Source organism: Kallipyga gabonensis, from assembly GCF_001286805.1.
GTDB lineage: Bacteria > Bacillota > Clostridia > Tissierellales > Peptoniphilaceae > Kallipyga > Kallipyga gabonensis.
Genome location: NZ_CXYV01000002.1, coordinates 690294 through 747964, shown reverse-complemented (window position 1 = coordinate 747964; position 57671 = coordinate 690294). Strand labels below are relative to the sequence as shown.

Below are 57671 nucleotides of genomic sequence, written 5' to 3'. Positions count from 1 at the left end.
TACTCCTTATCAAAGGCGTCGGAGAAGCGGGCAAAGGCCTGGTCTGCCTCACTTAAGGCTGATTCACCCAGGATCGTGGAGAGTTCCTTGGCGTTCCGGCCACGGGCAACGCCGGCATAGATCTGGTTCATGGTCTGGGCATGGTCATCCCGGGTCTTGCCTTCCCCGATCCCCTGGTCCTTCAAACGGGACAGGGAGGGAAGGATGTCAATGGGCGGGTTGATTCCGCGGTTATAAATTTCTCTGGACAAAATGATCTGCCCCTCGGTGATATAGCCGGTCAGGTCCGGAATGGGGTGGGTAATATCATCCTCCGGCATGGATAGAATGGGGATCTGGGTGATTGAACCCTCTCTTCCCTTAATCCGGCCGGCACGCTCATAAATCTGGGAAAGGTCGGTATAGAGGTAACCCGGATAGCCACGCCGACCGGGAACTTCCTTACGGGCAGCGGAAACTTCACGAAGGGCTTCCGCATAGTTGGTCATATCGGTCAGAATAACCAGGACGTGCATACCCTGTTCAAAGGCCAGGTACTCGGCGGCGGTCAGGGCGATACGCGGAGTGGAAATTCGTTCGATGGTGGGGTCATCTGCCAGGTTGATAAAGAGGACGGCACGGTTGATGGCCCCGGTTCGGGTAAAGTCCTTGATGAAGAACTGGGCTTCTTCAAAGGTGATTCCCATGGCAGCAAAAACAACGGCGAATTTTTCGCCCGTCCCACGGACGGTGGCCTGGCGGGCGATCTGGGCGGCCAGGTTGTTATGGGGAAGGCCGTTTCCGGAGAAGATAGGGAGCTTTTGACCACGAACCAGGGTATTGAGGCCATCGATGGCGGAAATCCCGGTCTGGATAAATTCCTCCGGATAGAGACGGGAATAGGGATTGATGGCCGATCCGTTAATATCCAGGCGTTTCTCAGGAAGGATCTCCGGACCATCATCAATGGGCTCGCCCATCCCGTTGAAAACCCGACCCACCATATCCGGGGAAACACCCAATTCCTGAGGTTTCCCTAAGAAACGGCAGGAGGTCCCCTTCATGTTGATTCCGGCGGATCCCTCAAAGAGCTGGACCAGGACGGATTCCTGAGAAACTTCCAGGACCTTCCCCCGACGCCGGGTTCCGTCTTGGAGCTGGACCTCGACCATCTCCTCATAGTGTGCATTTTCAATGCCGGTGACCAGCATAATAGGTCCCGAGATTTCTTGAATGGTTTGGTATTCTCTAGGCATCCTCAACCTCCCTTGCTGCGGTGAGGGCAGCAAATTCTTCCTTCATTTCCTGAGCCAGGTTCTTGACCTGATCCAAGTCATCCTCCGCGATGTAACGCATCCGAGTGACGCGGGGACGGACGTTCATCGTCTCAATTTCCTTGAGATAGACACCATGGTCCAATGCCTCGTTGGCCAGGTCATGGAAGAAGAGGATGGTTTTTAACATGTAATACTGTTTTTCCGCTGAACAGTAGGTGTCAATATCATCAAAGGCGTTTTGCTGGAGGAAGTCTTCTCTCAGAGACTTGGCGGTAAAGAGCTTGAGTTGGTCCTGGGCGGAGAGGGAATCAATCCCAACCAGGCGAACAATTTCATTCAAGGAGTCTTCTTCGGTCAAAAGGGCCATGGCCTGAATTCTCAGGCGAGAGAAATCCTCTGCGATATTCTTGTTAAAGTAGTCGTCCATGCTCTCCTGGTATAGGGAGTAGGATTTGAGCCAGTTGATGGCTGGGAAATGGCGGGCGTAGGAAAGATCGTAGTCCAGTCCCCAATAGACCTTGGTGATCCGGAGGGTGGATTGGGTAACCGGCTCGGACATATCACCGCCCGGAGGGGATACGGCTCCGATAGCCGTCAACGATCCCTCGCGGTCGTCCGTCCCCAGACAGTCGACGATGCCGCAACGTTCATAGAAGGAAGCGATTCGAGAAGCCAGGTAGGCCGGGTAGCCTTCATCGCCGGGCATTTCTTCCAAACGGCCGGACATCTCACGAAGGGCTTCGGCCCAACGAGAGGTGGAGTCCGCCATCATAGCGACGGAATAGCCCATATCCCGGTAGTATTCTGCTAAGGTGATCCCGGTGTAAATGGAGGCTTCGCGAGCGGCCACCGGCATATTGGAGGTATTGGCAATCAATACCACCTTTTGCATCAGGGATTTACCCGTATTGGGGTCGATGATCTCCGGGAACTCGTTCAGAACCTCGGTCATCTCATTGCCACGCTCACCGCAGCCTACATAGATGATGACTTCCGCATCTGCCCACTTGGCCAGCTGGTGCTGGATGACGGTTTTTCCGGATCCAAAGGGTCCCGGGATAGCCGCTGTCCCTCCCTTAGCCACGGGGAAGAAGGTATCAATGATCCGCTGACCGGTTACCAGGGGGCGGATAGGATCCTTTTTCTTTTCCACAGGACGTGGAGTACGAACCGGCCAACGCTGGCTCATCTTCAAGTCATGGACCTTGCCCTGGCTGTCCTCCAGCTGGGCCACCGTATCCACAACGGTAAAGGCTCCTGATTCAATTTTGGTGATTGTCCCTGACAGACGGGGAGGAACCATAATCCGGTGTTCGATCACTTCCGTTTCCTGGACGACACCGATGATGTCTCCGCCGACCACTTCATCCCCCGGCTTGACCCGAGCTTCAAAGTCCCATTTCTTCTGATGGTCGATAGCATCTGCGGACACACCGCGTTCCAGAAAATCTCCGCCTTCAGCCAGATCATCCAGGGGTCGCTGAATTCCATCGTAGATCTGTCCGATCAGACCCGGCCCCAACTCTACCGAAAGAGGGGCACCGGTTGAAACAACAGGCTCGCCCGGGCTGACACCGGTGGTCTCTTCATAAACCTGGATGGAGGCGACGTCTTTATTCATTTCAATGATCTCGCCGATTAAGCCGATTTCCGCCACCTCAACAACGTCTTGTATATTTGCTTCTTCCATCCCCTTCGCTTCCACGAGGGGGCCGGACACTTTAGTAATTGTTCCTTTTTTCAAGGGGTCTCCTCCCTTCTAGAAAATATCCATGCCTACGGCCTTCTCCACATTGTCGGAGATGGTCTGCATGCCGATGCCCAAGGAACCTTGAGCACTAGGAATAAACACAATAGCCGGTATGGGCCGTGTTTTATAATGGTCAATCGTGTCGGGAATGCGAGCGGCATAGGCTTCGGTCATGTAGATGACACCATAATCCTGCTTAGCCAGTCGGTCGACCGTCCGCCGAATCTCATCATCGCCCACCGGAGTATAGACATCTACGCCGATGGCCCGAAAGGCAAGAACCGAGCCGCGATCACCGATAACAGCTACTTTATGCATTTGTTCTCATCCTTTCCTTGATTTCTTCCTCGGGGAGAGAAAGTCGCTTCCCATTGAGAAGAATCCGGAGGTTTTGGGCCTCTGTTTCCACCTCATTCAAATAGCCATAAATAACTTCAGGTCCCTCCGGATAGCGGGAGGCTTCCAGAGCGGATTGGCGTTGGATCTGGTCCTTTGCCCTTTCCAGTTGGGCAATGGATCCTGTTTCCATGTATCGATCGAGGGCTTTGGTGAAAGCTATGCCCAGGTCAGCTTTTTGGAAAAAAAGACCGTAGTTTGCCTGATCCAAGCCGAATAGCTTAAAGAAGTCCTCAGGAGGAATTTTTCCTCCTTCGACCAAAACCCTGGCCAAAAAATCCTTGGTGAGCTTCTGACGCGTAGCCCGGAAAAAGGACAGGATATTGGTCGCATCGGCCAACTTCTGAACGATCGTCGGAAAAAATCTTCCGGGAAGGGTGGTGGATAGGCGGTCAAGACTCTTGAAGTACCAGCGGTCCAGGACCAGGTCAAGGGCTTGGGCATCGTGGGTTTCTTCCCAAATATCCACCCCTTCTGCGGTCGCCTTTTGGAGGTCCGTCAACTTGGGGTTGCGGTTGGGCTCACGGATCCACTCTTTAACGTCAGGAAGGAAAAGATGACCGAAGGGGTAGGCTAAAGAGGACAGATTGTCATCCTCCCCTTCTTCATCTGACTCACCTTCTCGGCTGAACTCTTTAATCAGAACCTTAAGGTTATGGATGTCATATTTGAGAAAGAGGAATTCCTCAAGAGCATCCTCTTCCACCAAGTCCTCCACCAGCTTTGCCTGCTTGGCAAGTTCTTCCTGGAGGACCTGATCAAAGTTTTCCGCATGGTCCATGCCTTCAAGAAGGTCTCCATAGCGGGTTTCTTTTAAGATTTGGATGGCCTGGTCTAAGTCCTGACTGGCAAGGAGGCGTTTCCACTGGCCGTCAGTAATCAAGTCCCGCTCATACATACGAACTCGCATGGAGGCGAAGGAATACGACTGTGCCATGGGCCACCTACCTTTCCGCAATCAGCTGAACCACTTCGGTATCCAGGCTGGAACGCAGGCTGTCGACCACTTGGTCAAAATCAAAATTCTCCCGAATTCCTCCCCGGTTGATCCGGAATCCGGACCGGAGATCATCCACTTTTTTGACCGTAAAATCCTCGGATTCATAATTCCTATTCCGGGGAATCTCTACAACCAGATCCGAGCTTTTGGGCACATTCTGAAGGAAGCGGTCCAAAACCTTCTTATATTGGACTCCTCCCATCTTCGCCAGTTCCTCCTTAGCCAGGGCAAAAGCACGATTAACGGCCTCCTGCTTGGCGGAAAGAACCATGTTCCGTGCTTCTCTTTCAGCCCCGGTTTGAACCCGGTCGCGGATTTGTGCTTCCAGGACGGACTTACGGCCTTCAAAAGCACGCTCTTCCCGGTCCAGGCGGTCCAAACTTTCCTTTTTATCCGTCTGGGCTTTGTTTTGTGCTTCTTCGATAATCCGCTTGGCCTCCTGGTTGGCATCCTCAATGATGCTGTTGACAATATTATCTAAATTCGACATAAATCCTCCTTTGAAGACTTGGTTGGAAACCCTGGTGGTTTCGGTCCCGGTCTTTGGGCAACTGCCTCATTAGAGGACTAAGCGGCAAAGATGAAGATCAGAGAGATAATGAAAGCCAGGATGGCGTAGGTCTCAACCATAACAGCGTAGATAACGCCCTTCATGGACTGGCTTTCGTTTTTGGCCAGAATCTCTAAGCCTGCATAGGCAACATTACCCTGATGGATAGCAGAGGCATAGCCGACGATGGCAATGGGGAGGCAGGAGAGGAAGACCCGAACACCTTCCTGAAGGGGAAGGGCCATGTCAAACTTGGTCACCATGACGATAATAGCAATAATCATTCCATAGAGGCCCTGGGTTCCCGGAAGGAGCTGGAGAATGAGGGACTGTCCGAATTTAGCGGGGTCGTCGATGACAATAGCGGCAGCCCCTTGACCGACGTGGCCTACGCCTCTGGCTGAGCCAACGCCGGAAAGTGCTGCGGCTAAAATGGCTCCTAAGACTGCAAAAAGAATTCCACCGTTTTGAACAAAGAAATCTACCATGATTGTTTTCCTTTCTTATTTGACATCCCTATTTGATGTCCAAGTATTTGCCTTCGGGACGGAGTTTCTTGAAGCGTTTTCCTCCACCCTGATAGAATTTGCCGAAATATTCAACGTAAATCAACCGCATGGAGTGAACATATGCGGAAAGTGCACTGAGAAATAAGTTAAAGAGATGGAGGAAGACCAGGAGGACCATGGCGATGATGAACATGAAAATATTCACCTGGCCTTGCCCCAGGGCTTCCCAGACCGATGCGTCTGATCCGACAATCCCCATGATCATTCGGCCAATCAGGTTAAAAGAAAACCCGATGTAGGCACCGGAGAGCATGAGGGCGGTCACCCGGGTAAAGGAAGCGAAGTCACCGATATAGCCTGTCGCTCCATAGAGATTATAGGCTCCCCAGGCAATCCGGGCTCCCGTAGACTTTTCATCTCGAGCAGAGAAGAAAATAATGAGAAGAGCACCGATGATGGCAAAGATAAAGGCCACCGAGCTGACCATGGAGTTCCACTCAAAGGCTTTGGACAAGCCGCCTACGATCAGGCCACCAATGAGGAAGTACCAGGAGAAGTAATCCCATACAGCCCCTGCCGGATCCCCTTCTCGCACGCTTTGGACCGCACCCAAACCCAGGGCAACAAAGATACAAACAATACCCAAGATGACGGAGAAGACAATCATGGGCATGATCTCAACCTGGGGGTTGATGATCAAGGGGTCCATGGGGATCAGACCTCCGAAGATGGAGCCAAAGGCCAGACCTGCCAGGATCGTTGGGACAGAGAGAATCTGGAAAAATCGGATGGACCTTGCCGTACTTGGCTTGAAGTCAAAGTAGTGGAGGGCAAAACTGGTAGCCAGAAGCATTAGTGCACCGTAGCCCGCGTCCCCCATCATGAGGCCGAAAAATAACATATACCATGGAGCAAGAAGCCCCGTGGGGTCCATTTCTTTATATAAGGGCATGGAATAGGTTTCCACCAAATTTTCAAAGGGCGTGACCAATCCATTATTTCGCAGAAGGATAGGAACGTCAGGATCCTCCCGGTCGGCTTCCCCGGTTTCCAGTTCAAAACGTCCGTCAGGAAGCTCTTCAGTAACCACTTGCTTGAATTCCTGAGCCCGGTCTGTCGGAACAAAGCCTTCCAGAAAGGTGATCTTTTCGCTTTCCAGAGTCTTGCCTTCCGCTTCCAGCCTGTCCTCTTTATAGGACTGAAGCTCATAATAAGCTTCGATGGCCGTCTTCTTGTCCCGAGCCTGCTTTTTCAGCTCCACTTCCACCTGGGCGATATTCTTCTTCTCTTCCCCCACTCCGGCTTCTCTCTCCCGGATCATGGTCTCAACAGTTTCCTCACCCTCAAAGTGAACAGGAGTGAAGTTGATGTCCCGGAAAAAGCTGTCCAGGTCGGGGTCAGTCCCATCGCTGATGACCATAACATAGGCGGTTTTGTCATCAGCCGATAAAAATTCCATATAAGTTCTTTGGGCGTGGGAAGCCAGGAACTTCCTCGCTTCGTCCATCCACCGGGAGGGCAGTGTACCCAAGCTTACCTTCACCTTTTTCGGCTTTTGTAAATCGCCTAATGGGAGGTCCAGGGTCTTCCACCGGTCCAATTGTTTTTTCTCCTCCTTGAGCTGGTCCATCCTCTCTTGAGAATGGCGGATGGCTTCCCGGAGGCGGAGGGTATCTTCAATCGCCGCAAGGGCCCCCTCTTCTTTAACCAAGGTCTTTGTTTCTTCCAAGCTTAAACTGGGCAGGCGATTGGAGAATTTTTCCTTGAGTCCCTTCTCCCTAACCACGTAAGCGGAGAGGATGTCCAGGGCTTCCTGAGCCCGGCCCATCTCCTCATTGACTGCCGTAACCGATTTTCCGGTATCTGCTGCGTGGATTCTTCCTCCCCATTCCTCCTCCGCTTGTCTATCCAGAGTTCGGATATGTACCTGGTCAAAATCCTGAATCCGTTCAAGTAGGCGGTCTCGATCCTTGGCAAATAAGGTGAGACGGAATTCCGTCATATCAACGATTGCCATAGTTCACCACCTCTTCTTTGATACGGTCGACAGCCTTTTTCAAGTCCCGTTCCTGCAGGCTTTTCCAAGCCTTCGCCTCTTCATTGGCCTTAGACAACATGGGTTCTGCTTCCTTCTTTGCTTGGGCTTCCACAGCATCGCTGAAGGCCTGGGCCTTGTCTTTGGCTTCCTGGCGAATTCTTTTTTCTTCCGCTTGATTTTCTTCAGCCAGGTCTCCGGCAATCTTTCGTGCGGTTTCCCTCGCCCGGTTAATGATTTCCTTGGCCTTGTCTTCAGCCTGAAGAACTTCTTGAATCGCTTCTTTTGCCATAGGCTTCCCCCTTTCTACATAGTATCGTTATTATTCTAACACTAAACTTTCAATTATGCAGGATATATGCAAGCACCATTTTATTATACCAAAAGGCGAAAAAGACGAGAAAAAAATCACCGGAAAAAGTAGGATTCTTCCTGAAAGCTAAGCCTTAACTAGCCTGAACAAGCCGTATGACCGGATGCGAAAAGAAAGGACAAGTTTTTTTGAGATTTTGCTTGACGTTCGTCATTTTCTTCCCTATAATGATTTTGTTACTCACTGAACGCCTTCATGAAGAAGAACTTGATGAGTCACATATGCTGTCTTAGCTCAGCAGGTAGAGCGCAGCCATGGTAAGGCTGAGGTCGCCGGTTCAATCCCGGCAGACAGCTTTTTTTCTGCCCACCCTTAGCTCAGTTGGTAGAGCACCTGACTCTTAATCAGGGTGTCCACGGTTCGAGTCCGTGAGGGTGGATGAAATAAACCGCTTGAAAGTTTTGCTTTCAAGCGGTTTTTCTTTGTCTTGATCTAGCAATCAAAACTTGCGGATTGGGCACCCTGTATGTTGATCACGGTGGAGTAGAATTCTTCCAGGGCCCGGATCATATAGGCGGTATCCTTGACTCCGCCGGTTTCATAGGCGGAATGCATGGCCAGCTGGGCTAGACCGATGTCCACGCTATGAAGGGAGACTTGAACATTGGAGATATTCCCCAGGGTTCCCCCTCCCCCCAGGTCTGACCGGTTGGCGAAATTCTGAACTGGAACGCCTACCCGCTGGCAAATCTTTCTGAAAACAGCTTGAGAGAAAGCATCGGTGGTGTAGGATTGGGCAGCATTCTCCTTGATGACTACCCCCTTGTTCATGTAGACCCGGTTGACGGGATCATAGAGGTCAGCCCGGTTGGGGTGAAGAGCATGGGCATTATCACAGGAGACCAGGAAGGACTTGGATAGGGCCTTTTGATAATCCTCCTGCCCCAAGCCCAACCCCAAGATGATTCGACGGAGACAATCCTTTAGAAAGGTGGACATGGCCCCCTGCTTGGTCAAGGAACCCACCTCCTCATTATCAAAGGAAGCGTAGACATTGATGGCTCCGGACTTCTTTGCCCCGATGAGTGCCTTCATGGAGGCAAAAGCACATTGGAGGTTGTCCAACTTGGGTGAGCCGACCATCTCCTCTTTCCAGCCCAAGAGGGCGGGTGGGGTCCGGTTAACCAGGAAGAGGTCGGTGGCCAGGATCTTATCCGACGATATGCCCAGGCTTTGACCCAGCATGGCATAGAAGTCCTCGGCAGTGCAAAGGCCGGCTGAAAAAACAGGAATGAGGTCCCGCTGGTGGTTGAATTCATACCCCTTGTTGACTTGACGGTTGAAGTGGATAGGGGCGTTGGGGATGACCAGAAGGTCCTTATCTATATAGAGAAGGCGGCTTTCCACTCCTGTTTCAGTCTCTACCAGGCACCGCCCGGCTAAGGTTAGGGGACGGTCAAACCAGGTGGAATCGATCATGCCGCCGTAGCCCTCCACATTCAGGCGGAGGTAACCGTCCGGGCCATCTAAAATCGGCCTGGACTTTAGCTTGAAGGTGGGAGAGTCAGTGTGGGAAGCGGTGATCTGAAAGTGGAGAGAATCCAGAGTCTCCGGCAAGCGAAAGGCCAGGACGGATGACCCGTTGCGGTTCACGTAGTAGGCCTTTCCGGCCTGAAGTTCCCAATCTTCCCCCTCTTTGACTTCCAGGAAACCGGCCTCCTTAAAGGTGGATTGGATGGTATCTACGGCGTGGTACATGGATGGAGACGCCTGAATAAAGTCCAGGAGTTCCTTGCTGAGTGCTTGGTCAGAAGTAGGTGTTTGTTCGGAATTCATGAGAATCTATCTCCTTAATCAATAAACGATAAAAGCAGGTAAGTCATTAATGATAAACAGGCAGTTTGAACCCGGCTCGGGATGAAATCTCTCTCGATTCCGGTCACTCTTGGGAAGGAAGATTATCCCCTTCTTCCCCCTCCTCTTGCCTAATCAGGGCGAGAAGCTGGGTCGTCATGACCAGGTCCCGGATGCCGTTGGTCACCAGTCCTCTTTTATAGAAAAACTCATCCATGGCCTCCCTGTCCGTATCTCCCGGATAGATGGCCCGTCGGGCAAGCTGCTGGAGACCGGCATAGTCTGACATGGATAGGTCAGCGAGGGTGGTCGTATCTACGGTGTTCGCCAGGAGAAAAAGGGACAAGTCGTCCAGGTTCTTTCGAATATCATGCATGGGTAAAACCCGGTCGATGAGCGGACGGAAGCCATCCATGGCCAGGGCCCGAATCCCTCCAACGCCATGGCATCGAAAGGCTTCCACACCTGGAGACCGGACATCCAGGTCGAAATCCCGATCCAAGTCCTGGCAGAGGTCCTGAATTCTGGAAGGGATTTCGGCAAAAGGCGTTTTTTGCTCGTAGACCCAGGCAAAAATGAGGCTTTGAAAGAGGATCCCTTTCATGAAGCCGGTAAGACCTGTCATGTCAGCCAGAGCTTTCTGGAGGAGCTTTCCGCGAGAGCGGAGGTCGGTCAAGGAAGTCATCCCGGAAAAATCAATGGACTGGTAGGCCCGGCGAAGAACATCAAGCCCTTTAAGGACCATGTAAAAATTCTCCCTTCCCTTGGCGTCCTCCCTGTCCATGAGGCAGGTTCCATAGCCCCTCTTACGGATAAAAGGAGCCAGGGCCGAGTAAAGGAAATAGCGGGAGTAACGAAGGGGACGGGAGCCCATAGAAAGATGGGTCATGGCCAAGTCTTCCAGTTCACTTCCGGTTAGGGGACGGGATCTTCCGGGGTCCCCGGTAATGGCGGTCAGCCTGGAGCCTTCGATGATGGTGAAGTTCCAGGCTAAACCCAGGAAATGATAGCGTTTAAGATTGTTGAGATAGGCTCGGATGGCCGAACGGGAGTCATTGACTTCAACGAAAAAAGCCAGACCTTCCCGGCCAAGACTATGGCGGTAAGAGCTTACGTCGACATCGCGAAGGAGACGGAAAAAACCGTCCACTGCAATGTAAACTCCTGGCAGATCAAGGGAATCAAGACCTTTGGCATTGACCGAAAGGCGAACCAGGATGGGCTCCCGGTCCACCACAAAAAAGGGTGCCTGCCATTCCGAGCTTTTCTCCTTGAATGTCGTTCGATTCATCCTACCCCTCCTCTACTTCCCCCGGATCCGCCCCCGAAGTACTTCATACATCAGGACTGCAGCCGACGCCGAGGCGTTGAGCGAGTCAATCTTCCCCACCATGGGGATGGAAACCAGAACATCGCACTTGTCCCGCGTTAAGCGGGCAAGACCCTCCCCTTCATTTCCGATGACCAGGCAGCAACCTCCGGAAAAGTCCGTGGACCAAAGGGATTGCTTCGCCTCCCCTGCCGCCCCATACACCCAAATATTTTCTTCCTTTAGACGGTCAATGGTTTGATTGATGTTGGTCACCTTACAGATTTTCTGGTAGGCCGTAGCTCCGGAGGAGGTCCGCCGAACCGTGGAGGTGACAGTGGCTGACCGTCTTTTTGGGATGATAACTCCGTCCACCCCGCAGCATTCAGCCGTCCGGATGATGGCCCCCAGGTTATGGGGATCAGTAATTTCATCCAACATGACCAGGAAGGGAGGATGGCCCGCCTCCTTGGCTGCCGCCAAAATCTCTTCCAGGCTGGAATAGGTGAAGTCCGAGGCCAGGATGGCCACCCCCTGGTGGTTCTGTCCCCCGGTCATGGTATCCAGCTTGTCCCGATCCACTTCCACGATGACCGCATCCGTCTGTTTGACCAGGTGGATAATTTGGTTGATGGAACCCTTTTTCTCCCCCTTAGCCAGGTAGACCTTCTCGGGTTGACGGCCGGATTTCAAGTACTCCATGACCGGCCGGCGGCCAAAAATGTAGTCATCCATATTATTTTCTCTCCCATACCACACCGGTGGAGGTGTCTTTCAGGACGATGCCCTGCGCTTGAAGGAGGTCTCTGATCTCATCAGCCCGGCTGTAGTCCTTATTCTTTCTGGCTTCTTCCCGCTCTTGGATCAGGCGGTCAATGTCCTCGTCCAGGACTTCCTCTTTGCTCTTATCCGCAATCCCCATCACACCCAAAAGCTCCAGATAGATATCCAGGACTCCCTGCACTGCCGCCTTGGCATTGGCTTCCGAAAGCCGGCCGTTCCCGATCTTAGAGATCTCATAGAGGGCGGTCAGACCATCAGCAGTATTGAGGTCATCATCCATGGCCCGAGTGAAGTCCTCCTTGAGGCTCATGACCCGGTCGATAATCCCTATCTCTTCTTCCGTCATTTCCCTTTCGGGTGCATGGTCCAGGTAACGCTCCATCTCGTGTTTAGCATTCATGAGCCGGTTATAGTTAGCCTGGGCCTGGTCCATGACCTCCCGGGAGAAGTTGATGGGGGCTCGGTACTGGGTGGACAGGAGCCAGATCCGGACGACGATGAGGTCATATTCCTTCTCCACATCAATTAAGCGGAAGAAATTCCCCAGGGACTTGGACATCTTTTCCGCCTGACCCTGGGCATTGGAGACGGTGATCATCCCGTTGTGCATCCAGTACTTGGCAAAGGTCTGATCATGGAGGGATTCGGATTGGGCCCGCTCATTTTCATGGTGGGGAAATTCCAGGTCGGAACCACCCGCATGAATATCCAGTGTGGTCCCCAGGAGGGACTGGGACATGACCGAGCATTCAATGTGCCAACCCGGCCGGCCCGGTCCCCAAGGGGAGTCCCAGGCCGGTTCGCTGGGATCCTTTTGTTTCTTCCAGAGGGCAAAGTCCACGGGATCTTCTTTGGCCTCGTTGACGGAAATCCGGGCACCTGACCGGAGTTCCTCCACTTTTTTCCCGGACAGCTCTCCGTAATGGGCATAGGAGGAGACATCGAAATAGACGGCATCCTCCGCTTCATAAGCCGCCCCCTTGTCCATCAGCCCCTGGACAAAATCAATGATTTCATCAATATGTTGGCTGCATCGGGGATGGTTGGTTTCCTCTTCCAGAAGGTTGAGGGAGTGGGCATGGTTCATGAAAACCTGAATGTATTTTTCGGTGATGTCGGTAAAAGGAACTCCTTCTTCATTGGCCCGGTTGATGATCTTATCGTCGATGTCCGTGAAGTTGACGACATAGTCCACATCATAGCCCTTGAATTTCAGGTAGCGGTGGAAGGTGTCAAAAACCACCAGGGGACGAGCATTGCCGATGTGGATATAATCGTAGACTGTCGGTCCGCATACATACATCCTGACCTTTCCCTCTTCCTGAGGGATGAAATCCTCTTTTTTTCTTGTCAGTGTATTAAAAATCTTCATCGTATTATCCTCGCCTTCACAGAGTCTTAGCTCGTTCCAAACGGCCCAAAACTTCTTTCTTACCCAGGATAAGGAGGGTGTTGGTGAAATCCGGTCCCGAGGTGGAGCCGACTACGCTTGCCCGGACCGGCCACCAGAGGTCCTTACCCTTGATTCCCGTCTCCTTTTGAATGGACTTAACCAGGGAGCCGGCAAAGTCCCGGTCAAAAGATGAGGCCTGGCAAACCTTGTCTTCAAAAAGAGGAAGAACAATTTTTCCGGATTCCGACCGGATGGCCTCCACCGCATCCTCCTCATAAATGACTTCTTCTGTTGAGCAGAAAAGATGGCGGGTCATTTCAGGCACCTGGTCGAAGTATTCAATCCTATTGCCATAGGTTTCTGCAGTCAGGGCAATTTTTTCCGGGTCAGTGGTCTCATCCACAAGACCGGCCTTCTTCAGGCTCTGCCCCACTCGGTCGATTAAGTCTTCAGATGACATTTTTTTAATATATTCCTGGTTGAACCAGTTGAGTTTCTTGGTATCGAAGATGGCCCCGGTGTTGGAAATCCGGTCGAAATCAAATTCTTTGATGAGTTCTTCCATAGAGAGGACTTCCTGGTTGGATTTTGGTGACCAACCTAAAAGGGCGATGTAGTTGATCAGGGCTTCAGGAAGGTAACCCTTATCACGGAACTGCTCAACCGCCACGTCGCCCTGCCGTTTGGAAAGTTTCTTGTGGTCATTGCCAAGGACGGTCGGCAGGTGGACATATTCAGGGGCTTTCCAACCCAATGACCGGTAGAGGAAGACGTGCTTGGGGGTGGAAGAAATCCACTCCTCCCCCCGGACAACATGGGTGACTCCCATAAGGTGGTCATCGACAACAACGGCAAAGTGGTAAGTAGGAAATCCGTCAGACTTGATCAGGACCTGGTCATCCATCTCATCGGTGTTGATGGTGATGTCTCCTTTGATGGCGTCATGGAAGGTAATGTCCTGGTTTTCCGGCAACTTCAGGCGGACAACATAGTCCTCTCCGGCTGCCACTTTTTCCCGGGCTTCTTCCAAACTGTACTTCCGGCAGTGGCCATCATAGCGAGGGGTCTCTCCGGCCTCCTTCTGTGCTTCCCTTACCCGGTCAATCCGCTCCCTGGAGCAGAAGCAGTAATAGGCCTTCCCCTCTTCCAGAAGCTGGTTAATATAGCGGTCGTAAATTCCTTCCTTGACCCGGTCTGATTGGATGTAGGGTCCTCGGCCCCCTTCCTCTACTACTTCACCTCCGGCAGTCATTTTGGGACCTTCATCGTAGTCCAAACCGGACCACTTCAGGATATCAATCAGGTTTTCTAAAGCTCCCTCGACATAACGTGTCCGGTCGGTATCCTCAATCCGAAGGGTAAAGGTCCCGCCATGGTGGCGGGCATACAAATAATTAAATAAAGCGGTCCGCAGGCCACCGATATGGAGATAGCCGGTGGGAGAAGGAGCAAACCGCAAAACGGGCTGGTCCATAATGCCTCCTTTTATCTATACCTACTGACCCTTCCCGGCCAACTTGGTTAAAGATGTTTTTGACCAAGGCTTGGAGGGAAAGGAGTCTTTTCTATCATCTAGGTCATTTTATCACAGATTAGTCAAAGCCACGTATCCAACCGCTCACCTGGCCCTATTTCCGGGATTGTAATAGAAGTTGCCGGATCTCTTTAATACATAATAGAAACAAAGTCCTTCTTTATAGTACAATCGTTCAATAAGCAACAACGAATCTGCCATGTTCGTTGAAAAAATAGAAAGGACTAATCATGCTCTTTGGTATCCTCCTTCTGGCCTTAGGCCTTATTATTATTTTGACCCAATTGTTCAATCAGAGTTTTTGGACCTTTTTTGGCCTTTATTGGCCTGTCCTCGTCGTTATCTATGGGGTCTACCGCTTGTTTTCCAAAAAAGGAAGTCGGGTTTTATCCGCTGCGATCATTGTATCCGGTATCCTCTTCCAATTGCAGAAATTAGGTTACATCCAGGGATCCGCCTTTGTCATTCTTTTGGCCATGGGCCTGGTTCTTATCGGCATTAAGATTATTGTCGACGACCGGCAGGAGAAGGAAGCCTTTAGAAACCGCCAGGCACAGGCCTTTTCCAAGACAAAAGTAAAAAACGAGGAGGACGGTGCAGAAAATCAGACAAGATCTTTTCAAAACGAGGAAGACTCCTTTGTCGGCGAAGAAGAGAATACCGACCCCGGTCATCGTCGACAGGTCGGCAGCCACTCCAAACAAGCTAACTTCTTTGAGAATAAAGACGTTTTGAATGATCGCTTTATCTTTACCAACGATACCAAGGTCTACCGGTCGGATACCTTCTCCGGTGGCCAGGTTGAAGCTTCTTTCTCCGATGTCACCTTGGATTTGAAAAATGTATGGCCCTTGGATAGTGAAATATTCATGGATATACAGATTAATTTTTCCAGCGTCACCCTTCAATTACCGGCTGACTGGCATGTTATTGTGAATAATAAGCACTTCTATTCAGCACAAGAACTCAAGGATCAAGTGGAACCGGAAACAACCCTGATTATCCATTCCCGCGAATTTATGGGCAGTCTGAAAATTATATAATTCACTGGTGAAAAAAAGATAAAGCCCCTCTCTTCGATCATTCGAAGAAGGGGCTTTTTTTGTTGAAAAATCCGGAGACTTTTCCCGAGCACAGGTTTTATTTTCTTCGGATGACGACCTGGACCTCCTTGGGACGAATCTCCTTTACCGTGATCTCTCCCGGAGGAGAGATCTGGACAGGGAGGGTCAAGGGAGAGCTTTCGACCAGCCACCTGGAGGAGGTTACGGGAACAGCGATGGACAAATTTTCTTCCTCCAATTTGTTCAGATCCTCAGGATAACCTTCAAGGGTCACTTGGAGTTTATCTTCCTTGACCTGAGCTTGGAGGTTGTCCGGGAGACCCGGAAAAGTAGCTTTATCAAGAGGAAGGGTGATGGTCTTCTTTTCTTTCGTCTCCACCGTAATATCAGCGGAAATGGATTGATTATCATCAGCTAATTTGATTCCTTCAGGAAGATCCAACTTGAGAGGATAAAGTCCGGATTGCGTAATCTTCTCTCTCTCCAGGGGCTTGGTCTTCAGGACAGTCAGTTGATTAATCTGATCGGGAGCACCCTTGACCAGGATTTCATGAGGATCCACTTTCGTCTCTTTAATTCTATGGCCCTCCGGGCTCTTTCCTTCGAAAACAAGTTCTACCGGAAGAAGCTTTTGTTTACTGATGAGGATGGAGACCTTTACCTCTGAAAGAGAGAGATATACGCCTTCCACTTCCTGACCATCTCCATCAACCGGAACTACTTTAGCGGAAATGGAGGAGTCTGAAGAAAGAGAAGAAATATCAATGAAGGTGCGAAGGCCTGCAATTCGTTCAATACGGGAACGAGTACCTGTACAAGGGATTTTGTTGGGGCTGGCGGTGATTTTCTCCACTACATAATTATCTTCCACTTCACCGGTGGTATCTACCTGTACAGGAAGGGATTGGTCAATGATTTTCTCAATTTTAACGCTCACCTGTCCTGATGAGGCATCCGGATTCAGAAGGACATTATTGGGCAGGTCAAAACGGACAGGAAGAGAATGAACCCCTTCCTCCAGCCCTTCGACATCGATAGACGCTCGAATATCACCGGGTCGGATTGTTCCAAGGGCCTGCCTCTTCCCGGAAACAGACACGGACGTTTTCTCCGGTTCCATCGTCATGACCTCCAAATCCTTCTGAGCTAACTTCTCCTTGTTGACGATGTTAACGGGAATATTGGAGATGGTTAATTTCTGAGTGGGATTCACCCCGGCAACCACGTAGGACCAAAGAAAGAAGGCGGCCAGGAGAGAGATGATTTTCAGCCCTAAATTATTCTTGAGATTCTTCATGAGAAGCCTCCCTCCTGCTTTCGATCAGGCCGGCTATATTGTTGATATTGGAGCCCTTGATAAAGAAGTCCTTGAGACGGGTACGCAAGCTGTCTTCGTCCAAACGGCGGGCGATTTCGCCCTCCTGGCAGACGGAGATCAAGCCGGTCTCCTCAGAAACGACCACAACAAGGGCATCGGATTTCTCCGTAATACCCAGTGCAGCCCGGTGACGAGTCCCCAGCTCCTTGCTCAAAGAGTTATTTTGCGTCAGAGGGAGGAAGACTCCGGCTGCACGGACCCGATCATTACGAATAACGACGGCACCATCATGGAGGGGCGTATTAGGAATAAAAATGTTAATTAAAAGTTCGGCTGTTACCTGCCCATCGATCTCTGTTCCGGATTCCAATAAATCGGATAGACCTACTCGCCCTTCAATGACCATTAAGGCACCGATTTTTTGACGGGCAAGGGAGGAGGAAGCACGAACAATTTCGTCAACCTGGTCCAAATTCTGCGAATCATCCGTGTTCATGAAAAAAGAAACCCAGCGTTGAGATCGGCCCAAACGTTCAAAGACCCGCCGGAGCTCCGGTTGGAACACTACAATGATTAAAACCATAGAAACGGTGAATAAGTTGGATAAAAGCCAATTCAAGGTATATAAATCAAACCATTCAGAAAGCTGAGCCAAAAGTAAAAGAGCAGCAAAACCTTTAATCAGCTGGAGAGCCCTGGTCTCCCGCACAAAAAGAATCATATAATAAATGATGACAGCAATCACCAAAATATCAATCAAATCGGTCCAGCGAAAGGTAACGATAAGCTGTCTGAATTTTTCCAGTATTTCCATTGCTATGCCCCTCTCTATATCATCAACCTATTTTATCATAGGATGGGGCAAAAAAAGAACGCAGACCTTCTTTTCAACTTTCCCCGAAAACTCTCCCGGGGAAAGATCTGTCCATTTCTCCTTAAAACCTTCGGATTCCGGTATTCAAATAATTTTCAATCGCACTCAATGCCTCTTCCTCATCCTCTCCGTCACAACGGACTAAAACGCTTTCTCCCCCACTTAGAGACATGGAAAGAAGGGACATGATGGACTTTCCATTAAAAATAATCCTGTTCTTTTCCAGATAAATATCAGAAATAAAATGTTGAGCGGTGGAAACAAAATTAGAAGCTGCCCGTGACTGCAAGCCGATTTCATTATTTACATTAATCTCTTTTTCTACCATATCCTGCCTCACTTTCCCATTTACTGATCTTAACGCCCTATGGTTTCAATCCCCAAAAAAAGATATAGGAAATCCTTTTCTTATCCAATTATGAGCGAAATTTCCGGGCTTGTCAAGCCATAGGAAGAAAAATTCGGGTTTTTTTGTACGTTTTCCATAAAAAAAAGAGAACCCGAAATTTCCGGGTTCTCTCTTCACTCAAAAATAACTTGAGTCGACTGTACTTCACCTGCTTAAATTAGGCGAAAATGAAGTTGTAGATCACGACAGCAACAGCAGCACCTACCATAGGAGCGACTACAGGAATCCAACCATATCCCCAGTTAGGATCGGTTTTATGTTTCAGAGGCATGAGAGCATAAGCAATCCGGGGACCTAAATCACGAGCCGGGTTGATGGCATAGCCGGTCAGACCGCCTAAGGAACAACCGATGGAAACAATGATTCCATAGAGGAAGAATTTATCAACACCGCTGGTTGCCGCTTGCCCATATTGGGCCATACCCAGGATAGCGAAGACGAGGACATATGTACCGACAGCTTCACTCAGGAAGTTATGGAAGGTTGAGGGGACGCCGGGAGCTGTGCAGAAGCAACCACGAATACCTTCAGCCTGTCCTTCCATGAGATCAAAGTGCTTCTGATAGAGAAGGTAAACGGTAAAAGCACCGACGATGGCACCGGCTAACTGAGCAATGACGTAGACAGGGAACTGTTCCCAGGGAACTGCTCCGGTCATACATAACGCTAATGTAACGGCAGGATTAAAGTGGGAGCCTGAATAGGCACCAAAGATATAGGCCGGGATCATAACTGCAAAACCCCATCCAATAATAATCGTCAAGCCACCGGCTCCTTCAAAGCCGGATTTTTTTGCGTTTACAGAAGCACAAACACCATTACCTAAGAGGAGTAGTAGAGCTGTACCGAAAAACTCACCCATTATAATTTCTCTCATCGTTTTCTCCTTTGCTTATCCCATCAAAGGGATCATAAATTATAGGAACAGGTCCATTACGTAGGGTACGATAAGCCTTCATTTGCAAACCTTTTTACTTGTAGTCAAGCCGGGCTATTCTTTCTTCTGATCCTACCTCCTTTCCTTGCCCTATTTCCCGAATCTCTATGTAGGCTTGATCAGGAGATTCAGTGCAGGGTCCATTTACCAGTCTTTCCAGGCACAAAAAAAGCAGAGCTCTCCCGGGGAGATACCTGCTCCTCACGCTTGTCTCTGCACAGATAACTGTTGTAAATGGATTTTCTGACTTCATTCTACCATAAAAACGTTTTTTTTCAAAGGCTTTTTTCTATTCTTTCAAAAACTTTTTTCAAAATACGTCTCTTTTCTCCTGATTTACCTTTTCCCTTCATTTTGATAACATAGAGAAAGTACAGCAAAGGAGGAAGGAATGCCCAAAAAACAGTATTCTTCTCCACCTCATTCTTACCGAACCGGGTCTCGAGGCCCAATGACAAACCTGGAAGAAGAGGTGGAGAGAAGCCGACAAAAAAGCCAACGAAAGATGGCCTATAAACAAGCGAAAAAACGAAAGATGAAATCCCGCCGAAAAAGACGCTTCCTTCTCTTTATCCTCCTCATCCTTCTTACCTTTGGCCTTTTCAAACTCGTTCAGCGTTTCATCCTCACTGACCGGCCCACAAGTATCCCCGGAGAAAGGGCCATGATCAATAAAGCGATTACCGGTGACCTGGCCCTGGCCGACACCCGAGGCCGAATGCTGACACCGGCAGAAAAAAAGGCTGACCTGGAAGAGTTGATTCGCCACCTTGAGGCCATCCCCCCGGCCAATTGTCCGGGAAAGGTCGATGGCCAACTCAAGGCTGAGGAGTCTTTAGCCCGGCAAGCCCTGACTCTGGAAGGAACAGACGAAACTTTCATGGCTATTCTGGATAAGCTGGCCAAGTCTTCCGGTGGACCTGCCCATCTTTTGAACCAGGGAGATTATCAAAGAGCGGTAGAAAATGTCGGAAAGGGATACCTTGAAAAAAACTCCCCTTATGCCCGGGTTCTGACGGATCCTCGCGTCAAGGAACGCTACGCTCGCCTCATTCCCATACAAGTCGACCCCGCCAAAAACCAACCTCGCCTGACCAAATCAGGCAAGAGTCTCATCCTTTCCGGACTATCCTTTGAGGAAGGGGATGTGGAGAAAGCCAGCCGCCTATTACCGGGTTACATCCGCCAAGCCCAATCCGCCAGTCGCTTTATCATTGACCTCAGAGGCGTCCGGGGGCCATCCCATTCTTATTGGATCCAGGCCCTGGCTACCCCTCTTTGTCATGGATCTTTTTCCGCCGAAACCACCCTTTACTTTTCTCAAGGTTTTGACTCCTTTGTCTCCTATATGTCCAGCGAAGAGAAGCTGGAGCATCTTGACCTTCAAGATGATCGGGAAGACCTCTCCTTCCAGGTTCCGGAATCCATACGGCGAAAGGTAAGCGACATGAGTTATCAAAAACTCCTGACCTTCTCTCTGGTCGGTCGAGGACAGAAATTGTCGAAAAGCAGGGTGATCCTCTTGGTCGATAAAAATACCGGGAATGCTGCTGAATCCTTTGCCGATTTTTGTCAGCACAACCAATTGGCCACCATTGCCGGTGAACCTACCATGGGCAACGCCTGGGATATTCCCCCGGCCTACCTCCAACTCAAACATTCGGGCTTTGTTCTCGAATTTGACATTACTCTCCAACAAAGCCTGGATGGGACCGACCTGACTAAAGATGTTCGGGTTCAGCCCGACCTCCCCCTGACCGGAAAAGACCTCCTTCAGGTCCTTCTTGATCGCTAATTTCCCCCTGATATTTTCGGGATTCTGCCAATGATCAGGGTTCATAACCCTGTCTTTCTTGCAAATTCCCAAATTGTCAGGGCCCCCAGCCTTTCCGGACCTCTTTTTTTCCATCATCCAAAGCAAAACAAACAAAAAAGGCTGTGCAGGATCTTTCCCGCACAGCCTTTTTGTCTGCAATATCACTTGTCCCTTCTGAATGATGGGTTCAGCCCTTATCCTGGGGGTGGATCCGGGTAAAAATCATCTTTCCGGCGGAGGTTTGGAGAACCGAAGTTACCCTGGTTTTCACCTTCCGTCCAATGGCTTCATAGCCATCTTCAACGACAATCATGGTTCCATCATCCAGGTAGCCCAGACCCTGGCCGGGTTCTTTACCGGCTTTGATAATGGACACTTCCATTTCTTCCCCCGGAATGACAATGGGCTTTAAGGCATTAGCAAGATCATTCACATTGAGGACACGAATATTTTGCACCGAAGCGACCTTATTGAGATTATAGTCGTTTGTGACAATATAGCCCTTGTACTTCCTTGTGAGAACAAGGAGCTTGGCGTCGACTTCTTTCGCTCGGCGAATCTCCGTATTATCAATGATAATCTCCAGGTCGGACATCCTCTGCATTTCATGGAGAAGGTCAAGACCTCCCCTTCCCCGATTTCTCCGCAGAGCATCGGAGGAATCGGAAATATGTTGGAGTTCTTCCAGAACATAGTGGGAAACAATGATCGGCCCTTCCAGAAATCCCACCTTCATGACTTCAAAGATCCGTCCATCGATGATAACAGATGTGTCCAAAATCTTCGGTATGGGTTGGGAAGCCGGTGGAACCGGCTCATCTTCCTCATCAGAAACCGCTTCCTGCCTTTTCGATTTTTTCAGTGTCAACCGTCCTTCTCCTCCGGACTTACCGAAGTTTGACGGTAAAAGGCTCATAATGTCTTCCTTATGGGAAAGAGCAATACGAACACCCAGAATGCCCAGAAAAAGATGGATGATCACGGAGAGGATGACGCCTATGGTGTTACCCAGTACATCCATGGAGAGGGCGAGAATAGGTGAGGAAAGGATGGTTCCGATCAAAAGACCGATTAGTAAGCCTCCTGTAGCTATGACAACATCGGACAGAGGCACTTTCTCAAAACGCTCCATCATGGAGTCTTGCGTTTTTCGCAGGGTTCTTGAAAAAAAAGGGGACAAGGCATAAAAAAGAATAAATCCAACAAGAATAAGTGCGATGAAAAGAATGATCGGCCAGGGATTAATCAGGCTCTCAAATAATCCCAAACCTCGTAAAAGAAGACCGAGGGCCAAGCCGATCAAACCACCAATAAATCCGGAAATAATTTGAAAAAATCGTCCCATTTTTTTCCTCCTTTCTTTGGGTTCGAAATGCCGAGGAAAGAATTTTGGCGCAACCCTGATTTACCATGGATTGCGCCAAAGTCCAGAAGCTCTAAAGGCATTCCCTAGAATTATTCTTCAATTTCATCCAAGTCTTCATCCAAAGTGATCGCTTCATCAATCATGGATTGGGCTTCTTCAGCCGTCATGGATCCGACGATAACCAGTTCCGAAATCAGCATTTTCTTCGTCTTGTTAAGCATTTTCTTTTCTGAAGTCGAAAGGCCACGTTCCATATCCCGAACCTGAAGGTTGCGGATGATGGCTGCCATTTCGAAGGGATCTCCGGTCTTGAGACTTTCCATGTTTTCCCGGTAGCGTTGGCTCCAATTATCCGGCATGTCAGTGGTCTCGGCATGAAGGATTTCCATCACCTTGATTCCTTCTTCCTCCGACATGACAGGCCGTATTCCTATGTTGTTGATATTATCTACAGGTATGGAAATCTTTATGCTGGCAATCGGCATTTTCAGGATAAAAAAATCATGCTCCTCACCCAGCATTTCCTTCGTCACCTTATCAACGATCTTTCCCGCTCCTTGCATGGGATAAACAACCCTGTCACCTACCTTGTACATAGACTCACCTCCGTATTCCTATTATACAAGAAAAGGTTGTCTTGTTCAAAAGGAGTTATTATATCTGATTGTCCAAGAAAAAGTCAACTTCTCAAAACCCGATTTAGGACATCGCCTATTGTTCGGCAGGGAACCACCTCTAAACCATCTCGATTTTCCTCCTCAGTAAAAGCCGGCACAAAGGCCCTCCGAAAGCCCAGACGCGAAAGTTCTTTCAGCCTTTGATCCAAACCATCTACCTTTTTCAAGTCTCCGGTCAATCCCACCTCTGCTAAAAAAACATCCCGGGAGTCGATGGGGGCGTTTTTCAAGGAGGAAGCAATGGCCAACAGGATAGGAAGGTCGCAGACTTTTTCCTTAATTGCCAAGCCCCCTGTCGCCTTGAGGACAACATTCTTTCCCGAAAGCGGAAGGCCGGCTTTCTGTTCCAGGATGGCAATTAGGGTATTGAGCTGGTCCCTTTTAATCGTATCACCGATCCGAGAGGGATAAGCTTCGTAGGCTGTCGAAACCAGGGCTTCAATCTCGATTGGAATCATCCGTGACCCCTCCCTTTGCAAAGAGATGGCTGCTCCGGCAACCGGTTTATCTCTTTTTGTCAAGAAAAGAGCATAGGGATCCTTGACTTCTTCCATCCCCTTCTCCCCCATTTGGAATAGGCCTACCTCGCCGGTATAGCCGAAGCGGTTTTTCGAAGCCCGAAGCATACGAAGGCGGTCATCATAGCCGTCCTCCAGAAAAAGAACGGTATCAACCAGGTGCTCCAGGGTCCTGAGTCCGGCCATTTCTCCGGACTTGGTCATATGACCCACGATAAAGGAGGCCATGGGCCGAGGAGAGGATTTGGACAAACTGACTACGGCATCGGCAACAGCCAGGGTCTGCGTCGGTGTTCCCGCCCTTTGAGCGAAGTCTCTTTGCTCAAAAGTCTGGACGGAATCAAGAACCAGGAGCTGAGGCTTGAGCCTTCTGACCTCCTCCTCCACCCGGTCCATGGAGTTAGTGGCTATGAGGTAGACCTTGTCCGGAAGCCGGTCAAAGATCCGGTCTGCCCGACCTTTGATTTGGGAGGGAGATTCCTCCCCCGAGGCATAGAGGGTGGTTAACCCCCGTCGGGCCAGCTTTTCCGCCAGTTGGAGGAGAAGGGTGGACTTGCCGGCACCCGGGCGTGCCGTCACCATGGTCACTGAATCCTTAACCAGCCCCCCGCCCAGGACCCGGTTAACTTCCTGGAAACCGGTGTCCAGTCGATCCGATGTTGCTGAGGGAACCCGGGATAAAGCAAGGGCGGGCATGACCCTTTCATCCCGGTCAGCATTCCCCCTGGTTTTTCCGGAAATGGAAGTGTCAATGACCTGCTCTTCCATTGTCCCCCATTCTCCACAAGCGGGGCATTTTCCTGTCCAGCCGGTTTCAACCTGTCCGCAGGAAGAACACACGTACCTTCGCCGCTTAGCCACGACTTTCCTCCACCAGGGCCGGCCGCATACCATCATCTTGGATCTGTTTTCGACCTGCCTTCTTTTTCACCGGGATAATATCGATCTTCCCCTGTCGGATGCAGAGTTCATAGGCCCCGCCTTCATCAATTTCCTTGGCTAAAATCTTCTCGGCCAGGAGGTCTTCCACCTGAGTGCGAATATGACGTTCCAGGGGACGGGCACCGAATTCAGCCTGGTAGGACTCCTTAACTAACCTTTGGGCAATCGCATCGGTGAAGGTCAGGGAATAGCCCAGGTCCTCCACCCGGTTCATCAGCTCACCCAGGAGAAGCCGGGCGATTTGAAGAACAGATTTTTCGCTCAGGCGGTGGAAGACGACAATATCATCCAGACGGTTAAGAAACTCCGGACGGAAGTTCTGCTTGAGCTCCTCGTGGACAATGGTCTTCATCCGGTCATAGTCGTTTTCTTCCACCTCTTCCTCAGGCACAAAGCCCAAGGTATTCGTTTTAGCCAGACGGTCGGCTCCGATATTGGAGGTCAGGATAATGACGGTATTGCGGAAATCCACGGTTCTTCCCTGGGAGTCCGTCACCCGGCCATCATCCAGAATCTGGAGCATGACATTGAAGACATCCGGATGGGCCTTTTCAATCTCATCAAAAAGGACCACCGAATAGGGCCGGTTGCGGACCGCCTCGGTCAGCTGCCCCCCTTCCTCATAGCCAACATAGCCCGGAGCTGAACCCAAGAGGCGGGATACGGAATATTTTTCCATGTATTCCGACATATCAAAACGAATCATGGATTCTTCCGACCCGAAAAGGGACTGGGCGATCTGCTTAGCCAGATAGGTCTTACCGACACCGGTAGGGCCGACGAAAATAAAGGACCCGATGGGCCGGTCAGAAGCCTTGAGACCCACCCGGGCTCGCTTAAGAGCCGAAGTGACCGTATCAACTGCATAATCCTGGCCTATAACCTTAGCTTTGAGTTTATCCGCCAAATTCAAGTACCGATCCGACTCTGATTCCGTCAGCTTGGTCACCGGGACCTGAGCCCATTGAGACACAATGGAGGCGATCTGGTCGACATCAATCACAGGCCAATCGGCTCGATCTTTCCGATTTTCCTTCCCTTCCTTTTCCGCCTCCTCATCCAATTGGGCAATCTGGTCGCGAAGGGCTGCCGCCCGCTCGAAGTCCTGGGTCAATGCGGCCTTGGTTTTTTCCTCTTCCAACCGGGCCCTTTTCTCTTCCCTTTGAAGGGTCTCCTCGGGAAGAACGTAAGAATCCACATGAACTCGGGCCATAGCCTCATCCATCACATCGATGGCCTTATCGGGAAGAAAGCGGTCGCTCAGATAGCGATCCGTTAAATCAACGGCCGCCTCGATTGCTTCATCCGACATCCGGACATGGTGGAAGGTCTCATACTTGTCCCGAATGCCGCGGAGGATGTCCTTAGCCTGACTCTTAGATGGTTCTTCCACGGTAACCGGCTGGAAGCGACGTTCCAGGGCCGAATCCTTCTCAATCCGCTTCCGATATTCCTCAATCGTGGTCGCCCCGATCATCCGGAGCCTACCCTTTTGAAGGGCGGGCTTGAGAATGTTGGAGGCATCCAGGGACCCTTCCGATGACCCCGCACCGATAATGGTATGGAGTTCATCAATAAAGAGGATCACTTCCTCCCGATCCATAACCTCATCAATAGTATCGGAGAGACGTTGTTCAAAATCCCCCCGGTACTTAGTCCCGGCCACCATAGAAGCCATATCAATAGAATAGATAACCTTGTCGGCCATGACATCAGGCACTTCCCCATGAACAATCCGCTGGGCTAAGCCTTCCGCAATAGCGGTTTTTCCCACGCCGGGTTCCCCGATGAGAACGGGATTGTTCTTTGTCCGACGGGACAGTATCTGAATGACACGATTGACTTCCCTCTCCCTCCCAACAACGGGATCAATACCCTCTTCTTCCGCCTGGGCATTCAAATCTTTCCCGTACTTGGCCAGGTTGGATTCTTCTCCATCTTCCTGCTTTTGGCGAAGGGCTTCCATAAGATATTGATAAACGGCCCGCTTATCCACATCAGCTATCGTCATCATCACCGAAGCCATGGAGGACCGATCGTTCAAGATGGCAAAGAGAAGATAGTCGGCAAAAACCTCATTTTCTCCATTCTGTCGGGCAATAGCCGATGCCTGGGCAAGAAGCTGGCGGGAAGCGGTGGTGGCATTGGTGGCCGGTCGACCGGAGGAACCGGCCTCTGTATTGGAGGCGACAATCTTTCGAAGGGTATTGTAATTCGCCCCTGCCCGAGTCAACGCCTCGGTCTCCGGCCCTCCGGTCTTCATCATCGCCAAAAGAATATGTTCGGTATCAATCGCTGGTTTGCGGAAGGAGGTAGCCTCCGCTGAAGCATAGTGCATAAGCCGCTGGATCGGGGTGCGATTAAGCGCCATGAACATCCTTCCTTTCTTCATTTAACTGAACAATAGCATCACCTATTCGGTTGATTTCATCCCGAAAAAGTGCACAATCTTCATAGTTTTCATCGGCCAATGCCTGTTCCAGCTTCCGCATATAATCCTTCCGTTGGCGACGGAGGGCTCTTCTTTGCATGTCATAGGCTTTTTCCTGAGGTGATGACTCCGTCTTTTTTTCTTCTACTTTCGAGCCCTGTCTTAACATTGTCCTAAGCTGGTGGGCTAAATTCTGGTCTCCCCACTCTACAGGCATCTGTTGGAGAAACTCTTCCATCTTTTCCTCATAACAGGAGGCGCAGAGGTGGAGGGTTTTCATTTCTCCGTTCATATTAATCGCAATTTCAATGGTCGCCTCATTTGGGCAAAAATCACACTGCATGGAGAGGCTCCTTTCATTTCACGTAGGCCAGAAGCATGTTCTTTAATATCCTGGCTCGAACTGTTTTTCGGTCCTTATTATCCAGCCCTCTCAGGGCCTGGTCATCGGTTGCAAGCCGCATGAGCCACATGGCCTCACGGCTGATGATCCCCTGGTTTTCCAGTGCGGTTATAATATGCTTGCACTTATCGGTGGTGAGCTGGTCCAAACCGGGATCCTCCAGGATCCGTTGTACCAGGCTGTGGGGTTCCCGGCTTAAACGGACGATACGAATAAAACCGGCACCTCCCCGCCTTGATTCAATATAATATCCATTATAAGGGGTAAATCTTGTCATTAATACGTAATTAATCTGCGATGGGGCACAATCAAACTTCTGGGCGAGTTCATTCCGCCCGATTTCCAGGGAACCGTCACTACAATCCTCTAATAAGGAAAGGAGGAACTGTTCAATGTCGTTAGTAAGTCCAGCCATTCGGTTCATCCTCCTCCATCAATGTACACGAAAAAACTCTTTTCATCATCGTCTTTCTCCAAGATAAGTGTTCCAAAGGGTCCGGTTATGCCAATAATTCTCATCTATTAAGATCATTATCCGGAATCTCTCTGACCAACTTTGACCTTTGAAGGAGAAAGAAAAGTTCCCTATCAGGAACCATTTGTATTATACCCCAATTCTTAGAGGGATCAAACCATAACTCTATTCCGAATTTCTCTCATTTTTTTCAAAAAAATCGTCATCTCCCCTTTAATTAAAGGTTTTCTGTTGTATAATATCTGTGAAAGCATAGTGTTTTACTTTGAATTCCCTTCAATCCGAGAAGGTTAATGGTTGGAGAGGGTACTTATTGGTTATAATAGTCTTGAACACCATTGGAAAACGTTATGTTGAACGGAAGGTTGTAACTCGCACATCGTCTGCCAAGGCCGATGACAGCGAACAAGAAGGAGGAATTTATGGGTTTAACCACAAAGGAACATGAAGCGCTGCGTAAGGTTGTCCGCGACTTCGCTGAAAAAGAAGTAAAACCAAATGCCTTTGGTTGGGACCAAGATGACATCTTTCCTGAAGATGTCGTAAAAAAGATGGGTGAAATGGGCCTCCTGGGTATTCCCTATGAAAAGGAATACGGTGGACAGGGCTTGGACACCACTTCCTATGCGATCACCGTTGAGGAACTTTCCCGTGTTGACGCCGGTGTGGGTGTTATCTGTTCGGCACATACCTCTTTAGGTTCCTGGCCAATTTGGGCTTTCGGTACTGAAGAGCAAAAGAAAAAATACCTCGTTCCCCTGGCTAAGGGCGAGCATATCGGTGCTTTCGGTCTGACTGAAGAGAATGCCGGCTCAGATGCTTCCGGAACAGAAACCACTGCTGTACTTGAAGGCGACCATTACGTATTAAACGGACACAAGATTTTCATCACCAACGGTCACCGGGCAGATACTTATGTCATCTTTGCCGTTACCTCCCCTGAAAAAGGCAACCACGGCATTTCCGCCTTCATCGTTGAAAAAGGATGGGAAGGTTTTGAGTTCCCCAACGACTACAACAAGTTAGGTATCCGGTCTTCGATTACGGCCGAGCTTTCCTTTAATAATGTTAAGGTTCCTAAGGAAAACCTCCTGGGCAAAGAAGGTGAAGGCTTCAAGATCGCCATGGCAACCCTGGATGGCGGTCGGATCGGTATCGCCTCCCAGGCTTTGGGTATCGCCCAGGGTGCTTTTGAAGAAGCCTTAAACTACTCTCGTGAACGCAAACAGTTCGGTGGTCCTATCGCTGCCAACCAGGGAATTTCCTTCAAGCTTGCCGATATGGAAACCGCCATTCACGCTTCCCGTGCTCTGGTTTATGAAGCGGCCGAACTCAAAACCAACCATGGTAAATATACGAAGGAAGCCGCAATGGCTAAGCTCTTTGCTTCAGACACCGCCGAATGGGTCACTTCCGAAGCACTGCAGATTCACGGTGGCAACGGCTTCATCAAGGGCCTGCCCATCGAGCGGATGTACCGTGATGCCAAGATTACCCAGATCTATGAAGGAACCAACGAGATCATGCGGGTGGTCATCGCCAGCCAGACTGTCGGTAAACTGGGTCGCAAGGCCAGAGTTGCTGACGCGGAAGAAGAACACCTTGGCGGAGCAACCGGTCCCCGGAAAAACATCATGATTGAAGGAAGCCCTAAGGACCAGGTTAAGGAATTGGCCAAACACCTCAAGGAAGACGGTTATACCTTTGATACCACTGTCGACCCCATGGCCGACGTCGGTGAGGTAGAACGTCTGGTCTCTGTGGGTCAAGGTATTGGAGAAAAAGCCAACGTTGACGAAGCCATCGCTTTGGCTGAAGCTATGGGTGCTGCAGTTTCCTGCTCACGTCCTGTCGCTGAAAACCTCAAGTATATGCCCATTGAACGCTATATCGGTATGTCCGGACAAAAGTTCCAGGGCAACCTCTACATGGCCATGGGTATCTCCGGTGCCGGACAGCACCTCAAGGGAATCAAGGATGCGGCTACCATCGTTGCCGTCAACAAAGATCCCAAGGCGCCCATCTTCGCCAATGCGGACTACGGTATTGTCGGCGACATCATGGAAATTATGCCTCTTCTGGCCAAGGAACTTGACCAGGGCCAGAAACGCCACGAAGCCGAGGGCTTTGAGAAGAAGAAGAGAAATGTTCCCCAGGATCCTAAGACCGCAACCGGTGTCTATGTCTGCAATGGCTGCGGCCACAGATATGACCCGGCTAAGGGCGATCCGGAAGCAGACGTCGCTAAGGGCACTCCCTTCGACCAGGTTCCTGATACCTACCTCTGCCCCAAGTGCGGTGATGGCAAAGAAGGCTTCATCCCAGCTGAAGTCTAATTGATTGTTCTTCATAAGGAGAGGGGCCCTGCCATTTCTCAGATACCCCGGCCCTTCTCCACGTTCTTTTACGCATAGCGACTAATTGATAAACAGGAGGAAATTATGCATAACGTCCGTCAAGTTGTAGATGATCTTTATTGGATTGGCTACAATGACCATAGAACCCATCTCTTTGAATCCATCCATCCCATCCCGGAAGGTGTTTCCTATAACTCCTATGTACTCTTGGATGAAAAGACTGCCCTCTTCGACACTGTGGAGTGGGACTTCTGCCGCGAATTCCTGGAAAACCTGGAATACGTCCTGGATGGTCGGCCCCTGGACTACATCGTCATCAACCACTGGGAGCCTGACCATGCCGCTTCCCTCCAGGAAGTCCTCCTCCGCCACCCCGAATCGGAAGTCATCTCCACAGAAAAGGGCTTCTACTTCATGACTCAGTTCGGCTTCAAGGCAGACAAGAGAATTACTGTGGATTCCGGCGACACCCTGTCCACCGGCAAGCACCAATTCGCCTTTGTCAAGATCCCCATGGTCCATTGGCCTGAACCCATGGTCACCCTGGATACCACCAACGGCGTCCTCTTCTCTGCCGATGCCTTCGGTTCCTTCAAGGCTCTGGATGGCAAACTCTTCGCCGATGAGGTTGACTTTGACAAGGACTGGCTGTCGGAAGCCCGTCGCTACTACACCAACATCGTTGGCAAGTATGGCCCCCACGTTCAACAGGTTTTGGCCGCTGCCGCCAAGCTCCCCATCAAGATCCTCTGCCCCCTCCATGGTCCCATTTGGAGAGATAACCTGGGCTACATCTTAGATAAGTATGACAAGTGGTCTTCCTACACCCCCGAAGACAATGGCGTCATGATCGTCTATGGATCTATGTACGGAAACACCGCCAATGCCGCCCAACTCCTTGCTTCTGAAATTGTCAAGCGTGGACACACCGATGTCACCGTTTGGGATGTCGCTGAAACTCACTGCTCCTACCTGATCTCTGAAGCCTTCCGTGTAGGCCACATTATCCTGGCCTCCCCGACCTACAACCTGGGCGTCTTCCCCCCGATGAAAGACTTCCTCAACGATATGGTTGCCTTAAACGTCCAGCAGCGGACCGTAGGTATCCTTGAAAATGGTACCTGGGCTCCCAACTCCGGTCTGGAGATGCGGAAGATCATTGACCAGATGTTCGAAATGTACTATCTCAACGCCGAAGTTTCCTTCATGTCCTCCGTGGACAAGAACGGCAAGAAAGCCATCGAAGACCTGGCCGATGCCGTCATCGAATCCGTAAAGAAACAAGCCTAGTTCCTCTTTCGGTTAAAAAAAGGGCTGTGTCAGAACGAATTGCTCGTTCCGGCACAGCCCTTTTTCTTTTCGAATTTTTCCCTTAAATTATCAAAGGCGAGCCGCCCTCGGCGGTAACCTCATGGCTAGCTGTTGGTTCTCTCCTACTTAGCCAGGTCGCCTGCCGCCTCCCGGTCTAGGATCAGGGTGCAGTTGGGGTGGAGGAGGCAGAGAGAAACAGGGGATCCGGTGTAGACCCGGTCTCTGCGAAGGAGAGGGGCCACCGCTTCCACTTTCTTGGGGCCATTGGCCAGGATCAGGATCTCTTTGGCCTTCATGATGGATCCCATACCCATGGTAACGGCGGTCCGGGGAACCTGGTCCTCGGAGTCAAAAAAGCGGGAGTTGGCCTGGATGGTGGATGGGGTCAACTGGGCCACATGGGTGTCCAGGTAGAGACGGTCCTGGGGCTCATTAAAGGCAATATGGCCGTTGGGGCCGATACCCAGGATCTGGAAATCAATGCCTCCGGCTTCTTCAATGGCCCGGTCATAATGGGCGAAATCCGCCTCTTCGTCGGGGAAGTGGATCCTTTCCCGGGAAAGATTGACCTGGGAGAAGAGATGGTCCTCCATGAAGCGGTGGTAGGATTGGGGATGGTCGTGGGCGATGCCCACATATTCATCCAGGTTATAGGAGCTGGCTTGGCCGAAGTCGATCCGACCTTCCCGGTAGGCTTCCACCAGGTTGGCATAGAGACCCTCAGGAGAGGACCCGGTAGCCAGACCCAGAACCAGGTCCGGTTTCCGGATCATTCGATCGATAACCAGATCAGCCGCCTTTTGGGAAAGCTCCTTATAGGAATCGCAGATAATAATCTTCATGAGATACGTCCTTTCAAAGGCTTTGGGCTTTTTTCCCAGAGCCTGTTTCCTGTCGGAAAGGAAAAAGGAGGCGGACTCGGCCGCCTCCACAAAAACCTGATCAGGAAGGTCCGGGGAGTTATTCTTCCTCGCCCTCTTCCTTGTCTTCTTCACCAATTTCAGGAACATCTGCTGCGCTGACTTCTTCCCCTTCTTCTCCTTCTTCAGGCAGAACCTCTTCCTCAGGCTGGTTGAGGGAGCAAAGGGGCTCATCCAATTCAAATTCCAAAGTCAGCTTGTCGTTTCCGGCAATATCCAGGTCAGCAACCGTCAGGGTGTCGCCAATCTGCATATTCTCAACATCCGCTTCCGCAGTTTGAGGAATGTCACCCGGCAAGCAGGTCACGGAGATCTCATCAATGAACTGAAGCAGAACCGAAGGTTGGACACGAATTTCATCACGACCACGCAAGACAACGGGAACGGTGACGTTGATCTCTTCATTCATGTTAACGGCCTGGAAGTCAATATGGATGATGTTTCCACGAACCGGATGGTTCTGGACTTCCTTGATAAGGACGGTCATGGGGCCTTCCTGGGTATTAAGATCTACCAGGGTAGAAGTACCGGCCTTACTGAAGACCTTATTGAATTCGAGTTCATTGACCTGAACAGATTCGGTTTCTTCCCCTCTATGGTAGACAACAGCCGGAACAATGCCCTGGTTCCGCAATTTATTGACACGGTTTTTCCCGATGGCATCACGGCTTTGTACATTCAAACTATATTTTGCCATAGCTCCTCCTTAAAAAGTTCTCATATCGTCTAATTATAGCGGAAATCACCGCTAATATCAAACACAAGGGACGACTTCCCTCCTATTTGTCTACTTTTTTTCCTCTGATTCTCCCCGGTTTTCTCTTGCCTCTTGTAAGGCTGCCTCAAGAGCCTGGCGGAAACCTTCTGAACTCCTCGTCGCTCCTGATACCGTATCAAGATCAGCGGTATTCTGCTCTTTCGCTGCCTGGACCAAATCATCCAGGGCCTTTCCCCCGATTTTTTCGGTTTCCTTGTGGCTGAGCACCTTAAGGTCATAGATGGCCCCGCTCTCATCAATCGTTACGGAAATACGGATGGGTGCCTCTTTGCTATACCCTCTTCCTTCGCCAACATAGGTGCCCGATTGAGGCTTAGGCTCCCCAAAACCACAGGAGGTGAGAAGGAGGAGGGTGAAGACCAAAGCGATCCATGAGGCCGTTTTTTTCATCATTGTTTCCTCCTCTAGTTAGTATACTTCTGCTGGACAAGTGCACAGAACTCTTGGTTAGATGCGGTATTGCGGATGAGGCGAACCAATTGGTCAATCATCTCAATGGGATCACCCTGACGACCCTGACGGCGAATACGGAAAATCGCCTTTTCCTCCCAATCTTCGAGAAGGAGGTCATCCCGCCGTGTCCCTGAAGCGAAAATATCAATAGCAGGAAAGATGCGAAGCTCTGAGAGTTCCCGACTCAGGTGGACTTCCATATTTCCGGTACCCTTAAACTCCTCATAAATCATATCATCCATCCGGGATCCTGTATCTGTCAGACAGGTCGCCAGAATCGTCATGGAACCGTCACCATCAATGTTGCGAGCCGCTCCGAAGAAGGCCTTCGGCGGGTAGAGCGCAACCGGATCGAGGCCACCCGAAAGGGTCCGACCGGAAGGAGTGGTGGTGATGTTGTAGGCCCTGGAAAGACGAGTCAGGGAGTCCAGAAGAATAAAGACATCCTGGCCGGATTCCACCAGACGCTTGGTCCGATCAAGGAGCTTTTCCGCCGTTTCAATATGGTTCTGGGCCATCTTATCAAAAGTGGAGGCGATGACTTCAGTCCGGATAGGGTCATCCGGGCTACGGTTAACATTGACCGAACGTTCAAAATCAGTCACTTCTTCCGGGCGTTCATCGATGAGAAGGATAAAAAGAAAAACCTCAGGATACTTATTTTCAATGGCATGAGCAATGGACTTCAAAAGAGTGGTCTTGCCTGCCTTAGGGGGTGATACAATCAATCCCCGCTGTCCCTTTCCGATGGGGGCGACCAGGTCAATAATCCGGTTGGCGACATCTCCCTGGCCCTGCTCCAGACGAAACCGCTCATTGGCATAGATGGGCGTCAGATCATCAAAATCAGACCGGTTGGAATACTCGATCGGAGATGTTCCATTCACTGTATTGATATAGATAATGGGGGCATATTTATCTCTTTCCCTAATGTCCCCTACCACACCGGAAACAATATCCCCGGACTTGAGGGAAAAGCGTTTGATGTGGGCAGCCGGCATATAATAATCTTTCTTCTCCCCCTGATCGCCCTCTGATCGCAGGAAGCCGTATCCATCCGGCATGACCTCCAGGTGACCGGTTGTGGAGGGAAGATCCTTCCGCACCTTCTCCTTATCCCTGGTTTTCTTCTCTCCCTCATCTTCAACAGGGGGAGGAGACTGGTCACCACAAGCCTCTTCTTCGCCCAAACCCTCCAGAAGCTGGATCAAGTCCTTCTTTCGATATTTATAAGGGCTTTTTATCCCCTTTTCTTTGGCGATTTCCCGAAGCTCAATCAGTTTTAGCGAATGGTAATCCTTCATTCTTTCCTCCCAAGATCCGGCAGTGGCGGTTATCTCTTCCTCTTTCTTTATCATTTTGCACGCGGTAATCACCTATTGCACATCCTCTCCACCGGAAAGGGCCGGGGCTGCAGACCCTCTAGACGGTGCTAAGCTCTTGATTTGCTGGCTGATGGACTCCACGCTCTCCGGATCCAACTGATACATAAAGAGCTGGTTATTGGGCATGGCGTAGGAAGGAAGATCCATCCTCCCCTCCCCCTTAACCTGGGCGGACCCGAAGGACCAATGGGTCCCGGAAGACAGCTGGTTATTGATGAGCTGGGTTAAGAGGGCAGCCGGCATATTGGTTTGAACATCTTCCGCCATGATATCCATCATTTCCTGGGCATTGGTTAAAATAGCCGGCGACAGGCATTTATCAATAATGGCTTTAAGGAGAACAACATGATTCCGTCCCCGCTCCAATTCCCCGCCCGCCTGGTGTTTCCGGTCTCTCGCATAGATCAGGGCCGATTTTCCGTTCAAGGTGATCTTCCCTTCTTCGAAGTAGACCCTCTCTGCAGTAAAGGCAGTGGGATTATAGATTTCAATTCCGCCCAGGGCATCAACAATGCGGATTAGAGAATCAAAATTAACCCGGGCATAGTAGGGGATTTGAATATCGAAGAGGTTCTCTAAGGTATGGATAGAGGAGAACACCCCGTAGTTCCCGGCGTGGGTCAACTTATCATATTGGTCGTGTCCTCCATCCGCAATCCGAACATAGGAGTCGCGAGGGATTGTTGTGATCAGGCCCTGACCGGTCCTGGGATTGACAGAAACGATCATGTTAACGTCAGACCGGGATTCCGTGGCCAGTGGGCCATAGGTGTCAATTCCGGAAATGTAGACATTAAAACCCTCATCAATATGACTTTCCACGACTTGATGGTCAACGGACTCCTCTCCCTCATTCCCATCACGGGAACGAGACATCCGTCCAAGGGTGGAGTAAAGAGAAACAATGGAATAGGAGGACACGGAAGAAAAGGAAACCACCATCACGAGAATCAATATCGAGACGACTGAAGTCAGGTGGTTTCGATTCTTAATCCCATGGTAGGCTAAGATACCGAGAATCAGGAAGAGAAGAAGGAGGGTGATCCTTTGCCAAAAAACAAGCAGATTAAAATATTGCAGAATGGCAGCAAAGACAATCATGGCGACCAGGAAGAGGACACCGAGAACGCCGGATATAAACTTTTTCATATGAACTCCTGTTTATCTGTTGAAGATGAATGACCAGAGATACAAACCATCCCAAATATCTTATTAAAACAATAAGAAAAAATTGTGTAAAAGGATTATTTGAAAGCATTTGGGCCGATGAAACCTGCCCTGCCTCATAAACTTTATCCTGTTCTTTCTTATTCTATCAAAAAAAATGGTCTCGGGAAGCCCGAGACCATAAATTAATTAACTTTTTTTCGTTTTTGGCACAAATTCACACGCCCATGGGATCGATCTTCCAAATTTCCCGGGCATATTCTCCTATCGTCCGGTCAGAAGAAAAATAGCCGGAATTAGCCAGGTTGGCCAGGCACTTTCTTGCCCAGCCCAGACGGTCACGATAATCCTTGTCGATCTTCTCCTGAGCCTCCGCATACTTTCGGAAGTCATAGAGAACATAGTACTGGTCTCCCCGTTCTCCGTGTTGGGGTTTGACCAGAGAATTGTAAATATCCAGGAACATAAAAGTCCCGTTGTCATGGAAGGTTCGATCATCCAGGAGGTAATCCACCACCTGCTTGATTTCCCGGTCCTTAAAATAGTATTCCTTGGGATTGTAAGAGTCAGCCATGGAATTGAGCTCCTCCACCGTAGCTCCGAAGCGATAGTTATTCTCTTCACCGGCCTCCCGGAAGATCTCAATATTTGCTCCATCATAGGTTCCCAGGGTTGGAGTGGCATTCATCATGAACTTCATGCAGCCCGTACCTGAGGCTTCTTTGCCGGCAGTGGAAATCTGCTCCGATACGTCCGCAGCCGGGAAGAGTTTCTCCGCCGAAGAAACCCGGTAATTTTGAAGGAAAACCACCCGGAGCTTGCCTCTGGTATCGGGGTCTGAATTGACCGTATGGGCAATCTCGTTGATGAACTTAATGATGGCCTTGGCCCGGAAGTAACCCGGTGCTGCCTTAGCCCCGAAGAAGAAGGTTCTGGGGACCATGTCCATGCCCGGATTTCTTTTGAGCTGGTTGTAAAGATAAAGGATGTGAAAAGCGTTAAGGAGCTGACGTTTGTACTCATGGAGGCGTTTGATCTGGATGTCGAAAATGGAATCCGGATCAACGTCAATCCCCTCGGTGCGGAGGACGTAATCGGCCAAATCCTTTTTTCTCCGATACTTGATGGCATTGAGTTCCTTGAGGGTCTCCTCATCATCCATGTACTTTTCCAGTCCCTTGAGCAGGGTGAGGTCATGGTGCCAGTCATCAGAACCCAGCTTCCGGCTGATAAATCCGGCTAAATCAGGGTTAGCATACATCAGCCAACGACGGGGAGTAACCCCATTTGTCTTGTTATTAAACTTATCCGGGAAGAGTTTGAACCACTGGCTAAGGGTCTCCGCTTTGAGAATAGAGGTATGGATCCGAGCAACCCCGTTGACGGAAGTGGACATCCAAACCGCCAGGTAGGCCATCTCCACTACCCCATCATGGATGATCCGGTATTGACCCAGACTATCCCCACCCTGCCCATAATGGGCCTCCAGGTCGGAAATCATCTTGGCATCAATCTCTTTAATCAGGGTCAGACAACGGGGAGAGACCTCATCGACAATATCCAGGGGCCACTTTTCCAGGGCTTCCTGGAGGACGGTGTGGTTGGTAAAGGCAAAAGTCTGGCCCGCAATCTCATAAGCCCGATCCCAGGACAGGCCCTCTTCATCGATCAGGATCCGCATGAGCTCAGGGATAGCAATGACGGGATGGGTGTCATTGAGCTGGATGGCGGTCATATCGGAGAAGTGGTCGAATTTGCGATCCCCCGGGAAATTTTTCTTATAACGGATGACCAGGTCCTGGATGGAAGCCGAGGTGAAAAAATACTGCTGCTTGAGACGGAGGACCTTCCCGGCTCGCTGAATATCATTAGGATAGAGGACCCGGGTAATATCATGGGCCCGGTTCATCCCCGCGATAGCATCCGAATATTGGAAGTTATTAAAGAGGTCGAAGTTGAAGCCCGAATCGATGGGCTCGGCCTGCCAGAGGCGGAGGGTATTGACCACCCCGTTTTGAAAGCCGACGATGGGCATATCATAGGGGACAGCCATGACGACTTCGTCTCGGAATCGAACCGGACGAGCATACTTGTCCTTGCGGATGGACCAGAAATCTCCCCGTCGGAGCCAGTCATCCCCCAGCTCTCGCTGGAAGCCATCGACAAAGGTCTGCTTGAAGATACCTTGAGAATAGCGAACCCCATACCCCTGTACCGGCATGCCCATGGAAGCCGCCGAGTCAATGAAACAAGCGGCTAAACGGCCCAAACCGCCATTTCCCAGGGCAGCATCCTCTTCCTGGTCTTCCAAATCCTCGAAGTCTACCCCCATGGACTGAAGGACTTCCTTGACCTCATCCAAGATGCCCAGGTTAAGTAAATTGTTGCCCAGGGAACGTCCAATCAAAAATTCCGCTGAAAAATAGTATTCATTCCGAATTTTCCGGGCTTTATTTCGGCTTGCCACCCACTCGTCCTGGACCTTAGTCATGACCAGGGAAGATAAGGCACCATACTTTTCGTAATCGCTGGCGTGTTCAAAATCCGTTGAAAATTTCGTTTGCAGGTGGGCCTCGAGTTCTGTCATAAATGCGTCTTTATCCATATCTCCTCCATCTGCTCTTATTCGTTTTGGCTTCCGCTTTTCCTGGTCATCATGTCCAGTTTCTTCATCTGATCTTCCAGCTGAAGGGCGTGAATCATCTCTTCAATGTCTCCATCCAAAAAGTCCTGGAGCTGGTAGATGGTCCGGTTAATCCGGTGGTCGGTCACCCGGCCCTGCTGAAAATTGTAGGTCCGGATCCGCTCGGACCGGTCTCCCGTTCCCACCTGGCTCTTTCGGTCCTCGGATAATTCCTTTTGCTGCTCTTCCAGTTTCATCTCATAAAGACGGGCACGGAGAACCTGCATAGCCTTGGCCTTATTCTTAATTTGAGATTTTTCGTCCTGGCAGGTCACTACAATCCCTGTTGGCTCATGGGTCAGGCGAACTGCCGAGTCCGTCGTATTGACGCACTGTCCCCCATGGCCCGTGGACCGGTAAACATCCACCCGAATATCGTTGGGATCAATCTCCACATCCACCTCTTCCGCCTCCGGGAGGACGGCAACTGTAGCTGTAGAGGTCTGGATTCGGCCCTGGGACTCCGTTTCCGGAACCCGCTGGACCCGGTGAACCCCGGATTCATACTTCATCCTGGAGTAGGCTCCCTCCCCCTTCATCATGAAGGTGGCCTCGCGGATCCCACCGATGCCCTGGCTTTGGGCATCAATCTCTTCGGTCGCGTAACCCTGCTTGTCGGCATACATATGGTACATCCGGTAGAGGTCGCCGGCAAAGAGACCGGCCTCATCGCCCCCCGCTCCGGCACGAATTTCCACAATGACATTTTTGTAGTCGTTGGGGTCCTTGGGGATGAGGAGGATTTTCAGCTCCTCCTCCAGTTTTCCAGACAGGATCCGATTTTCCTCCTTGTCCATCTGAAGCATATCCACCATTTCGGGGTCCTCAGCAACTTCCAGCATTTCTTCGTCTTCTCGGACCTTAGCCACGGCTTCTTCATATCTATTATAGGTCTCCGCAATGGGCTTAAGGGCATTGTAGTCCCGGTTGACCACCCGCCAACGATCCATATCGGATAAGAGATCCGGATCCGCCAGCCTGGCTTCCATTGCCCGAAGACGTTCGTTAACATCTTTTAAGTTCTCAAACATGATTCCCTCCCTTGTCTCCATCGTCCAAAAGCCATCCGGTCTCGGTGGCTGTAATCTTTCCGTATTTCAATGTCATCGAAGCCCCGCTCTTCGAGGCGGTCTCGAATCCATTCTCCCTGGTCGTCCCCGATCTCCAGGGCCAGCCATCCCCCCTCCTTGAGATAGAAAGGAGATTGGGCCAGGATCCTCTCGTAAACGGCCCGGCCATGGTCAGATGCATAAAGGGCCAGGTCCGGCTCATAGTCCAGTTCTTTTTGAAGATTTCCCTTTAGGTCCGGATCCACATAAGGCGGATTGGAAATAATCCAATCAAAAGGAGCTTCATTCTCAGCCAGGGCTTCAAAAAGGTCCCCATGGACCCACTCCACATCCCTTTCCGGCAGATGAAGAAAGGCTTGGTTCTCCCTGGCCAATTCCAAGGCTTCCCCGGATAAGTCACTCCCCATCATTTTACCCCATTGAACCCCTTTATTTCGGGCTTCCAAAGCGAGGGTAAGGGGAATAATTCCCGATCCGGTTCCCAGATCCAAAATACGGTCGCCCGACCGCATTTCCTCGAAAACGGCCTCCACTAAGAGCTCCGTCTCCGGGCGTGGAATAAGTGCCCGCTCATCGACCAGAAAAGTCCTTCCGTAGAAGTCCCACCGCCCTAAAACATACTGGAGGGGTCGTCCGGACTGCCTGTCCCGGGCTTTTTGGCAGACCTCCTCTTCCTGGACTTTCGACAGTTCTATGTCCCCCGCGGTCCGAATCCAAGACAGAGGTCGCTCCAATACATAGGATAGGGCAATATCTCCCTCTCCCTGAGGAAAAAGGATCTTCGCTTGATTGATGTTCATGGAGCGGCCTCGCCTTTCAATAAAAGAATACTTGAATAAATACGAAAATGTAAAAATAAAAAAAGGCCAGCGACCGCTGACCTTTCATGCTTGCTAGTCTAAATTGTACTTCTTCTTGAAGCGTTCGATCCGTCCACCACGCTCCGCTGTCTTCTGCTTTCCTGTATAGAAAGGATGGCATTCGGAACAAACTTCGACGGAAACTTCCTTCTTGGTGGAACCTGTTGTGAAGGTATTACCGCAAGCACAAGTGACCTTGGCGTCTTCGTAGAATTCAGGTTGGATTTCCTTCTGCACTGCACTCACCTCTTCTCCCTGTAGAATCTTTATCCAATTTGTCTCGACTCGATGGCCTTGGATTTTCAACGGCCTCGCTCGCCGTGACCTTCCATAACTCAAGATGATCCTAAACTGAATAGCCTATTAATTATAGCATAAAGGCCATGCCAGGGCAAATTCCGGAAGATGGTTTTTCCCACCGGATGACCAAAAGTAAGAATATAGCCTTCCTACTGCTCAATAACCTCGAAAAGAATCTTTTCCAGCCTATGGCTCAGGCTTTCAAAATCAAAGTCCTCAGCAGCCTTTATTGCTCTTTGCTTCATCTCAGATAGACGGTCATCATCCCAGGAAAGGACTTCTTTTAACCCCTCTACCATGGTTTCCACCTCCTGGTCCGGGCACTCAATGCCTACATCATACGAGCGAATGACGGAGTGATTGTTCCAGACCGTGGAAAAGATAGGCCTTCCCGAAGCCAGATATTCGAAGACCTTATTATTGGAAGATCCGTACTGGTTAAGGCCGACTTTTTTGTGGTGTTTGAGGGTCAAATCCGCCCGACTGAGTATCGAAGGAATCTCCTTTTTTTGTACCCGTCCCTTAAAAAGAACATTGGTGATCCCCATGGCCCTGGCTTTTTCTTCCAGCCGGGGACGCTCAGGCCCTTCTCCATAGAAAAGAAACCGAACCTGGGGAAGTTCCTCTCGGATGGCGAAAGCCAGGTCTAAGATCCGATCAATTTCATAGATCCGCCGTATGGACCCGGTATAGACCACCTTGTAGGTTGAAGGATCATCCAGGTCCTCATCCTCGTAATGAACGTGGGCAAGATTTTCTCGATATTCCTCCAGGTCCACCCCATTGTTAATATAGTGAATCCGGTCTTGAGGAATATCATCCCACCCCATATCCCTGATATAGTCTTTTCCCCCTGAAATGGTAAAAATAGAAGCCTGTGCATTACCGTGAAGACGGTGTTCCAAACGGTAAAGATGGGCTAATATGGGCTTGGCTAGGATCTTTTTTTCCAAATTTCCATATTGCACTAGGGAAAGGGGCCAGAGGTCTCTTTCTTCAAAGACAAAGGGAATCCCGTGCTTTCGTGCAAATTTCATCGCCTTTTGCCCGGAAAAAGGGGTGGGCGAGGAAGCATAAATGACATCCGGTCTCTCCCCCGCTGAATAAAGTTGGTCCATGGCCCGGGTTAAATTCCGGTTAAACTGAATACCGTTGAGGATCCGCCGGTAGTCATTCTTGTGGTAATCCATCCCCCGAACAAAGGTAAAAGTGACGTCATCAAAATCCACTTCCCGGATCAGTTGACCCCTTGCCGTAAAATTTTTTTCGGTATTATGAACCATGGAGTCCGTTAAAATGCGAACCGAGTGCCCCCACTCCTGGAGGTAGTGGGAAAAATAGTAATGGCGAACAAGTCCCCCCAGTTGTGGGGGGACAGCGTGGTTATTGACAATCCAAATTTTCATCGGACGGGTCATAGGGCCTCGACATTCTCCAGGGCATGGCCACCGGGAACTCCATTTCGCGTATCAAAAATCATCTTGGCATTTTTCACCAGCATATCATAATCGAAAGCCTGGTGAGCCGTGGTGATGACCAGCAAATCCGCTTCCTTAACCTGGTCAGCGGTGAGCTCCTTTAAGCCTTCATAAACATGCCCCTGGCTCTTGAAGGAGGGAATATAGGGATCATAGAAATCCACATTGGCTCCTCTTTCCTTCAGGATCTCGTAGACGTCAATGGCCGGGCTTTCCCGGTAGTCATCAATGTCATTTTTATAGGCCACGCCCAATAAAAGAACGCGGGACCCCTTCAGGGACTTCTCCTGGTCGTTCAAAAGACGAGCCGCACGATCGACCGTATACTCAGGCATCCGGTCATTGACGGTCATGGAGCTTTCAATCATTGAGGTGTGGAAGCCGAATTCACGGGCCTTCCAGGAGAGGTAATAAGGATCCAGGGGGATGCAGTGACCTCCCAGGCCCGGGCCCGGATAAAAGGCCTGGAAGCCATAGGGTTTGGTCTTGGCCGCATCAACGACCTCCCAGATGGAAATCCCCATTCGATCGCAGAGCATGGCCAATTCATTCACTAATCCGATATTGATATTGCGGTAGGTGTTTTCCAAAAGCTTTTCCATCTCTGCGACTGCCGGTGACGACACCTTGTGGATGTCCGTGTCCAGGATGGATTCGTACATGGCGGCGATAATCTCTGTCGCCTCTTCTCCGATTCCGCCAACCACCTTTGGAGTGTTCTTGGTCTTGTAAACCGCATTGCCCGGATCCACTCTTTCGGGGGAAAAGCCCAGGAAGAAATCCTCTCCACAGGCCAATCCTGACTCCTCTTCTAAAATGGGAAGGAGGAGTTCTTCGGTGGTTCCCGGGTAGGTGGTGGATTCCAATACCACGGTCGTTCCTTCGGTGATGTATTGGCCAATGGATTCGGTCGAGGATTTTACATAAGAAATATCCGGTTGCTGGTACATATCAAGTGGGGTTGGAACGCAGATGGCAATAAAATCCACATCGCCCACCCGACTGAAGTCACAGGTGGCCTCCAGGATCCCCTCTTTCACCTTTTGGGCAAGGTCATCGTCTTGAATATCACCGATATAGTTTTCACCCCGGTTGACCTTATTAACCTTGGCTTCCTGGACATCAAAACCAATGGTGTGAAAACCCGCCTTTGCCATTTCCACAGCCAGAGGGAGGCCGACATAACCCAGACCGGCAACCCCGCAGACCATTTCTTTTCCCTCTATTTTTTTCAGAATCTCCTCTTTCATTGCATCCTCCTGAAAATATACTTCACCTGTAAAGACAGAAATAATCCCATCTTTCAACTCTTTATTCTGCACGGATCTATTTTACCATATTCTTTCCTCTTCACTGGAAAGCCAAACTAATTACGGACGTGGAGGACATATACTGGGACGTGATAGGGCTTGATCAAATCATGCTGGTGACTGTACCAGGACCGGGAAGTCTTCCCCTCTTCGATAAGGATTGCCAGGGATTGGATGGCTGCCTTCTCTCCCGAATAGGATAGGATGTCAGGGAGGCTATCCAAACCTTCTATGGCATTTTGAGCAAGGATAACCTGTCCCCGGTTGTGGGCGAAGAAATCTTTAAGACGGGTTCGATCCTTTTCCTTCTTTCGGTTAAACATGAGGAATACATCATCCATAGTCCAGGCATACTGGAAGGCATAGCGAATCGTATCCTTGAGCAAATAGAAGAAGAAAAGGAGGAGGAAGATGCCAATCAGGCCTAAAATGGCTCCCGCCATGGCTAAGGTTTTGGGGGAAGTTCCCACCCGCTTAACCTTGACCTGGTCAGGAACGTTGATCAGCTGACCGGTAGCGTCTCTTTCATGGTCGATCAGGTGAGGGCTGGTGATGACGTAACGAAGAGTGTTTGTCAGAATGGGAACATCTCCTCCCATAATCTGATCAAAGTAATAGTTGGCCAGTTTTAAGTTTTCCTCTGCGCTTGCCCCATTATTCACGTAAAATTTCTGTACTTCACTTGCTCGATTCCTGTTAACAAAGATTCCCCCCCGTTCATCCCGAAGGCTGGGGTCATAAAAGAACATCTCCGCCTCATACCATTTATCCAGGGGAATTCCTGTTTTCGCCTGAGCGGTCTTCACCATATCAGGGCTGGAAAAATAGGCATCCAGAAGTGCGGCATTGCTGAAGTAGGTTCCACCATCGTACATGATGGAGACTTCAAAGACCGCCGGCTGCTGAGCATAGACATTCGCCAGGACTTCCTTATAGGCGACTTCTTCTTCAACAACTTTTTCAGTCCCACCCTCTTTCATCTGTTTGGATCCCAAGAAGAAGGCCATGCCTCCAAAAAGGGCAACAAAGAGGACGACCAGAAGGATCTTCTCACGCAGGAGACGGAAAAATTCTTTAATAATTACGGTTAAACTCATTGTTCATTCCTCTCTTCTAATTCGCTTACTTTAAGGAAGCTGATGACCAGGCCGAAAATAACCCAATGCCATTCGACAGACATATTGTTTGATGAAATCTGGGAAAGTAAAATCCAGACAATGACGAAAATCAGGAGGGCATTCGCCTCAGGACGGAAACGAGGATTCTTCCTTCGATCCACCAAGCCCATAATGGTCAGGATATAGGTGACCAAATAGATGAAGAAGCCGATAATGCCGTTCCCCACCAGGATCTCTCCCCACCAGTTATGAAGATCCGCTTTTTTCCCGGTCTCAAAAATAGCATCAACGACCATGGTCGGCCGAATATTGCCGGACCCGATGCCCAGGCCGTGAGATCGGGCGAGAAAAACCAATCCATTTTTCAGCAAGCCTAATCGGATCTGGCCGGAGGAGGTGTAGGAAAGGGTCCCCGGGTTGGTCATGATGTAAACCACTTGAGCAATCTTCGGATAGAGAGCCCGAAGACTGATGCCCACTCCGGCGAGAATAAAGGCCCACTCCCCATTCAAATGGAAGGTGATGTCGGTCTTTACCCAGGACAAATAGATGAAAAGGATGAGGATAAGGCCCAAACAAGCCAGGGAAAGGCGAGATTCACTTTCATAGACGAGCACAAGTGAAATTACCATCAGAAAAACGGTAAAAACCAGAGAGGGAATATTCTTAATCCTGAAAATCCTGACCGTGGATAAGGCGACAAAAGCGGTGACAAAGCTGGCAAAATCGTTGGGATTGGCAAAAATAGTAAAGGCAACCCGTCTTTCATAAGGGGCACGGTTCTCCCCCCATAAGGTGATGAAAGCTTCATCGCCTAAAATATAGCGGCCGGTCAAACTCTCATAAAGGCCCATAAAAAGAAGGGCCACCATAAACCACCAGACAATGTGAAAAACCAGCCTCCACTCTTTCATGGTCCGGATATAGAAAAATAAACCCGTAATGGAAAGTAATCCCAGGAAAATCAGAAAGTTTGCCCGAAACCACTCCGGTCTATACTCTGCCCAGAGAATGCCGACCAGGGAAAAGGCAAAGAAGGCAAGATAACCCAGGTAGATTCGGGATGCCCCCAGGTGAGGTTCCCAGACCAGGTCTTTTTTTCTGATGATAAGGTGGTAAACCATCATCGGCATAAGGAGAAAGGCCATGAACCGATAGATGGACAACTGAGCAAAGGGCAGAGGAAGGGCAAAAAGCTCTGTCCCCAAAAAGACAGAACCGGCCATAATTGCCAAATATAGGGCCATTCATTTCTCCTTTCTTTGCTGTCTAATCAAAATTCCACTCCCCTTCTCCCCGGAAAATTTCCAGCATGGTGGTAAAGGTGGAAGATTGGACAAGAAGTTCCAAAGCGAAAGCAATGATCAGAACGGGGAGGCGTCCGGGAAGATTAAGGGCATAGTAAATGCCTGTTCCGAAAAGAAGGAACACCGTAATGATCTGCTTTTTTTGAGGAATCCGGAATCCGCACTTTCGTGAAAAAAAGGTCCTCGACAGATAGAATACGATAAAAGACACCGCATTGGCAATGGCCGCTCCACGAAAACCCAGCCGGGGGGTCAGGAAGAAGTTCACAAGGAGAGAGGACAAAAAGATCATCAGGGAGATAATCATATTGTATTCCGACTTCCTTTGAAACATGATCCCCAAACAGGAGATTTCCGAAAGAATCCGCATAATGTGGCGGATGGAAAGAAGACCTAAAATCAGGTCGACGTTTTGATAGCCTTCTCCCAGGACCTTGGGTACCAAGGGGGAGAAAAGGAGGAGGAAGAAAAAAATGCCGGTCAAAACCAGGAGAAGAGCATCGGAAATGAAGGCATAATGCTTTACGGCCCGGTCTTCCTCATACCAACGGAGGGCGGTGGGAACCCAGAAGTTCATGAAGGCATTGGTCACCAGGGCAAAGAGGTTGACGATGGCCGCAGCCGCATTATAAATGCCCAATTCCTCCGCAGAAGCAAAAGAACGGAGAAAGAGGTTGTCCAGGGTGTTGAGGACAGCACCCAGGGCAATTCCGATAACGAGGGGAAGGCCGTAACGAACCATGCGACCGAAAAGAACCCGATCTTTTTCAAAAAGACGGAAGTCCAGAAAAGAACGAAAACGGTAAAGGAGATAAATATCCGCTGCCAGCCAACCCAGGGTCATGCCTAAAACCGCACCCGAGTACTCACGGTTACCGGAGAGAAGGATGGTTACCGTAGCGACAAAGACCATGGCTTTAATGCCGATGCCGATTTTCGAGTAGTCCAAAGCACGCTCGGCCATACGGACAACGAGGAAGATAAAACGCTCCAGGACCCCCATAAGGCACCAAAGGCCACCTAAGATGACGAGATAACCATCCTCAGGCCGTCCGAAGAACCACTGAGAAAGGCGGTGGCGAAAGAGAATGGATAGGAGAAAAAGAAAGGCGGATACCAGAAAAGGAACAATGACCGCCTGTTGAAAGACATGCACCTTCCGGTGGTCGGTGTGGTACTCCCGGACATAGGCCTGGTCAAATCCCAGGCAAAGAAAGGGAGGGATTTGGGTCACAATATTTTTGAAAAAAGTAAAAATGCCGTAGTTCGCTGAGGTCATCAACCGGGTCATGATGGGAATCTGGACAACGGAGATGAGGGCACCGACAAAGGAACCCAGTGAAAAACCGGCGAGTCGTTTTAAGAAATGCTTCATATCGTAATTCCTTGATAAAGGTCTACATAGGCATGACAGATCCTCTCCCAATCAAAACAATGGGCCTGATCCATGCAGGTTTGTGACCGCTTTTCATAGTTTATCAGGATCTTATCTATCGTCCTGACCAGATCTTGAGGATCTTGGCTGGATGCGTGGTAACCAACCTCCCCCTCCTGAAAAAGCCCATCAAATCCCTGTCCTTGGGTGTAAATGACGGGGAGCCCCTGACTCATGGCCTCACCATAAACCAGGCCGAAGGTTTCCCGTTTGGATAAGAGGACAAAGAGATCAGCAGCTCGGTAGTCCTTGATGAGATCCTCCTGGGCCTTTGGTGGCTCAATTTGAACGAAGGGATAGGCGGATAGCTTTTTCGCATAATCGGCATCCCTCACTTTCCCGATCATCCGATAAGAAAGAGGCCGACTTTTTTCCAGCTGACTAAGGGCCTGGCAAACCAGGATCTGGTTCTTGTTATCCTCAATGTTGCCGACAGTCAGAATCTGAAGTTCTCTGTCTTTTTCAAACCTCTTCGGACCTTCCGGCCGGTTTTCTAAAAAAACCGGGGCGATTCCGTTATAAAGGATATGACTCTTTTCTTCCAAAGTCCGGGCCTGATCCCGGCTCACATACCGGTCCAGAACTTCCCATTTGGATGACGCAGAAAGAAAAACCACCGCCTCCGCTTCCTTCAAAATCTTTCTTCCCAGTCCCCTGAGGTAAAAACGCAGGCGAAAAAAAAGAAGATCCGTGGATCGAACGGCTACGATGTAGGGAATCTGATGGCTTTTTTTCAAACGGTAGGCCAAATAGCCATCCGTAAAAAGGGTGTGGGCGTGGGTCATGGAAACCCTGCTCACATCGATGTTGTCAACAAGAGAGCGGTAGATCTTTTTCTCTTTCAAAAAAAAAGAAAGCCGATCCCGGTTTTGAAACGGAAGGGTGGAGATGATGTACTCTTTATCAAAAGGGCTCCCCTTCTCCGGCAATCCCAATTCCTCATGAGAAAAATGGAAGCTTTGGATAGTCAGACCCATATCCTGCATTCCCTCCCACAAATGGGTGTAGAGAGCGGATCGGTTGGCACAGATTTGTAAATATAGGGGGTTGTCCATGCGTACACCTTCCTTCCTATCTTATCCATCATACCACGAACGATCGAGTAATTTTGAATAAAAAATGTGATCGACCAGGTCGTAAAAAACAAGAGACCCGGCCGGTCGGTCGGGTCCCTCTCTCTTTGCCTTGACGATCTTATCTCTTGTTGGACTTTCTCCAAATGCCCATTTCCTGAGCCTGGGCAATCAGACCATCCCGCATCTCCGGATGGGCGATGGAAATCAGCCCTTCCGCCCTCTGCCAGAGGGACTTGCCCATGAGGTTGACGGACCCGTACTCGGTCGCGATGTAATGGGCGGTATGACGGGGGTCAGTAATGGCCGTTCCCTCTTTCATCGTGGGAAGGATATTGGAGACCTTCTCCCCCTTGGCATTCTCAAAGGTGGAAGCCAGGGCGATAATGGACTTCCCACCCTCGGAGAGGTAGGCGCCCAGGACAAAGTCCAACTGACCACCGGTTCCGGAGATCTGGCGGTTGCCCACGGATTCCCCGTTGATCTGGCCAAAGAGGTCAACGTTGATGCAGTTGTTGATGGAAATAAAGTTGTCCATTTGTCCGCAGACATAGGGGTCATTGACATAGTCCACGGGAGCAGCGATGACAGACCGGTTGTTGTCTAGGTATTCGTAGAGGTCGGCCGTTCCCATGGTAAAGGCGAACATCTGCTTGCCCGGATGAAGCTCATTGTAGCGTCCGGTAAGCTTGCCGGCCTTGGCCATCTTCATCATGGAATCCACATACATCTCCGTATGGATGGACAGGTCTTTGATATCGGATTCGGCGATCATGGCACCAACGGCGTTAGGCATGCCACCGATTCCCAGCTGGAGGGTGGCCCCGTCAACGACGTAGGGAAGAACATTTTCCGCAATTTTTTTATCCAGTTCGGAGGGCTGGGCATCGGGAATGGTATCCATGGGTTCGGAGGATTCGACAATAGCGTCAACTTGAGACACATGGAGGACATCTCCAAAGGCTCCCGGGACCTGGGGCATATTCTCATTCACTTCTACGACAATTTTCTTTGCCCGCTTGATGGTCTCCCAAGTGGAGGCAATGCAGGGCCCCAGGTTGAAGTAGCCGTGCTTGTCCATGGACCCCACCTGGAGGAAGAGGACGTCGACGCTTTCAATGTCTCCCTTGCGGAAGTAGAGGGGGAGCTGGGCGAACCGCATGGGGGCAAAGTAGACGTTCCCCCGCTTGACGTTCTTTCGATCAGTTCCTGAATAGTACCAGGAGTTCCACGTAAAGACATCCCGACCCACCCGGTCGTTGGCATCTAAGATGGCCAGAGGGTGGTAAAGGAGGTAGCCGCGAACATTAACATCTTCCAGGTCCTCTGCCCGGTCGGCCAGGGCCTGGTCCAGCTTCTTTGGAACGGAGAGGGCATGACCGTAGTCCAGCCAGTCCCCGGATTGAACGATCTTTACCGCCTCTTCAGGCGAAGTCAATTTCTCTTGATAAATCGATTGAAAATCACTCATACAGGTGTCCCCTTTCTGAAATAGGAAGTAGGTGGAGAAGGTTTTCTTCTCTTGAAAATCGACCGGTCCCTATCGGACCCGGATCTGATTAAGCGAGGGGTCTACATGGCATAACCCGCTTCTAGAGCTATTATAAGGCTCTTAGGGATTAAATTCCAGTTCACCACCCTAGTCGGAAAGAAGGTAAAAGGATCCGCTGGCAGAACCGATCAAACGGCCATTGACCGTTAACCGGCAGGTAGAGGTGAGGATACGCCCCCCCTCTCGAAGGGCCCGAGCCGTCGCAACAACCTTATCCCCGGGCAGGGCCCGGCCCAGAAAACGATAATTGATATCCAGGGTGACATAGGATCGGTTGTCCTCCCTGTTGCTGAAACAGGTTCCCATAGCCGTATCCGCCAGGGCCATGACTACCCCACCGTGGGCTATGCCTCCCCCATTCAATTGACTCTGGCCAATGATACAGGAGAGAACAGCAAGATCATCGTCTTTCTTGTCCACCTTTATCCCCAAAAGTTCTCTAAAGGGTGAGGCGTATTCCATGGAATTGTCGTTTTTCTCCCTGCTCGGCTCATCCGCTGACCGGTATTTTGGGATCATTGTTCGTCCTTTCTTTTCTTTCTATTCGCTTAAATAACACTACTAATATACCCCCTCGGCAAAGAAAAAAAGCAAGCCTCCCCTCAACCGTCCGTAGAACGGCTGGTGAACACTTGCTTTTTCTTCATTGATGATTGGAATTACAGCTTTTTGAGGAATAGCCGGATCATATGTTGGAAATGACCGGCTTGTCGTTTACCTTCCTCAATTACTTCCGTCTCCGTTAAAGGAGACCCGGACATCCCCGCTGCCATATTGGAGGCGAAAGAGACCCCGCAAGTTTTAAGGCCCATATGGTTGGCTGCTGTCGCTTCAATTGCAGTGGACATCCCCACCATATCGGCACCCAGACTCCGGGCCATCCTGATCTCAGCCGGCGTTTCATAGGCCGGTCCGGTGAACTGGATGTAAACCCCTCGGTGCATTCGGCAACCGGCTTCCTTCCCCGCCTCTTCCATCAGGTCCTGGAGATGGTCATCATAAACATGGGTCATATCGGGAAAGCGAGGCCCGAGTTTTTCCGGATTAGGTCCCAACAAGGGTGAGGGGACAAAAGAAGTGATATGGTCCCGAAGGATACAAAAATCACCGACGCTGAAATCCGGATTACAGGCACCGGCCGCATTGGTCAAAACCAGGCTTTCGATCCCCATTAAGCCCATCAGGCGGATGGGGAGGACACAATCCTCAACATCATACCCTTCGTAAAGATGGATGCGACCCTGCATGAGGACTAAAGGAAGGCCTTCCAGCTGACCGAAAATGAAACGTCCAAGATGACCCGGAGCTGTAGAGACCGGAAATCCCTCAATATCCTGATAGTCAAGGATAAGAGGATCTTGGATTTGGTCGGCCAAACCGCCTAAGCCGGATCCCAAAACCAAGCCCACCCGGGGCTTGGTCTTCTGAGGGTTTCCAATTTTTCCTTCTGTTAAAGCGAATACCTCTTTAAGACAGGTATCCAGTTTTTCCCAGCAGGACTTAGTTGAGGGCATTACTATCCGCTCTTTGCTGCTTCAACCGGTTGTATTCATTCTGGAAGAAGGGAACCTGGCTGTCGGACATATAGACCAGGTGGCCGGGAGCAACTTCCCGAAGGGTATGGACGCCCTGGTCCGTCTCATACTTAGACTCATCGTAAACAATCAGTTCCTTCTTCTTTTCAATCCGGGGATCCGGAATCGGAACGGACTGAAGAAGAGACCTGGTGTAGGGATGGACCGGACAGGCAAAGAGCTCATTGGTCTCAGCCAGCTCGACGATGCGTCCATGGTGGATAACCGCAATCCGGTCGGAGAAGTAACGAACGACCGACAGGTCATGGGCAATGAAGAGGTAGGTGATCCCCTGCTCCCTCTGGAACTTGTTCATGAGGTTAAGAACCTGAGCACGAATGGAGACGTCCAGAGCGGAGATGGGCTCATCGGCAATGATAAACTCCGGATCCATGACGATGGACCGGGCAATCCCGATCCGTTGACGCTGACCACCGGAGAACTCATGAGGATAACGTGACTTATGCTCGGGCAAAAGACCAACGGAACGAAGAGCCTCGGCTACTTTTTCCGCCCTCTCCTCCCGTGACTTGTAAAGATGAAAGTTATCCAGGCCTTCTGCCACGATGTAGTCAATGGTAGCACGCTCATTCAAGGAAGCTGCCGGATCCTGGAAGATCATCTGGATCTCCCGGACTACCTCTCGGCGAACATCCTTGGGCAGGCGATCGTTGATCTTCCGTCCCTTGTAAATAATCTCTCCGGCAGAGGTTTCGTTCAGACCGATGATGGCTCGTCCAATCGTGGTCTTTCCGGAGCCGGATTCCCCAACCAGGGAGAAAGTTTCCCCTTTATGGATTTGGAAATTGACGTCGGAAACGGCCTTGAATGGATTCTTCCCATTGTAAAAGGTGACATCAAGATTCTTAACATCCAAGAGAACTTCGCCAGTCTCGACAGGTTCGAAGATCTGCTTTTTATTCGTCTTTGTCTCTGTCACTGTAGATTCCTCCCTTCGATGTCAGTGCCTTCATTTTATCATGCAAATCCTGTATCACTAGGGGTTTTTCAACCTTAGGAGCCCGGGGATCTTCCAACCAGGTCTTGGCAAAGTGGGTGTCCGAAATCTTAAACATGGGCGGTTCTTCCTGGAAGTCAATGCCTAGAGAATACTGATTCCGAGGGGCAAAGGCATCACCAACCACTTTTTTGAAAAGGGAGGGTGGAGTTCCCGGAATGGCGAACAGATCCTCTTCCTTATCGCCTAGCTGGGGCAGTGCTGATAAGAGACCCCAAGTGTATGGATGGCGGGGATCATAGAAGATCTCTTCAATCGTCCCGTATTCAATAATCTGTCCGGCATACATCACCGCAACCAAATCTGCAACCTTAGCGACCACACCCAGGTCATGAGTGATGTAGATGGTCGTAAAATTATATTCGTGGGAGAGCTCTTTGATCAGCTCAATAATCTGTGCCTGGATGGTCACATCAAGGGCGGTCGTCGGTTCATCGCAGATCAGGACTCTGGGCTGGCAGGCCAAAGCGATAGCGATAACAATACGCTGACGCATACCACCGGAGAACATGAAAGGATACTCATCATAACGCCTGTCCGCATCCGTAATACCGACGCGGGACATGAGGTCAACGGCTATTCTTCGAGCTTCCTTCTTGTCCTTTTTCTGGTGCTTGATGATGACTTCAGAAATCTGATAGCCAACAGTACGAACCGGGTCCAAAGAGGTCATGGGGTCCTGGAAGACCATAGCGATCTTACTTCCCCGAATTTTCTCCCATTCGCTGTCTTTCGTCAGTTTGGAGATGTCTCGACCCTCAAACCATACTTCTCCATTGGAGATTCTTCCGTTGGAGTCAAGCATCCCGGTAAAGGTCTTGGTGAAGACCGACTTTCCGGAACCGGATTCGCCGACGATGGCCACCACCTGGCCTTCTTCGAAGTCCATGGAGATGTTCCGGATGGCGGTGAGTTCTTTATCACGAACCTTAAATTTTACTTCAAGGTCCTTGACGGAAATAATAGGATTATTAACATTCATTTCCATAGTCGCCTCCTTACAGCATATGGTTGCGCGGATCCGCAGCATCTGCCAGGGTCTGGCCAACCAGATAGGTGGTAATGGAAATCAGGGCCGTCAGTCCCAGGGGGATCAGGAAGAGGTGGGGAGCTGAGGTCATATAGCTCACGTTCTTCTGAACGATACGTCCCAGGGAAGCTGATTCCTCCGAAAGACCGGTACCGAGGAAGGAGAGGTAAACTTCCGTGGAAATAAAGGCCGGAATGGACCGGGATATGGAGGTGACGATGACGGAAACCAGGTAGGGTAAAACATTGTGAATGATCATCTTGGGTTTGGAAGAACCCAGGGTTCTTGACGCCAGGTTATATTCACGATCACGGATAATCATAACCTGAACCCGATAGAAATAGGCCTCCCCCACCCAGGTCGTCACGGTCATAGCAAAGATCAGCTGGGGAACACCGGCGCCCAAAGCATAGGACAGGACCATGACGATAAGGATAAAGGGAATATTGGATACGATGTTATAGACTTCGATCATGACCATATCCACCCGTTTGGAGAAGCCCCACCAGGTCCCGACCACCAGGCCGATGACGGTAACAATCAAGGTGGCGATGATGGCAATGGACAGTGAAGTTCTTGCTCCTGCCCAGACCTGGTTAAATAGGTCAATGCCTTTATCGTTGGTTCCGAAAAGGTGTTCCGATGATGGCGGAAGGAACCACTGGGATTTATCGTTGATATTTGTCGCATCCATGTTGGAGAAGCCGGAAATCATGGGCTGAATGAAGGACATGAGAAGAATAAGGGCCAAGATGATGAGCATGGTGATCGCCACCTTGGAGGAGAAGAACTTCTTAAAGACGGACCCCCAGTAAGAATACTCCGGGGCGGCAATCTTCTCGGAAACCTTCTCATCAACCCGGTAGAAAGAAAAGGGATCTACCTGATCGACTTCTTCAAGCCCGCTGTGGGTTTCCTCGGCAGAAGGGGGTTGGACAATTTTCTCTTCGGTAGTCTTTTCAAAGGACTGAGCCGATTTTTCATCCTCAGCAAGGACTTCAGCAATCTCATCCCGAAGGTTGGGACTTTTCTTGTTTTGATCGGTCATCCTTACTCTCCCTTCTTCAAGTTCAAAGAAATCCGAGGATCAACAATGGTCATCAAGATGTCACCCAGGAAAACGGAGAAAATAGCCAAAGCCGAGAAGATAAAGGTCAAGGTGATGACCATATTGTTGTTCATGGCTTTAATGGAATCCGGCAGCATCTTGCCCATACCGGGAATGGCGAATACAGCCTCGGTTAAAACGGCACCGGAGATGGCCAGGATGATAGAAGCCGGAATACCGTTAACGATAGGAATAATGGCATTCTTAAAGATGTGGCGGGAGGAGATCTCCTTGCGTGACAGTCCCTTTGCCTTGCAGAACTTGACATAGTCCGCTGTCTCCTGGTCGACCATATACCGCCGTACCCAGAGCATGAGGGAAGGTGTGGATAAGAGTCCCAGAATGAGAATGGGCAAGACATAGGACAAGGGATTTTCAAAGCCCAGGTGAGGGAACTTATCCGGCATCCCTAAGGAAACCCCGATATACTTGACAAAGAAAATGAAAGCCAAAGAAGGCACGGCGATCAGGACATTAATATAAACGATGCCGATCTTATCGATGAGCTTATCCTTGTTCCGGGCCATGGCAATCGCAAAGGGCATGGCGAAGAGGTAAGTCAGGATCAGCGAACTCACCCCAAAAATATAAGAGGTAGAGATCATCGAAGGGTTCTTATGAACCGTTCGTCCGTTCGCATAGTGATCGGTAAAACGCTTTTGGTCTAAATGGTCCAACTCGGATTTGTAGGATAAAGTGAACTGGTTGACCGGGCTTTGAAGGACTTCTCCTGTTGGGAAGGTCTGTTTGGTCGCTTTTAACTGACCCTGACCCTGACTAATAACTTCTAGAGTAGGAATGCCCTGGTTGGTCGGGTAGGAGTTCCCGAAAAAGAGTTTAATCGCATTCTGATGGATGAAGGGGAAGTGCCCATTGAAATAGAGTTGGTACTTGTATTTACATCCTGAACATTTGATGGCCGGAGCACCGTTGGGACCGGTTCCAAAGGAATAACCCCGTTCCAGGTCCGGATTATTCGGATCCTGAATCCGGTTGGGACCGTCAATTTGAACCATCTGGGATAAGTAGTTCCAGACCAGGCGGAAAACACCATACTCCTTGGTTGCATAGACGGCTCCATAGCCTTCCCCGGACTCCGTCATCTGCTGAACCTTATAACCATCTTTTTCGAATTCTTCGATCACTCTTTTTTGTTCGTCGGAACCATTTTCTGTGCAACCGGATCCGCCCTCTTTCAGGGCACACATTTCCGGAATTGTGACATAGTCTAAGTAACCCAGGGACTCCATGGTGGCTAGCTTATAGGCGATTTTTGGATTGCCTTTAAGCTTTTTATAGGCATCATCCTGAAGGAAGATTTTGGATACCGGGACGAGCTTATAGAGAATGCCCACAACAATGCATACGACGATCAAAAGAGAGATTATTGACTTTATCAATCGGTTGATGATATATCGAGTCATTTTGTCTCCTTACACTTTCCAGCAACGATTGAATTGAGGGGGTTGAGATGCACTCAACCCCCTCAATCATAGTTCCACTATCGGCATCAAGTTTCCAGAATTATTTTCCGAAATTCTTCTGCCATTCTTCGTAGGCTTTGTCGTATTCTTCCGTTGTGATGATCTCATCGGAAATCTGGAGGCCTTTATATTTAGAATCGGCCAAACCATAAGAGGCATAGGCTCTGGTGAAGGGGACGTACTTGGAAACCACATCACCACGTGCCTTCATCCCGGTGGGGATATAGAGACATTTTTCGATTAAGAAAGCGTCAGCTTTAGCAAAAGCCTTATAGCGGGCGTCCATATCATCAGTAATCTTGTCCGCATCGCGATAGAGCTGTTCATAGTCCATAAAGCCCAACTGCTTCTTCAGATCTTCGTTAGCGATGACCTCTTTACCATCTTTGGTCTTTTCCATCATGCCAAGGCCGGTGGCCATCATATAGTAGCCGGTGGTTGGGGAATAGATGTCAACGAAGGATTTGGGGTCATTGTAGTCAGGAGACCAACCGGTAAAGGTGGAAATATCATAGTCCATGGCCGTAGGATCGGATTCCTTGTAAGCAATATTGGTGACGGTGTCCTCAGATCTCATAACGAGCTCAACGATGATATTGCCTTCCGTATTGTCTTCGATGGACTTTTTCATGGACTGAGCCTTCTTGACCAGACGATCGGAGGTCTCAATGACCAGCATATCCAGATGGATCGGGAAGACGACGCCATCTTTCTTCGCTGCTTCGATGAATTCCATGGCTTCTTCTTTGCTGTAGAAAGGCGTCTGCCCATCATTCAAGTCGCGTTTTTCGCCGGTTGCTTCATTATAAGCATCGGTAACCAGTTGAGGATACATGGTTCCATCGGACAGGGTGCCGACATCAGGAGCGTTGTTGATGTTACGCTGAGATGCTTTTGCCAAATCAACAGGGTTGTCGACAGACTGGTCAGCGACAACGTCGTAGGCGGCACGAAGAGCCTTACGGAAGTTCTCGTTCAGGATTGCATC

General features: G+C 50.1%; 50 protein-coding genes and 2 tRNA genes (2 of these 52 cut by a window edge). 6 read left to right on the top strand and 46 right to left on the bottom strand.

The annotated features are described in order from the left end of the window. The 8 genes from BN2373_RS04805 to BN2373_RS04770 all read right to left on the bottom strand — a co-directional run. On the bottom strand, positions 1–1235 hold the 5' portion of the coding sequence (locus BN2373_RS04805) for a V-type ATP synthase subunit B (RefSeq protein WP_082338006.1). It extends 274 nt beyond the left edge of the window; the window shows 1235 of its 1509 coding nt (coding positions 1–1235); it begins with the start codon at positions 1233–1235; the stop codon falls past the left edge of the window. Further along, positions 1228–2946, bottom strand: a complete 1719-nt coding sequence (locus BN2373_RS04800; RefSeq protein WP_420795655.1) for a V-type ATP synthase subunit A — start codon at positions 2944–2946, stop codon at positions 1228–1230. Before BN2373_RS04800 ends, BN2373_RS04805 begins: the two co-directional genes overlap by 8 nt. Before the next feature lie 69 nt (positions 2947–3015). Continuing rightward, positions 3016–3324 carry a V-type ATP synthase subunit F gene (locus tag BN2373_RS04795; RefSeq protein ID WP_053942994.1) on the bottom strand — a complete coding sequence of 103 codons (309 nt, stop codon included), beginning with the start codon at positions 3322–3324 and terminating at the stop codon, positions 3016–3018. Then, entirely contained in the window at positions 3317–4339 is a 1023-nt protein-coding gene (locus BN2373_RS04790) for a V-type ATPase subunit (protein WP_082338005.1), read from the bottom strand. The genes BN2373_RS04795 and BN2373_RS04790 overlap by 8 nt, the downstream gene beginning before the upstream one ends. Before the next feature lie 7 nt (positions 4340–4346). Beyond that, the gene (locus BN2373_RS04785) at positions 4347–4892 is read right to left on the bottom strand and encodes a V-type ATP synthase subunit E (protein ID WP_053942992.1); all 546 of its coding nucleotides are present in this window, start codon (positions 4890–4892) and stop codon (positions 4347–4349) included. 77 nt (positions 4893–4969) lie between these two features. After that, the gene (locus BN2373_RS04780) at positions 4970–5440 is read right to left on the bottom strand and encodes a V-type ATP synthase subunit K (protein WP_019133990.1); all 471 of its coding nucleotides are present in this window, start codon (positions 5438–5440) and stop codon (positions 4970–4972) included. Positions 5441–5468: 28 nt separating this feature from the next. Then, positions 5469–7478, bottom strand: a complete 2010-nt coding sequence (locus BN2373_RS04775; protein ID WP_053942991.1) for a V-type ATP synthase subunit I — start codon at positions 7476–7478, stop codon at positions 5469–5471. Further along, a complete protein-coding gene (locus tag BN2373_RS04770; protein WP_053942990.1) occupies positions 7465–7788 on the bottom strand; it encodes a hypothetical protein in 324 nt (107 codons plus the stop codon). The genes BN2373_RS04775 and BN2373_RS04770 overlap by 14 nt, the downstream gene beginning before the upstream one ends. A gap of 304 nt (positions 7789–8092) precedes the next feature. On the opposite strand from BN2373_RS04770, the gene BN2373_RS04765 reads away from it, so the two are divergent. Both BN2373_RS04765 and BN2373_RS04760 read left to right on the top strand, forming a co-directional pair. Continuing rightward, positions 8093–8165, top strand: a tRNA-Thr gene (locus BN2373_RS04765). 10 nt (positions 8166–8175) lie between these two features. Continuing rightward, positions 8176–8248: transfer RNA gene (locus BN2373_RS04760), tRNA-Lys, on the top strand. Positions 8249–8301: 53 nt separating this feature from the next. On the opposite strand, the gene BN2373_RS04755 is transcribed toward BN2373_RS04760, so the two are convergent. From BN2373_RS04755 to gltX, 5 genes are all read right to left on the bottom strand, one after another. Further along, complete coding sequence (locus BN2373_RS04755) at positions 8302–9645, bottom strand: M18 family aminopeptidase (protein WP_053942989.1); 1344 nt, start codon at positions 9643–9645, stop codon at positions 8302–8304. Between the two features lie 103 nt (positions 9646–9748). Continuing rightward, a complete protein-coding gene (locus tag BN2373_RS04750) occupies positions 9749–10954 on the bottom strand; it encodes a triphosphoribosyl-dephospho-CoA synthase (protein ID WP_053942988.1) in 1206 nt (401 codons plus the stop codon). A gap of 12 nt (positions 10955–10966) precedes the next feature. Further along, on the bottom strand, positions 10967–11707 hold the full coding sequence (gene rlmB, locus BN2373_RS04745; RefSeq protein ID WP_053942987.1) for a 23S rRNA (guanosine(2251)-2'-O)-methyltransferase RlmB: 741 nt from the start codon (positions 11705–11707) through the stop codon (positions 10967–10969). A 1-nt stretch (position 11708) separates the two neighbouring features. Next, positions 11709–13127: a cysteine--tRNA ligase gene (gene cysS, locus BN2373_RS04740; RefSeq protein ID WP_053942986.1), complete on the bottom strand. Its 1419-nt coding sequence runs from the start codon at positions 13125–13127 to the stop codon at positions 11709–11711. Positions 13128–13143: 16 nt separating this feature from the next. Next, a complete protein-coding gene (gltX, locus tag BN2373_RS04735; protein ID WP_053942985.1) occupies positions 13144–14622 on the bottom strand; it encodes a glutamate--tRNA ligase in 1479 nt (492 codons plus the stop codon). 290 nt (positions 14623–14912) lie between these two features. Here gltX and BN2373_RS04730 point away from each other — a divergent pair, with 290 nt between their 5' ends. Beyond that, positions 14913–15725: a LiaF transmembrane domain-containing protein gene (locus tag BN2373_RS04730; RefSeq protein ID WP_053942984.1), complete on the top strand. Its 813-nt coding sequence runs from the start codon at positions 14913–14915 to the stop codon at positions 15723–15725. A gap of 97 nt (positions 15726–15822) precedes the next feature. Here BN2373_RS04730 and BN2373_RS04725 read toward each other — a convergent pair whose 3' ends face one another. From BN2373_RS04725 to BN2373_RS04710, 4 genes are all read right to left on the bottom strand, one after another. Next, on the bottom strand, positions 15823–17043 hold the full coding sequence (locus BN2373_RS04725) for a CdaR family protein (protein WP_053942983.1): 1221 nt from the start codon (positions 17041–17043) through the stop codon (positions 15823–15825). After that, the gene (gene cdaA / locus BN2373_RS04720; RefSeq protein ID WP_053942982.1) at positions 17024–17878 is read right to left on the bottom strand and encodes a diadenylate cyclase CdaA; all 855 of its coding nucleotides are present in this window, start codon (positions 17876–17878) and stop codon (positions 17024–17026) included. Before cdaA ends, BN2373_RS04725 begins: the two co-directional genes overlap by 20 nt. Before the next feature lie 121 nt (positions 17879–17999). Then, the gene (locus BN2373_RS04715; protein ID WP_053942981.1) at positions 18000–18266 is read right to left on the bottom strand and encodes an HPr family phosphocarrier protein; all 267 of its coding nucleotides are present in this window, start codon (positions 18264–18266) and stop codon (positions 18000–18002) included. A 238-nt stretch (positions 18267–18504) separates the two neighbouring features. Then, complete coding sequence (locus tag BN2373_RS04710) at positions 18505–19224, bottom strand: MIP/aquaporin family protein (protein WP_053942980.1); 720 nt, start codon at positions 19222–19224, stop codon at positions 18505–18507. 451 nt (positions 19225–19675) lie between these two features. Between BN2373_RS04710 and BN2373_RS04705 the strand changes: the two genes are divergently transcribed. Then, a complete protein-coding gene (locus BN2373_RS04705) occupies positions 19676–21079 on the top strand; it encodes a S41 family peptidase (protein ID WP_053942979.1) in 1404 nt (467 codons plus the stop codon). Between the two features lie 208 nt (positions 21080–21287). Here the strand turns inward: BN2373_RS04705 and BN2373_RS04700 are convergent, their stop codons facing one another. The 6 genes from BN2373_RS04700 to BN2373_RS04675 all read right to left on the bottom strand — a co-directional run bounded on the left by BN2373_RS04700 (position 21288) and on the right by BN2373_RS04675 (position 27852). Next, positions 21288–22445, bottom strand: a complete 1158-nt coding sequence (locus tag BN2373_RS04700; protein ID WP_053942978.1) for a PIN/TRAM domain-containing protein — start codon at positions 22443–22445, stop codon at positions 21288–21290. 110 nt (positions 22446–22555) lie between these two features. Then, a complete protein-coding gene (locus BN2373_RS04695; RefSeq protein WP_053942977.1) occupies positions 22556–23062 on the bottom strand; it encodes a CarD family transcriptional regulator in 507 nt (168 codons plus the stop codon). 83 nt (positions 23063–23145) lie between these two features. Then, positions 23146–24522, bottom strand: a complete 1377-nt coding sequence (gene radA, locus BN2373_RS04690; RefSeq protein WP_074017963.1) for a DNA repair protein RadA — start codon at positions 24520–24522, stop codon at positions 23146–23148. Beyond that, a complete protein-coding gene (locus BN2373_RS04685; protein ID WP_082338308.1) occupies positions 24515–26974 on the bottom strand; it encodes an ATP-dependent Clp protease ATP-binding subunit in 2460 nt (819 codons plus the stop codon). Before BN2373_RS04685 ends, radA begins: the two co-directional genes overlap by 8 nt. After that, complete coding sequence (locus BN2373_RS04680) at positions 26964–27377, bottom strand: hypothetical protein (RefSeq protein WP_053942975.1); 414 nt, start codon at positions 27375–27377, stop codon at positions 26964–26966. Before BN2373_RS04680 ends, BN2373_RS04685 begins: the two co-directional genes overlap by 11 nt. A gap of 13 nt (positions 27378–27390) precedes the next feature. Next, positions 27391–27852 carry a CtsR family transcriptional regulator gene (locus BN2373_RS04675; RefSeq protein ID WP_053942974.1) on the bottom strand — a complete coding sequence of 154 codons (462 nt, stop codon included), beginning with the start codon at positions 27850–27852 and terminating at the stop codon, positions 27391–27393. A gap of 482 nt (positions 27853–28334) precedes the next feature. On the opposite strand from BN2373_RS04675, the gene BN2373_RS07675 reads away from it, so the two are divergent. After that, positions 28335–30248 (top strand): acyl-CoA dehydrogenase family protein, encoded by a 1914-nt coding sequence (locus BN2373_RS07675; RefSeq protein WP_074017962.1) that lies wholly within the window; start codon positions 28335–28337, stop codon positions 30246–30248. A 105-nt stretch (positions 30249–30353) separates the two neighbouring features. After that, positions 30354–31559: an FprA family A-type flavoprotein gene (locus BN2373_RS04665; RefSeq protein ID WP_053942973.1), complete on the top strand. Its 1206-nt coding sequence runs from the start codon at positions 30354–30356 to the stop codon at positions 31557–31559. A 143-nt stretch (positions 31560–31702) separates the two neighbouring features. On the opposite strand, the gene nagB is transcribed toward BN2373_RS04665, so the two are convergent. The 23 genes from nagB to BN2373_RS04555 form a co-directional block, all read right to left on the bottom strand. Beyond that, on the bottom strand, positions 31703–32422 hold the full coding sequence (gene nagB, locus BN2373_RS04660; protein WP_053943513.1) for a glucosamine-6-phosphate deaminase: 720 nt from the start codon (positions 32420–32422) through the stop codon (positions 31703–31705). Between the two features lie 118 nt (positions 32423–32540). Further along, positions 32541–33197, bottom strand: coding sequence for a 50S ribosomal protein L25 (locus BN2373_RS04655; protein ID WP_053942972.1), 657 nt, complete (start codon positions 33195–33197; stop codon positions 32541–32543). A gap of 90 nt (positions 33198–33287) precedes the next feature. Then, a complete protein-coding gene (locus tag BN2373_RS04650; RefSeq protein ID WP_053942971.1) occupies positions 33288–33671 on the bottom strand; it encodes an FMN-binding protein in 384 nt (127 codons plus the stop codon). A gap of 11 nt (positions 33672–33682) precedes the next feature. Continuing rightward, positions 33683–35035: a transcription termination factor Rho gene (gene rho / locus BN2373_RS04645; protein ID WP_053943512.1), complete on the bottom strand. Its 1353-nt coding sequence runs from the start codon at positions 35033–35035 to the stop codon at positions 33683–33685. Between the two features lie 72 nt (positions 35036–35107). Next, positions 35108–36265: an LCP family protein gene (locus BN2373_RS04640; RefSeq protein ID WP_053942970.1), complete on the bottom strand. Its 1158-nt coding sequence runs from the start codon at positions 36263–36265 to the stop codon at positions 35108–35110. Positions 36266–36500: 235 nt separating this feature from the next. Further along, positions 36501–38888, bottom strand: coding sequence for a glycogen/starch/alpha-glucan phosphorylase (locus BN2373_RS04635; RefSeq protein ID WP_053942969.1), 2388 nt, complete (start codon positions 38886–38888; stop codon positions 36501–36503). Between the two features lie 17 nt (positions 38889–38905). After that, positions 38906–39997, bottom strand: coding sequence for a peptide chain release factor 1 (gene prfA, locus BN2373_RS04630; protein WP_053942968.1), 1092 nt, complete (start codon positions 39995–39997; stop codon positions 38906–38908). Beyond that, entirely contained in the window at positions 39982–40836 is an 855-nt protein-coding gene (prmC, locus tag BN2373_RS07670; protein ID WP_074018019.1) for a peptide chain release factor N(5)-glutamine methyltransferase, read from the bottom strand. Before prmC ends, prfA begins: the two co-directional genes overlap by 16 nt. Positions 40837–40929: 93 nt before the next feature. Then, positions 40930–41133, bottom strand: a complete 204-nt coding sequence (rpmE, locus tag BN2373_RS04625; protein WP_019133956.1) for a 50S ribosomal protein L31 — start codon at positions 41131–41133, stop codon at positions 40930–40932. 212 nt (positions 41134–41345) lie between these two features. Beyond that, on the bottom strand, positions 41346–42614 hold the full coding sequence (locus BN2373_RS04620) for a glycosyltransferase family 4 protein (RefSeq protein WP_053942967.1): 1269 nt from the start codon (positions 42612–42614) through the stop codon (positions 41346–41348). Continuing rightward, positions 42611–43924: a nucleotide sugar dehydrogenase gene (locus tag BN2373_RS04615; RefSeq protein WP_053942966.1), complete on the bottom strand. Its 1314-nt coding sequence runs from the start codon at positions 43922–43924 to the stop codon at positions 42611–42613. Before BN2373_RS04615 ends, BN2373_RS04620 begins: the two co-directional genes overlap by 4 nt. Before the next feature lie 116 nt (positions 43925–44040). Beyond that, a complete protein-coding gene (locus tag BN2373_RS04610; protein ID WP_053942965.1) occupies positions 44041–45081 on the bottom strand; it encodes a hypothetical protein in 1041 nt (346 codons plus the stop codon). After that, positions 45078–46349: an O-antigen ligase family protein gene (locus BN2373_RS04605; protein ID WP_053942964.1), complete on the bottom strand. Its 1272-nt coding sequence runs from the start codon at positions 46347–46349 to the stop codon at positions 45078–45080. The genes BN2373_RS04610 and BN2373_RS04605 overlap by 4 nt, the downstream gene beginning before the upstream one ends. Before the next feature lie 22 nt (positions 46350–46371). Further along, positions 46372–47784: a lipopolysaccharide biosynthesis protein gene (locus BN2373_RS04600; protein WP_053942963.1), complete on the bottom strand. Its 1413-nt coding sequence runs from the start codon at positions 47782–47784 to the stop codon at positions 46372–46374. Continuing rightward, a complete protein-coding gene (locus tag BN2373_RS04595) occupies positions 47781–48899 on the bottom strand; it encodes a glycosyltransferase family 4 protein (protein ID WP_053942962.1) in 1119 nt (372 codons plus the stop codon). The genes BN2373_RS04600 and BN2373_RS04595 overlap by 4 nt, the downstream gene beginning before the upstream one ends. A 139-nt stretch (positions 48900–49038) precedes the next feature. Next, entirely contained in the window at positions 49039–50388 is a 1350-nt protein-coding gene (locus tag BN2373_RS04590; RefSeq protein ID WP_053942961.1) for an acetyl-CoA hydrolase/transferase family protein, read from the bottom strand. Between the two features lie 168 nt (positions 50389–50556). Continuing rightward, complete coding sequence (locus BN2373_RS04585; protein ID WP_053942960.1) at positions 50557–50988, bottom strand: PaaI family thioesterase; 432 nt, start codon at positions 50986–50988, stop codon at positions 50557–50559. Positions 50989–51128: 140 nt separating this feature from the next. Next, positions 51129–51983, bottom strand: a complete 855-nt coding sequence (locus BN2373_RS04580) for a purine-nucleoside phosphorylase (protein WP_053942959.1) — start codon at positions 51981–51983, stop codon at positions 51129–51131. Continuing rightward, positions 51970–52983: an ATP-binding cassette domain-containing protein gene (locus BN2373_RS04575; RefSeq protein ID WP_238379628.1), complete on the bottom strand. Its 1014-nt coding sequence runs from the start codon at positions 52981–52983 to the stop codon at positions 51970–51972. Before BN2373_RS04575 ends, BN2373_RS04580 begins: the two co-directional genes overlap by 14 nt. Next, positions 52961–54049: an ABC transporter ATP-binding protein gene (locus BN2373_RS04570; protein WP_053942958.1), complete on the bottom strand. Its 1089-nt coding sequence runs from the start codon at positions 54047–54049 to the stop codon at positions 52961–52963. The genes BN2373_RS04575 and BN2373_RS04570 overlap by 23 nt, the downstream gene beginning before the upstream one ends. A gap of 10 nt (positions 54050–54059) precedes the next feature. Then, positions 54060–55139 (bottom strand): oligopeptide ABC transporter permease OppC, encoded by a 1080-nt coding sequence (gene oppC / locus BN2373_RS04565; RefSeq protein WP_082338003.1) that lies wholly within the window; start codon positions 55137–55139, stop codon positions 54060–54062. 2 nt (positions 55140–55141) lie between these two features. Further along, entirely contained in the window at positions 55142–56623 is a 1482-nt protein-coding gene (locus BN2373_RS04560; protein WP_053942957.1) for an ABC transporter permease, read from the bottom strand. A 100-nt stretch (positions 56624–56723) separates the two neighbouring features. Next, positions 56724–57671, bottom strand: partial view of an ABC transporter substrate-binding protein gene (locus BN2373_RS04555; RefSeq protein ID WP_053942956.1) — the 3' portion only. It continues 1071 nt past the right edge of the window; only the last 948 of its 2019 coding nucleotides appear in the window; its start codon lies beyond the right edge, outside the window; its stop codon occupies positions 56724–56726.

Bases quoted from the DNA above. Each gene is read 5' to 3' on its own strand.
- BN2373_RS04700 (WP_053942978.1), bottom strand. From the start codon at position 22,445: ATGGGACGATTTTTTCAAATTATTTCCGGATTTATTGGTGGTTTGATC.
- BN2373_RS07675 (WP_074017962.1), top strand. From the start codon at position 28,335: ATGGGTTTAACCACAAAGGAACATGAAGCGCTGCGTAAGGTTGTCCGC.
- BN2373_RS04785 (WP_053942992.1), bottom strand. From the start codon at position 4,892: ATGTCGAATTTAGATAATATTGTCAACAGCATCATTGAGGATGCCAAC.
- BN2373_RS04705 (WP_053942979.1), top strand. From the start codon at position 19,676: ATGCCCAAAAAACAGTATTCTTCTCCACCTCATTCTTACCGAACCGGG.
- BN2373_RS04560 (WP_053942957.1), bottom strand. From the start codon at position 56,623: ATGACTCGATATATCATCAACCGATTGATAAAGTCAATAATCTCTCTT.
- BN2373_RS04730 (WP_053942984.1), top strand. From the start codon at position 14,913: ATGCTCTTTGGTATCCTCCTTCTGGCCTTAGGCCTTATTATTATTTTG.
- BN2373_RS04675 (WP_053942974.1), bottom strand. From the start codon at position 27,852: ATGGCTGGACTTACTAACGACATTGAACAGTTCCTCCTTTCCTTATTA.
- BN2373_RS04650 (WP_053942971.1), bottom strand. From the start codon at position 33,671: ATGATGAAAAAAACGGCCTCATGGATCGCTTTGGTCTTCACCCTCCTC.
- BN2373_RS04615 (WP_053942966.1), bottom strand. From the start codon at position 43,924: ATGAAAGAGGAGATTCTGAAAAAAATAGAGGGAAAAGAAATGGTCTGC.
- gltX (WP_053942985.1), bottom strand. From the start codon at position 14,622: ATGGACCAGCCCGTTTTGCGGTTTGCTCCTTCTCCCACCGGCTATCTC.
- cdaA (WP_053942982.1), bottom strand. From the start codon at position 17,878: ATGGAAATACTGGAAAAATTCAGACAGCTTATCGTTACCTTTCGCTGG.
- BN2373_RS04595 (WP_053942962.1), bottom strand. From the start codon at position 48,899: ATGGACAACCCCCTATATTTACAAATCTGTGCCAACCGATCCGCTCTC.
- BN2373_RS04685 (WP_082338308.1), bottom strand. From the start codon at position 26,974: ATGGCGCTTAATCGCACCCCGATCCAGCGGCTTATGCACTATGCTTCA.
- rho (WP_053943512.1), bottom strand. From the start codon at position 35,035: ATGAAGGATTACCATTCGCTAAAACTGATTGAGCTTCGGGAAATCGCC.
- BN2373_RS04585 (WP_053942960.1), bottom strand. From the start codon at position 50,988: ATGATCCCAAAATACCGGTCAGCGGATGAGCCGAGCAGGGAGAAAAAC.
- BN2373_RS04620 (WP_053942967.1), bottom strand. From the start codon at position 42,614: ATGACCCGTCCGATGAAAATTTGGATTGTCAATAACCACGCTGTCCCC.
- oppC (WP_082338003.1), bottom strand. From the start codon at position 55,139: ATGACCGATCAAAACAAGAAAAGTCCCAACCTTCGGGATGAGATTGCT.
- nagB (WP_053943513.1), bottom strand. From the start codon at position 32,422: ATGAAGATTATTATCTGCGATTCCTATAAGGAGCTTTCCCAAAAGGCG.
- BN2373_RS04790 (WP_082338005.1), bottom strand. From the start codon at position 4,339: ATGGCACAGTCGTATTCCTTCGCCTCCATGCGAGTTCGTATGTATGAG.
- BN2373_RS04755 (WP_053942989.1), bottom strand. From the start codon at position 9,645: ATGAATTCCGAACAAACACCTACTTCTGACCAAGCACTCAGCAAGGAA.
- BN2373_RS04605 (WP_053942964.1), bottom strand. From the start codon at position 46,349: ATGGCCCTATATTTGGCAATTATGGCCGGTTCTGTCTTTTTGGGGACA.
- BN2373_RS04750 (WP_053942988.1), bottom strand. From the start codon at position 10,954: ATGAATCGAACGACATTCAAGGAGAAAAGCTCGGAATGGCAGGCACCC.
- BN2373_RS04665 (WP_053942973.1), top strand. From the start codon at position 30,354: ATGCATAACGTCCGTCAAGTTGTAGATGATCTTTATTGGATTGGCTAC.
- BN2373_RS04775 (WP_053942991.1), bottom strand. From the start codon at position 7,478: ATGGCAATCGTTGATATGACGGAATTCCGTCTCACCTTATTTGCCAAG.
- BN2373_RS04770 (WP_053942990.1), bottom strand. From the start codon at position 7,788: ATGGCAAAAGAAGCGATTCAAGAAGTTCTTCAGGCTGAAGACAAGGCC.
- BN2373_RS04725 (WP_053942983.1), bottom strand. From the start codon at position 17,043: ATGAAGAATCTCAAGAATAATTTAGGGCTGAAAATCATCTCTCTCCTG.
- BN2373_RS04570 (WP_053942958.1), bottom strand. From the start codon at position 54,049: ATGGAAATGAATGTTAATAATCCTATTATTTCCGTCAAGGACCTTGAA.
- BN2373_RS04600 (WP_053942963.1), bottom strand. From the start codon at position 47,784: ATGAAGCATTTCTTAAAACGACTCGCCGGTTTTTCACTGGGTTCCTTT.
- BN2373_RS04655 (WP_053942972.1), bottom strand. From the start codon at position 33,197: ATGGCAAAATATAGTTTGAATGTACAAAGCCGTGATGCCATCGGGAAA.
- BN2373_RS04780 (WP_019133990.1), bottom strand. From the start codon at position 5,440: ATGGTAGATTTCTTTGTTCAAAACGGTGGAATTCTTTTTGCAGTCTTA.
- BN2373_RS04640 (WP_053942970.1), bottom strand. From the start codon at position 36,265: ATGAAAAAGTTTATATCCGGCGTTCTCGGTGTCCTCTTCCTGGTCGCC.
- BN2373_RS04680 (WP_053942975.1), bottom strand. From the start codon at position 27,377: ATGCAGTGTGATTTTTGCCCAAATGAGGCGACCATTGAAATTGCGATT.
- BN2373_RS04635 (WP_053942969.1), bottom strand. From the start codon at position 38,888: ATGGATAAAGACGCATTTATGACAGAACTCGAGGCCCACCTGCAAACG.
- rlmB (WP_053942987.1), bottom strand. From the start codon at position 11,707: ATGGATGACTACATTTTTGGCCGCCGGCCGGTCATGGAGTACTTGAAA.
- BN2373_RS04800 (WP_420795655.1), bottom strand. From the start codon at position 2,946: ATGGAAGAAGCAAATATACAAGACGTTGTTGAGGTGGCGGAAATCGGC.
- cysS (WP_053942986.1), bottom strand. From the start codon at position 13,127: ATGAAGATTTTTAATACACTGACAAGAAAAAAAGAGGATTTCATCCCT.
- BN2373_RS04715 (WP_053942981.1), bottom strand. From the start codon at position 18,266: ATGGTAGAAAAAGAGATTAATGTAAATAATGAAATCGGCTTGCAGTCA.
- BN2373_RS04610 (WP_053942965.1), bottom strand. From the start codon at position 45,081: ATGAGTTTAACCGTAATTATTAAAGAATTTTTCCGTCTCCTGCGTGAG.
- prfA (WP_053942968.1), bottom strand. From the start codon at position 39,997: ATGTTTGAGAACTTAAAAGATGTTAACGAACGTCTTCGGGCAATGGAA.
- BN2373_RS04590 (WP_053942961.1), bottom strand. From the start codon at position 50,388: ATGAGTGATTTTCAATCGATTTATCAAGAGAAATTGACTTCGCCTGAA.
- BN2373_RS04710 (WP_053942980.1), bottom strand. From the start codon at position 19,224: ATGAGAGAAATTATAATGGGTGAGTTTTTCGGTACAGCTCTACTACTC.
- prmC (WP_074018019.1), bottom strand. From the start codon at position 40,836: ATGAACATCAATCAAGCGAAGATCCTTTTTCCTCAGGGAGAGGGAGAT.
- BN2373_RS04795 (WP_053942994.1), bottom strand. From the start codon at position 3,324: ATGCATAAAGTAGCTGTTATCGGTGATCGCGGCTCGGTTCTTGCCTTT.
- BN2373_RS04580 (WP_053942959.1), bottom strand. From the start codon at position 51,983: ATGCCCTCAACTAAGTCCTGCTGGGAAAAACTGGATACCTGTCTTAAA.
- BN2373_RS04695 (WP_053942977.1), bottom strand. From the start codon at position 23,062: ATGTACAAGGTAGGTGACAGGGTTGTTTATCCCATGCAAGGAGCGGGA.